The sequence below is a fragment of the Haloarcula amylolytica genome, from assembly GCF_049705545.1.
Taxonomy (GTDB): Archaea; Halobacteriota; Halobacteria; order Halobacteriales; family Haloarculaceae; genus Haloarcula; species Haloarcula amylolytica_B.
This window is the reverse complement of sequence record NZ_JBNAMU010000003.1, coordinates 113212-170661: the sequence shown is the minus strand read 5'-3', so window position 1 is coordinate 170661 and position 57450 is coordinate 113212. Positions and strand designations below refer to the sequence as shown.

General features: G+C 56.2%; 55 protein-coding genes and 4 pseudogenes (2 of these 59 cut by a window edge). 32 read left to right on the top strand and 27 right to left on the bottom strand.

The window, feature by feature from the left end:
* Positions 1-613, top strand: the 3' portion of a protein-coding gene (locus ACOZ4H_RS20050) for a TOMM precursor leader peptide-binding protein (protein ID WP_424331020.1). 443 nt of this gene lie to the left of the window's left edge; the window shows 613 of its 1056 coding nt (coding positions 444-1056); the start codon falls outside the window, past its left edge; the stop codon is at positions 611-613.
* The gene (locus ACOZ4H_RS20045; RefSeq protein ID WP_424331019.1) at positions 610-1872 is read left to right on the top strand and encodes a YcaO-like family protein; all 1263 of its coding nucleotides are present in this window, start codon (positions 610-612) and stop codon (positions 1870-1872) included. The genes ACOZ4H_RS20050 and ACOZ4H_RS20045 overlap by 4 nt, the downstream gene beginning before the upstream one ends.
* 271 nt (positions 1873-2143) lie before the next feature.
* On the opposite strand, the gene ACOZ4H_RS20040 is transcribed toward ACOZ4H_RS20045, so the two are convergent.
* The 3 genes from ACOZ4H_RS20040 to ACOZ4H_RS20030 all read right to left on the bottom strand — a co-directional run bounded on the left by ACOZ4H_RS20040 (position 2144) and on the right by ACOZ4H_RS20030 (position 6905).
* Positions 2144-5701, bottom strand: coding sequence for a hypothetical protein (locus tag ACOZ4H_RS20040; protein ID WP_424331018.1), 3558 nt, complete (start codon positions 5699-5701; stop codon positions 2144-2146).
* 89 nt (positions 5702-5790) lie between these two features.
* Complete coding sequence (locus ACOZ4H_RS20035; RefSeq protein ID WP_424331017.1) at positions 5791-6288, bottom strand: hypothetical protein; 498 nt, start codon at positions 6286-6288, stop codon at positions 5791-5793.
* Positions 6289-6359: 71 nt separating this feature from the next.
* Positions 6360-6905, bottom strand: coding sequence for a hypothetical protein (locus ACOZ4H_RS20030; protein WP_424331016.1), 546 nt, complete (start codon positions 6903-6905; stop codon positions 6360-6362).
* 256 nt (positions 6906-7161) lie between these two features.
* Between ACOZ4H_RS20030 and ACOZ4H_RS20025 the strand changes: the two are divergent.
* Positions 7162-8490: pseudogene (locus ACOZ4H_RS20025) on the top strand (hypothetical protein); the annotation flags it as partial.
* Between the two features lies 1 nt (position 8491).
* The gene (locus ACOZ4H_RS20020) at positions 8492-8707 is read left to right on the top strand and encodes a transposase (RefSeq protein ID WP_424331015.1); all 216 of its coding nucleotides are present in this window, start codon (positions 8492-8494) and stop codon (positions 8705-8707) included.
* 63 nt (positions 8708-8770) lie between these two features.
* On the opposite strand, the gene ACOZ4H_RS20015 is transcribed toward ACOZ4H_RS20020, so the two are convergent.
* The 9 genes and pseudogenes from ACOZ4H_RS20015 to ACOZ4H_RS19975 all read right to left on the bottom strand — a co-directional run bounded on the left by ACOZ4H_RS20015 (position 8771) and on the right by ACOZ4H_RS19975 (position 15316).
* A complete protein-coding gene (locus ACOZ4H_RS20015) occupies positions 8771-9343 on the bottom strand; it encodes a metallophosphoesterase (protein ID WP_424331014.1) in 573 nt (190 codons plus the stop codon).
* A 173-nt stretch (positions 9344-9516) separates the two neighbouring features.
* Positions 9517-10176: a metallophosphoesterase family protein gene (locus ACOZ4H_RS20010; protein ID WP_424331013.1), complete on the bottom strand. Its 660-nt coding sequence runs from the start codon at positions 10174-10176 to the stop codon at positions 9517-9519.
* A gap of 60 nt (positions 10177-10236) precedes the next feature.
* Entirely contained in the window at positions 10237-10659 is a 423-nt protein-coding gene (locus tag ACOZ4H_RS20005; RefSeq protein WP_424331012.1) for a hypothetical protein, read from the bottom strand.
* Between the two features lie 84 nt (positions 10660-10743).
* A complete protein-coding gene (locus ACOZ4H_RS20000; protein WP_424331011.1) occupies positions 10744-11058 on the bottom strand; it encodes a hypothetical protein in 315 nt (104 codons plus the stop codon).
* A 568-nt stretch (positions 11059-11626) separates the two neighbouring features.
* Positions 11627-12535, bottom strand: coding sequence for a winged helix-turn-helix domain-containing protein (locus ACOZ4H_RS19995; RefSeq protein ID WP_424331010.1), 909 nt, complete (start codon positions 12533-12535; stop codon positions 11627-11629).
* Between the two features lie 106 nt (positions 12536-12641).
* Positions 12642-12762 (bottom strand): annotated as a pseudogene (locus ACOZ4H_RS19990) (CoA-binding protein); the annotation flags it as partial.
* A 103-nt stretch (positions 12763-12865) separates the two neighbouring features.
* The gene (locus ACOZ4H_RS19985) at positions 12866-13531 is read right to left on the bottom strand and encodes an alpha/beta hydrolase (protein ID WP_424331009.1); all 666 of its coding nucleotides are present in this window, start codon (positions 13529-13531) and stop codon (positions 12866-12868) included.
* Positions 13531-14475: a VOC family protein gene (locus tag ACOZ4H_RS19980; RefSeq protein WP_424331008.1), complete on the bottom strand. Its 945-nt coding sequence runs from the start codon at positions 14473-14475 to the stop codon at positions 13531-13533. The genes ACOZ4H_RS19985 and ACOZ4H_RS19980 overlap by 1 nt, the downstream gene beginning before the upstream one ends.
* A gap of 331 nt (positions 14476-14806) precedes the next feature.
* Positions 14807-15316, bottom strand: a complete 510-nt coding sequence (locus ACOZ4H_RS19975) for a radical SAM domain-containing protein (RefSeq protein ID WP_424331046.1) — start codon at positions 15314-15316, stop codon at positions 14807-14809.
* Positions 15317-16509: 1193 nt separating this feature from the next.
* Between ACOZ4H_RS19975 and ACOZ4H_RS19970 the strand changes: the two genes are divergently transcribed.
* From ACOZ4H_RS19970 to ACOZ4H_RS19960, 3 genes are all read left to right on the top strand, one after another.
* Positions 16510-17214, top strand: a complete 705-nt coding sequence (locus ACOZ4H_RS19970; RefSeq protein ID WP_424331007.1) for a hypothetical protein — start codon at positions 16510-16512, stop codon at positions 17212-17214.
* A 545-nt stretch (positions 17215-17759) separates the two neighbouring features.
* Entirely contained in the window at positions 17760-19142 is a 1383-nt protein-coding gene (locus ACOZ4H_RS19965) for an MEDS domain-containing protein (protein WP_424331006.1), read from the top strand.
* Positions 19143-19264: 122 nt separating this feature from the next.
* On the top strand, positions 19265-20641 hold the full coding sequence (locus ACOZ4H_RS19960; protein WP_424331005.1) for a cytochrome P450: 1377 nt from the start codon (positions 19265-19267) through the stop codon (positions 20639-20641).
* Positions 20642-20808: 167 nt separating this feature from the next.
* Here the strand turns inward: ACOZ4H_RS19960 and ACOZ4H_RS19955 are convergent, their stop codons facing one another.
* The gene (locus ACOZ4H_RS19955) at positions 20809-23037 is read right to left on the bottom strand and encodes a PAS domain-containing protein (protein WP_424331004.1); all 2229 of its coding nucleotides are present in this window, start codon (positions 23035-23037) and stop codon (positions 20809-20811) included.
* 308 nt (positions 23038-23345) lie between these two features.
* On the opposite strand from ACOZ4H_RS19955, the gene ACOZ4H_RS19950 reads away from it, so the two are divergent.
* Both ACOZ4H_RS19950 and ACOZ4H_RS19945 read left to right on the top strand, forming a co-directional pair.
* Positions 23346-23858: a hypothetical protein gene (locus ACOZ4H_RS19950; protein WP_424331003.1), complete on the top strand. Its 513-nt coding sequence runs from the start codon at positions 23346-23348 to the stop codon at positions 23856-23858.
* 409 nt (positions 23859-24267) lie between these two features.
* The gene (locus ACOZ4H_RS19945; RefSeq protein ID WP_424331002.1) at positions 24268-24426 is read left to right on the top strand and encodes a hypothetical protein; all 159 of its coding nucleotides are present in this window, start codon (positions 24268-24270) and stop codon (positions 24424-24426) included.
* Between the two features lie 113 nt (positions 24427-24539).
* On the opposite strand, the gene ACOZ4H_RS19940 is transcribed toward ACOZ4H_RS19945, so the two are convergent.
* Positions 24540-25136, bottom strand: coding sequence for a site-specific integrase (locus tag ACOZ4H_RS19940; RefSeq protein WP_424331001.1), 597 nt, complete (start codon positions 25134-25136; stop codon positions 24540-24542).
* 342 nt (positions 25137-25478) lie between these two features.
* On the opposite strand from ACOZ4H_RS19940, the gene ACOZ4H_RS19935 reads away from it, so the two are divergent.
* From ACOZ4H_RS19935 to ACOZ4H_RS19920, 4 genes are all read left to right on the top strand, one after another.
* A complete protein-coding gene (locus ACOZ4H_RS19935) occupies positions 25479-25868 on the top strand; it encodes a response regulator (protein WP_424331000.1) in 390 nt (129 codons plus the stop codon).
* A gap of 96 nt (positions 25869-25964) precedes the next feature.
* A complete protein-coding gene (locus ACOZ4H_RS19930) occupies positions 25965-26261 on the top strand; it encodes a toxin-antitoxin system TumE family protein (protein WP_424330999.1) in 297 nt (98 codons plus the stop codon).
* Between the two features lie 28 nt (positions 26262-26289).
* The gene (locus ACOZ4H_RS19925; protein ID WP_424330998.1) at positions 26290-26697 is read left to right on the top strand and encodes a hypothetical protein; all 408 of its coding nucleotides are present in this window, start codon (positions 26290-26292) and stop codon (positions 26695-26697) included.
* Positions 26675-27652 carry a potassium channel family protein gene (locus ACOZ4H_RS19920; protein WP_424330997.1) on the top strand — a complete coding sequence of 326 codons (978 nt, stop codon included), beginning with the start codon at positions 26675-26677 and terminating at the stop codon, positions 27650-27652. Before ACOZ4H_RS19925 ends, ACOZ4H_RS19920 begins: the two co-directional genes overlap by 23 nt.
* A 431-nt stretch (positions 27653-28083) precedes the next feature.
* Here ACOZ4H_RS19920 and ACOZ4H_RS19915 read toward each other — a convergent pair whose 3' ends face one another.
* Positions 28084-28197, bottom strand: a complete 114-nt coding sequence (locus ACOZ4H_RS19915) for a hypothetical protein (RefSeq protein WP_424331045.1) — start codon at positions 28195-28197, stop codon at positions 28084-28086.
* A 153-nt stretch (positions 28198-28350) separates the two neighbouring features.
* Between ACOZ4H_RS19915 and ACOZ4H_RS19910 the strand changes: the two genes are divergently transcribed.
* The 4 genes from ACOZ4H_RS19910 to ACOZ4H_RS19895 all read left to right on the top strand — a co-directional run bounded on the left by ACOZ4H_RS19910 (position 28351) and on the right by ACOZ4H_RS19895 (position 33550).
* The gene (locus ACOZ4H_RS19910) at positions 28351-29883 is read left to right on the top strand and encodes a TrkH family potassium uptake protein (RefSeq protein ID WP_424330996.1); all 1533 of its coding nucleotides are present in this window, start codon (positions 28351-28353) and stop codon (positions 29881-29883) included.
* A gap of 122 nt (positions 29884-30005) precedes the next feature.
* On the top strand, positions 30006-30437 hold the full coding sequence (locus ACOZ4H_RS19905) for a universal stress protein (RefSeq protein ID WP_424330995.1): 432 nt from the start codon (positions 30006-30008) through the stop codon (positions 30435-30437).
* Complete coding sequence (locus ACOZ4H_RS19900; protein WP_424330994.1) at positions 30434-32671, top strand: amino acid permease; 2238 nt, start codon at positions 30434-30436, stop codon at positions 32669-32671. Before ACOZ4H_RS19905 ends, ACOZ4H_RS19900 begins: the two co-directional genes overlap by 4 nt.
* Before the next feature lie 114 nt (positions 32672-32785).
* Positions 32786-33550, top strand: coding sequence for a winged helix-turn-helix transcriptional regulator (locus ACOZ4H_RS19895; protein WP_424331044.1), 765 nt, complete (start codon positions 32786-32788; stop codon positions 33548-33550).
* A 174-nt stretch (positions 33551-33724) separates the two neighbouring features.
* On the opposite strand, the gene ACOZ4H_RS19890 is transcribed toward ACOZ4H_RS19895, so the two are convergent.
* The 4 genes from ACOZ4H_RS19890 to ACOZ4H_RS19875 all read right to left on the bottom strand — a co-directional run bounded on the left by ACOZ4H_RS19890 (position 33725) and on the right by ACOZ4H_RS19875 (position 35970).
* The gene (locus ACOZ4H_RS19890; protein ID WP_424330993.1) at positions 33725-34093 is read right to left on the bottom strand and encodes a MarR family transcriptional regulator; all 369 of its coding nucleotides are present in this window, start codon (positions 34091-34093) and stop codon (positions 33725-33727) included.
* A 269-nt stretch (positions 34094-34362) separates the two neighbouring features.
* Positions 34363-34749 carry a hypothetical protein gene (locus ACOZ4H_RS19885; protein WP_424330992.1) on the bottom strand — a complete coding sequence of 129 codons (387 nt, stop codon included), beginning with the start codon at positions 34747-34749 and terminating at the stop codon, positions 34363-34365.
* A complete protein-coding gene (locus tag ACOZ4H_RS19880; RefSeq protein ID WP_424330991.1) occupies positions 34742-35608 on the bottom strand; it encodes a ParA family protein in 867 nt (288 codons plus the stop codon). Before ACOZ4H_RS19880 ends, ACOZ4H_RS19885 begins: the two co-directional genes overlap by 8 nt.
* A gap of 209 nt (positions 35609-35817) precedes the next feature.
* Positions 35818-35970, bottom strand: a complete 153-nt coding sequence (locus tag ACOZ4H_RS19875; RefSeq protein WP_167545048.1) for a hypothetical protein — start codon at positions 35968-35970, stop codon at positions 35818-35820.
* A gap of 698 nt (positions 35971-36668) precedes the next feature.
* Here ACOZ4H_RS19875 and ACOZ4H_RS19870 point away from each other — a divergent pair.
* Positions 36669-37081, top strand: a pseudogene (locus ACOZ4H_RS19870) (TRAM domain-containing protein).
* 100 nt (positions 37082-37181) lie between these two features.
* Positions 37182-37760 (top strand): type IV pilin, encoded by a 579-nt coding sequence (locus ACOZ4H_RS19865; protein WP_424330990.1) that lies wholly within the window; start codon positions 37182-37184, stop codon positions 37758-37760.
* 426 nt (positions 37761-38186) lie between these two features.
* On the opposite strand, the gene ACOZ4H_RS19860 is transcribed toward ACOZ4H_RS19865, so the two are convergent.
* The gene (locus ACOZ4H_RS19860) at positions 38187-38471 is read right to left on the bottom strand and encodes an MTH865 family protein (protein WP_424330989.1); all 285 of its coding nucleotides are present in this window, start codon (positions 38469-38471) and stop codon (positions 38187-38189) included.
* 77 nt (positions 38472-38548) lie between these two features.
* On the opposite strand from ACOZ4H_RS19860, the gene ACOZ4H_RS19855 reads away from it, so the two are divergent.
* Positions 38549-40135, top strand: a complete 1587-nt coding sequence (locus ACOZ4H_RS19855; RefSeq protein WP_424330988.1) for a globin-coupled sensor protein — start codon at positions 38549-38551, stop codon at positions 40133-40135.
* Positions 40136-40162: 27 nt separating this feature from the next.
* Complete coding sequence (locus ACOZ4H_RS19850; RefSeq protein WP_424330987.1) at positions 40163-43072, top strand: PAS domain S-box protein; 2910 nt, start codon at positions 40163-40165, stop codon at positions 43070-43072.
* 609 nt (positions 43073-43681) lie between these two features.
* Here the strand turns inward: ACOZ4H_RS19850 and ACOZ4H_RS19845 are convergent.
* The 3 genes and pseudogenes from ACOZ4H_RS19845 to ACOZ4H_RS19835 all read right to left on the bottom strand — a co-directional run bounded on the left by ACOZ4H_RS19845 (position 43682) and on the right by ACOZ4H_RS19835 (position 44836).
* Positions 43682-43933, bottom strand: a complete 252-nt coding sequence (locus ACOZ4H_RS19845; protein WP_424330986.1) for a hypothetical protein — start codon at positions 43931-43933, stop codon at positions 43682-43684.
* Positions 43930-44225: pseudogene (locus ACOZ4H_RS19840) on the bottom strand (hypothetical protein). Before ACOZ4H_RS19840 ends, ACOZ4H_RS19845 begins: the two are co-directional and overlap by 4 nt.
* Before the next feature lie 350 nt (positions 44226-44575).
* Positions 44576-44836, bottom strand: coding sequence for an ArsR/SmtB family transcription factor (locus ACOZ4H_RS19835; protein ID WP_424330985.1), 261 nt, complete (start codon positions 44834-44836; stop codon positions 44576-44578).
* Positions 44837-45236: 400 nt separating this feature from the next.
* On the opposite strand from ACOZ4H_RS19835, the gene ACOZ4H_RS19830 reads away from it, so the two are divergent.
* The 6 genes from ACOZ4H_RS19830 (at position 45237) to ACOZ4H_RS19805 (ending at position 50272) form a co-directional block, all read left to right on the top strand.
* Complete coding sequence (locus tag ACOZ4H_RS19830) at positions 45237-45551, top strand: PadR family transcriptional regulator (RefSeq protein ID WP_424330984.1); 315 nt, start codon at positions 45237-45239, stop codon at positions 45549-45551.
* 1090 nt (positions 45552-46641) lie between these two features.
* A complete protein-coding gene (locus ACOZ4H_RS19825; RefSeq protein ID WP_424330983.1) occupies positions 46642-46941 on the top strand; it encodes a hypothetical protein in 300 nt (99 codons plus the stop codon).
* Positions 46941-47153, top strand: a complete 213-nt coding sequence (locus ACOZ4H_RS19820) for a hypothetical protein (protein ID WP_424330982.1) — start codon at positions 46941-46943, stop codon at positions 47151-47153. The genes ACOZ4H_RS19825 and ACOZ4H_RS19820 overlap by 1 nt, the downstream gene beginning before the upstream one ends.
* 266 nt (positions 47154-47419) lie before the next feature.
* Entirely contained in the window at positions 47420-48301 is an 882-nt protein-coding gene (locus ACOZ4H_RS19815) for a hypothetical protein (protein WP_424330981.1), read from the top strand.
* A 366-nt stretch (positions 48302-48667) separates the two neighbouring features.
* On the top strand, positions 48668-49822 hold the full coding sequence (locus tag ACOZ4H_RS19810; protein WP_424330980.1) for a Fic family protein: 1155 nt from the start codon (positions 48668-48670) through the stop codon (positions 49820-49822).
* 84 nt (positions 49823-49906) lie between these two features.
* The gene (locus tag ACOZ4H_RS19805; RefSeq protein WP_424330979.1) at positions 49907-50272 is read left to right on the top strand and encodes a hypothetical protein; all 366 of its coding nucleotides are present in this window, start codon (positions 49907-49909) and stop codon (positions 50270-50272) included.
* Positions 50273-50740: 468 nt separating this feature from the next.
* Here the strand turns inward: ACOZ4H_RS19805 and ACOZ4H_RS19800 are convergent, their stop codons facing one another.
* Positions 50741-51100 (bottom strand): hypothetical protein, encoded by a 360-nt coding sequence (locus tag ACOZ4H_RS19800; protein ID WP_424330978.1) that lies wholly within the window; start codon positions 51098-51100, stop codon positions 50741-50743.
* A gap of 468 nt (positions 51101-51568) precedes the next feature.
* Between ACOZ4H_RS19800 and ACOZ4H_RS19795 the strand changes: the two genes are divergently transcribed.
* The 5 genes from ACOZ4H_RS19795 to ACOZ4H_RS19775 all read left to right on the top strand — a co-directional run bounded on the left by ACOZ4H_RS19795 (position 51569) and on the right by ACOZ4H_RS19775 (position 55580).
* Positions 51569-52831, top strand: coding sequence for a Cdc6/Cdc18 family protein (locus ACOZ4H_RS19795; RefSeq protein ID WP_424330977.1), 1263 nt, complete (start codon positions 51569-51571; stop codon positions 52829-52831).
* Between the two features lie 1175 nt (positions 52832-54006).
* On the top strand, positions 54007-54321 hold the full coding sequence (locus ACOZ4H_RS19790; RefSeq protein WP_424330976.1) for a hypothetical protein: 315 nt from the start codon (positions 54007-54009) through the stop codon (positions 54319-54321).
* Positions 54322-54429: 108 nt separating this feature from the next.
* Positions 54430-54834, top strand: a complete 405-nt coding sequence (locus ACOZ4H_RS19785) for a transcriptional regulator (RefSeq protein WP_424330975.1) — start codon at positions 54430-54432, stop codon at positions 54832-54834.
* A 111-nt stretch (positions 54835-54945) separates the two neighbouring features.
* Positions 54946-55176 carry a DUF7557 family protein gene (locus ACOZ4H_RS19780; RefSeq protein WP_424330974.1) on the top strand — a complete coding sequence of 77 codons (231 nt, stop codon included), beginning with the start codon at positions 54946-54948 and terminating at the stop codon, positions 55174-55176.
* Positions 55173-55580: a PIN domain-containing protein gene (locus ACOZ4H_RS19775; RefSeq protein WP_424330973.1), complete on the top strand. Its 408-nt coding sequence runs from the start codon at positions 55173-55175 to the stop codon at positions 55578-55580. The genes ACOZ4H_RS19780 and ACOZ4H_RS19775 overlap by 4 nt, the downstream gene beginning before the upstream one ends.
* Before the next feature lie 177 nt (positions 55581-55757).
* On the opposite strand, the gene ACOZ4H_RS19770 is transcribed toward ACOZ4H_RS19775, so the two are convergent.
* From ACOZ4H_RS19770 to ACOZ4H_RS19760, 3 genes are all read right to left on the bottom strand, one after another.
* Entirely contained in the window at positions 55758-56168 is a 411-nt protein-coding gene (locus tag ACOZ4H_RS19770; protein WP_424330972.1) for a transcriptional regulator, read from the bottom strand.
* 23 nt (positions 56169-56191) lie between these two features.
* On the bottom strand, positions 56192-56509 hold the full coding sequence (locus ACOZ4H_RS19765; protein ID WP_336330938.1) for a toxin-antitoxin system TumE family protein: 318 nt from the start codon (positions 56507-56509) through the stop codon (positions 56192-56194).
* A gap of 225 nt (positions 56510-56734) precedes the next feature.
* A protein-coding gene (locus ACOZ4H_RS19760; protein ID WP_424330971.1) for a response regulator crosses the window boundary here: on the bottom strand, positions 56735-57450 show its 3' portion. The gene runs 706 nt beyond the window's last position; the window shows 716 of its 1422 coding nt (coding positions 707-1422); its start codon lies beyond the right edge, outside the window; its stop codon occupies positions 56735-56737.

Sequence of the window (57450 nt, the reverse complement as noted above, 5' to 3'; positions counted from 1 at the left end):
CGTTGGCGGGATCGACTACGTCGACCTCTCGGCTGACGCTGACGACTGGGCCGCGGTGCGAGACGACCAGCGTTTCGCCCGGTGTCAGGACCCGGACCTGACCGCGTTGCTCGAAGCGTCGACCTTCGCCGTGATGGCTGTTGACCGACCGTATCCGTCTATCGCGACGACGCTGAACGAGGCGGCCCACGAGACGGGCACACCATGGACGATAGGTGTGGTCAACGGCGTTGACGGGCAGGTTGGACCGACGACCTATCCGGGGGAGACGGCGTGCTACGAGTGCTTCAGGGATCGGGCGTCGGCGGCCACGGGCACGGCCTACCGAGAGTACGAGCGGTCGGCTGGGCCCGCGCAGGCCGGGCTCCCCGCCTTCGCGGTGGTGGTGAGCGGCCTCCTGGCGGCTGATGTGGTGGAGCAACTGACCGGTCGCTTCGGGATCACCACCGGGAGCGTCGTCGACTTCGACTTCGACGACTTCGCCGTCCAGGCTGACGAGGTGCTTCGCATCCCCCACTGTGAAACGTGCGGGCGCGACGCCGACCGGTTCGACAGTCCGCGACACGTCACCGTCGATTACCTTGCACAGCGGACGGTCGGAGGGGACGAATGAACGTCACGACCGAGGACCACCCCGTGGCGAGGGTCGAGCGCTGTCTGGGTCCGATCGCCGGGCTAGTTACTGAACTCAGCTTCAGACAGTCGGACCGGTCGATGGGCGAGTTCGCCATCACGGAGCTTCGGACTGCTGCCGTCGACGGATCGATCCTGGGAGCAGACGGCGAGTCGATCGATCTCACGGTCGGCGGCGGCGGCGAGACGGTGAGCGAGGCGACGCTCACGTCGCTCGCCGAGTTCCTAGAGCGGTACAGCATGTACTGGCCGGTTGAGGGACGCCGGATCGCGACCCACGCCGAACTGTGCGAAGACGACGAGGCTGTCGTCGATTTGGCCCCGCTGACGGCTTGGGACAAGCAGGCACTCGCTCGCGCTGGCTTCGAGCCCGTCGAAGAGGACACCCCCGTCGAATGGGTTCGCGGGACCGGTCTGGCGACCGGCCGAGACGTGCACATCCCCGCGGACATGGTGGCGTTCACACCGGGCGAGGAGGGCGGCCGCTTCCCGTCGTCGACCAGCGGGAACGCCTGCGGTAGTTCACTTGCCGGGGCGCTGACCCGCTCGCTCTACGAGCAGGTCGAGCGCGACGCAGTGATGCGGACGTGGTACCAGGGGACGATCCCCGAGAGACTCGATATCTCGACCTGCGAGGAGCTGGCGCAGTTCCGTCGCCGGATCACGCCCGACGGCTATCAATTGCACGTCCTCGATTTACCGACACCGACGGACTGCTGGGCGATCGGGACGGTGCTCGTCAACGAGGTCGACCGCGTTCCGAAGTTCCGGCTGTTCGCCGGTGCACACCGGACGCTCGCAGGCGCGCTCCGCGACGCACTCACTGAGACCGCGGAGGGACTCCTCCAGACCAAGTACCGCCTCGCGGCCGGTGACATGCCGGACGAAGACATCGACATCGAGAGCGTGTATAACTTCGACGACAACGTCCAGTACTATATGCGACCGGCGCAGTTCCAGCGGGTCGCGCATCTCGCCGACGGAGACCTGCGAACGGTCGATTGCAAGGCGACGACCCCCGATCTCGACCTCGACCGTGCGCTGGCAGCTGTCGGCGCGGGGAACGAGACGACGCCGATCGCTGTTGATCTCACCCCGCCCGACGTGCGCGAACTCGGGATGTACACGACGGCAGTCTACGTTCCGGAGCTGGTCGACATGGCGCTGCCGGGACTCCCGCCCGTCGACCACCCCGCGCTGTCGCACGTCGAGACGACGGCACCACACCCGTTCCCGTAGCTGTGGTGGTCTACACGATCTGTAGCGCCCCTAGCCCTTTTATTCAGATCTTGGCCGGAGTATCAGTTGCAGCATGAAGCTGGCTATCAAAGCTGACGGCGACGACGCATCGAACAGCACCGAATCGCGGGCCGGCTGCGCCCGCAACAGCCGCTGTGGCTGCGCCCGTAACTAACGACGAGTGACGGCCCGGCCGCCGACCACGGCGGTCCCGGCCCCTCGTCGTTCGTTTGTGCCTCCGTTTTTCGCCGCGACCTGACGAGCCGGGCGCTCACGCGTCCGCTTCGTCGAGTCGCGCTTTGCGCTGCTCCGGCGAGGGGTGCGCGTCCGACAGCGCGAACCCGCCGAAGAACAGTTCGAACGGTCGCGAGAGTCGACTGCTCGCCGAATCGATGTCGAAGCCAGGGACGAAGCTCGCGCCGAACGCCTGGCTGATCGTCTCGGTCTCGGCCGCCTCAAAGAAATCGAGCGCGGCCACAACGGCGTCGTTTCCGACCACCGACGCCGCGTACTCGTCGGCCGCGTACTCCCGTTCCTGGAAGTTGATCAGGTCGTAAAGGACGTTCTGTCCGATAAGCAGGAGCTGACTGAGTGTCACCAGTCGGTTACACAGGACCGTATCGCCCCGGTCGATGTGACCCTCTTCGTGTGCGACGATGGCTGCCTTCGTCCGCGGGTCGATGCGATCCGACTCGAAGATCGAGCGCGAGAGCACGATGTGGTCCTCGTCGTCATACCGGAAGCTCGTCGCGTAGTGATCCTCGGAGTCGTAGACCAGACACGTCTGTTCATAGCCGTCGACGGAGAGCTCGCGTTCGACAGACTCGGAGACGAGTTCGTCGAGGCGCTTGGTCCGCTCGTACCGCTGGTAGAGGACACCGAGCGGGAAGTACAGCGGTAAGAGGCTCCCGAGGAACATCGTCATCGGGAACTGGACGAACGGGTCGGGGATCCCCAGCAGGTCGATCCCGAACAGCACGTCGATCGATTTCAGCAGCGCGGCGTAGATGATCGCCGTCGAGACGAGGATCGCGCTCACGTCGAGCACGCGACCGATGACGCTCTTGGATCGGCGCTTGAACTCGTAGTACTCGAGTTTCCGCTCCTCGCCGCTGACGTTGTGGTACTTCGATAACAAGAGCGGGGTTGTGATCCCGACCACGATGAGATCGGCGAAGGGGATGCTCGTGGAGGTCGCCGTGACCGACGCGAGCGTGTCACTGTATTCGGGCAACAACCGCGAGGCAGTGAACAGGACGAACATCGAGAGCAACGGGAAACCCAGGATTATGAAACAGGTCACGTAGACCAGCGAGAGGTAGCGTCTCGCGATCCCCGAGAGGTTCGTGTCGACGCTCGGGGCCCGGGACAGCACCCAGATCGGCAGCCGTCCGTTGGTCCCCCGCAGGAGGCAGTAGAACCCGCCTGCGAGGACGGCGTACGCGACGACGAGCGAGCCGGTCATCCACGGTGAGCCGAACAACATTGACGCGCCGACCGAGAGCAAGGCGACGGTACCCAGCCGGTCAAGGTAGTCGAACGGGGTGTACTTCCGGTAGCTCGTGCCGGACTTCCGGGCGTCGATCAACGGGTCCGGATACCGCTCGATATCGAGCCCGGTGGCGAATCTGACCGACGCCTTGATCCGCAATATCAGGAAGACCGCTATCAGCGCCAGAATGAGAACGGTCGACGTAAGCGAGACCCGTCCGTTGCCGGTGAACGTCTGCTGGATGAAATACAGGATGAACCACAGTAGCGTCTCCGTGATGACGATGTTTCGGTACACGGAGACCGCGTCGGGCTTCGTGCGGACGGCCTGTCGGACGACCCAGAATTCTTCCTCAGGCCCCGGTTCGATGTCCCAGCTGTAGAGGATCGACGTGGAGGTCGCGTCCCAGACACCGGTCAGGGAGTCCGCGTCGAACTCGATGTCGGCGTCCGTACAGAAATCGTTCAGCGTCGCGACGATGCTGTCCCTGTCAAGGGTCGACCTGATCTCCGACTGGCTGTGGAGGACGCTGAACGAACGCGTCGTGGGTGGGAGGGACGCTTTGCTTGCGGGCGGGGTGCCATAGAGGAGCCTGATCGGGACGAGGACCCACGCGCCGAACCGTGTCCGAAACGATCGCAGTTGCGCCTGAAGTTCGGCACCCAACGACCTCGGGACGGGTCGGTACGTGGCTGTCGTCGTCTCGGGGCTCGTCGTCCCGCTCGACCCGCCCGCTTCCGACACCGTCCCGAAGCGATCGGTGAGCTGCGGAATGAGAGCCGGATACAGGTTCCGACCGCCGGGCATGAACGAGAGCAGCCACAGCGCCAGCCGGCGCGGGTACCACATCTGTCGCTCCGCTCCGAGCGCGTGCTCGATTGCCTCGGTGGTGCCTGTCGCCGATCGCTCGTCCAGCACGTCGGCCCGCACCAGTACGATCAGGAGTGTCCCGAAGAGTCGAATCGGAACCGCTGGCCGCCGGATCCGCGACGATCGACGAACGATCGGGAGCCATCCTGTCGATGGCACGGCCGCCTCGTCCGAAATGGGCGCGCTCGTCGCCAGGTGTGCCACTAGCGCGATCGGCCGGAGGCAGACACGCCACATCAGTCCACAGGAGACCGTGACGACCGGGAGAAACAGGAGCGCCAGCAGCGCGCTGGCGGCAGCGTCGGTGAACGGTCCTGGAACGACCGAAACGAGCTGTCGCACGGTCTCGACACCGACTGTGAGGACCGCTATCCCGGTCTGTGTGCTCTCTGGCGGGAGAAACCGGAGCGGGAGCGTGAGGGCGGCCGCCGGGGGCACCCAGTCGCCGCTGTACGCGAACCAGACGACGGCACCACCGAACGCACACAGCCCCAGGGAGACGACGCCCCACAGTGCGAACAGCCCCAGGATCGTGTATTTGGGCGTCGATTCGATATCGGTCTGGCGGGGGAGTGACGCGATCGCTTCGTACTGGCGGCCTTTCGTCCCGACGAACACGGTGTGCATCGAGATGATCTGGAAGCAGACGAATCCAGCCAGCACCGCCGGGAACCAGACGTACAGCTGATCGAGACGGGTGAACAGTTCGAGCTCAGAGACGGTAAGCATCTGACCGCCCGTGAGATCCGAGAGGACCGAATTGAGCGCCTGCTCGGAGTACTCGCCGCCGAAGAGGATCTCGTTGAGTTCTGCGATCAGATACTCGAACCAGATCGTTCCGAGCGCGACGAGGTAGAACCCGGCGGTCCCGATCGCGACCGACCGGCACAGATCCAGTGGGATCTCGAGCACCTTCGAGGGTTGGTTTGTCGACTGCCAGGGGAGGAGATTCCTACTGTAGAGGCGAGTCAACGCGTACGCGAGGATAGCGGCGGTGGCGACGCCGGCGACCAGCACACTCGGGAGGAGCCGCCAGACGTAGTGAACCGTCGCGAGCGTCGTTCCCACGTAGAGGACCCAGATCGACGGATGGACCGTCTGTTCCACGCGAAAGACGGCGTCCCGGGCGGGCACGGGCAGTGAGAAGTCCCAGACCGACTCTAGGAGGCCGAAGTACAGGAGCAACGACAGCCAGGAGGGATCAAGCAGGACCAGTGGGAGCACCGCGACCGCAAGCGAGACGAGGAGGCTCAGCCAGCGCGGGAACGACTTCCGAACCTCGAACTGATCTTCCCCCAGCGGCTCGATCGTGTACGTCGCAGCGTCGCCAGCGACGTATTCGTATGTCCCGGGAGTCTCGCCGATCCAGAGATCGGCAGCCTGGAGATGCTCGACCACCGCCGACGCGTCCGTCGTCACCCAGGTTTCCCTGACCGGATCGAGCGATACCAGCTGCTGGAGCTTCATCTGCCTCAATTACTCGGAACGACGCTCTTAGTACTATCGACAGACACGTCGGGGATCGAACATGACCGTTAGACGCTCCCCGGGGCGGATCAGAAGAAATCCGGGATCGTGTCGTAGTTGCCTTCAATCTGACCCGGGTCCTGCAGCCGGTTCGTAACCCCCTCGTCGGTCAGGAGATAGCACGACCGGGTTTCGCCCGTCGCCATTCCTTCCTGGTAGAGGAAATGTCGCCGCTCGCCGCGCTTGACCTGCGCGTTCTCCGGGACTTGCCGCGAATCTCGGTTGGCGTCGCCGCCGTAGTCACTGAAGAATTCCGCCGGGAGTCCGCTGACCCGGTTGTCGTAGATCGACCGCGAGTCGACCGTGTTGAAGTCCTCCCGGTTCGTCAGTTCGGCGTTCGAGAGGATCAGGGTCCCTACAACCCGATCGTACGACCAGTAGACGCGTCCGCCATCTTCGAGAATCCCCTCCTCGAACAGTCCGTCGTGAAGGTTGATACGATGCTCGTCGTGGTTGATGTTCCCACTGCCGATGAAGTACCAGTCCGTCGACGGCTGCTCGCTCGTCTCCGTTTCGTCGTCCCACATGACAATCAAATATATACCAACCGGCAATAAAAGGCAGCGTCAGCAGACCGAAAGTGGGTGCCGAAGCAGTGTTACTCGTCCGTGCTGCCAGCGGTTTGGTCTCGCCGCATCGTCTCCGTGTCCGCAGACAGCAACGGCTCCCGCATATCATCGTGCAGCCGCTGGATGCGGCCGGCGATGGTCGAGAGTGTCGTCATCGTCGTTTCGAGGAACTGTGGATCGTGATCGTACGGAATGTGCGCCCGACAGACGAGCGACGTATCGGCGATCGGTTGGAGGTGCTCGGTTCGATACTGCCCTGCGATCTGTTCCCGCGTTTGCCTGAACTGTCCGATAAAGCGCCCTTCTTCGTTCGGAATCCGCTCGTCGAGAGGGTGATCGAGGAGTACCCTGGCAGCAGTCTCGGATCTGTAGTCGGGAACCAACAGTGTCAGCGTCGCATCGCTGTCCAGATGCTGGGCACGCAGTTCGCCGATAGAGTCGTCGATGGCAGCACGCCGAGCGACTGCGTCGAGGGGGTCTGTCTCCGGTCTGGGCCGCCAGCCGCTGTCGGCGAGCAGATCCGACACGAGGCGATGGTAGAACTGCGGCTCGTAGGTGGAATGTGGAGCGGTCATGGCCTTCGTCTCAGGTATGTGTACCGACATGTTGGTGCTGGCCGGAAATACCCGGGCCCCGGTCTACAGAATCCGTAGCCGCGTTGAGACAATCCAATCAAGTGCCGGGTACTCGCCTTCGAGCAATCGCGTCCCAGTCTTGACCGGTAAATTCTCGAGACCAGCGGCTGAGAGTGTCGTTTCGTTATACTGATCAGCGGCTGGTAACAACGTTGGCTTCGGCTTCTCGGACTGCGTGACCCATTCTGAAGATACGATGCCAACACTCCGCTCACTGCTGGTAATCGCGGCCCTTTGCTCGCTGCTCTCGACAGCCGCAGCTGCGGGGCCTGCGTCTGCCACTGGCAGCCCGGCCCAGATTGAGCGAGGGACGGCACACTCTCTCACCGATGGGAGTCTCAGTGGCGTGGGGGTACTCCAACAAAACGCCACTGCACCGAATGGCTCCAGCGGAGAGGGAACGGAAGCAAACGACACTGACAGCAACGAATCCAGTGTCCAAGACCCAGCAGCCAACGGAACAACAGCTAACGAAGCCGAGGGCAACGAGACTGGCGACCCGGGGTCAGCAGCGAACCAGACGGACGTGAACAGGTCCGTCGAACTCGGAGCAAGGCAGAACCTCAGCGCGAAAGCCTCGTGCTACGAGAACGCCTTGAACCCGCCGGCCAATGCCTCTGTCGGGGACAACGTGATGGCGGGTGTCGTGCCACCAAACCAGTCCTACAACCACACGTTCTTCCGTGCGCTGTGGTCTGGCGATCCCGACCACCCGAACCTCACATAAGCCGACCGGGCCGAGGCTGAGAACGGCACGCTAGCTGTCTTGCCTTCTTGCACGGGAGATATGGTCTCTCGTGAGCCATCGAACACGACGCTGTGGAACCGGCCCGAACACGACTTGTTCCGGACCGGGATCGAGAACGCCTCGCACCCAGTGAACGTCACTGACACTCGCTCTGGCATCTGGATTCGTGACGCCTACGTCGCGTTCTTTAGCATCGAGCTGTCGACGGTTGTCCATCAAGAGGGAGGCACGGAACGGCTGGTCCGTCCGAACGGGACCGTTCGTGCCATTCACGACTACCGGGTGTACATCTCGGAGTTCTTCGAGGACGACTTCCAGGTCGTAGACACGTCGACGAACACGACGCTGTACGCCAACGGCACTCCGATGGACAACAGCACTGCCGCCCAGCCCACGCTCAACTACACGGAGATCAACGGGACCACAGAACTCCAGTTGGTCACGACGATCTCGACGAATCTCTCGGAGATTGGCGATGACGAGATTGACGAGTACGAACTGACGGCCACAGACTCACGGACGGTCCAAATAAAGAATCTCTCCGAGCGGGAGATGGTCGTCGAACCCGGCGTCGTCCCCAATGGCAGAGGGGCCACGACCGACAACTATCACATCGGGACTGTAATCCCCGGCAGCTGGCAAAGCGTCCAGTTCGACGGGGGATACGAAGTCCAGAGCAAGTGGCGGTTCTATACTCGCTCACCGCCCGGCTGGTCGAACTGGTCGGAGAACACGACGACGCCAGTGCGACCACTCGAAACCCACGCTGTCCGAACAGGTGCGCGACTTCATCGAAGAAACGCAGATCGAAGTGACGTATTTTCCGCGTGGATCGCCGGATCTCAACCCTGTCGAGGAGTGCTGGCGCCAATTGAAACGGACTCTTGGCAACCGTTTCTTCGATTCAATCGACGAGCTCAGACCAGCGATGACTGCTGCACTTGACCAAATTAATCCACCACAGATAACCGATTACTTACGTCGAGCAGTATAGTAAGGTGGCATTTCGCGGTTATGAATTGCCGGTACGTGTCATTCGATATAAGAACTCGGCAGCTCAGTCATCACTGAGCTGAGCACGTGCGGTGTCCACATCACGGATTCGCGAGCCATCCGGGCAGGCATCAAGAATCCCTGACAGCGTTTCAAGAGCAATAGGACGGTAGTTTAGCAGTTCGCAGCTGACATTGACGCGCTGAGAATCGTAAGCCACGAACGGAAACTCGTCAGGATGGTTGTTGTGTTCGTGCCCGTGAATGACCCATCCGTCCCATTCGTCTGGAACGTCCTGCGGTCGGTGAGTACAGTAGAATTTTCGCTCATTGTGTTCGATTGTACACGCTTGTAACACTGGGAACGGTGCAGCTTCTGCCTCCAACCCAATGTCGTGATTGCCACGTAGCAGCAGGTCACCGCCTAATCGCTCGAAATACTCGATTGTCTCTGCACCGTCTCGCATATCCATCGCCACATCGCCGAGGTGGATGAGTGTATCCGAGTCTTCAACCGTTTCGTAGTGCCGATTCAGCAGGGTTTGATTCATCTCACCAACGGAACTAAACGGCCGGTCAGTGTATTGGATGATCCTCGAGTGGCCAAAGTGGTGGTCTGAAATCACATATCGACTCATTGGTTATCTCCAGTATAGATTGGTCCGCTACAGACAGTGGTGCGAAGCTACGTACCTATATTTGTTTGACGATTGCAAGCAAGTACCACGATACTCTCCACTATGCTGGTTGGTATAGCAACCGGATCGATTAGAATTCAATTAGATATCTCAGTCTATGAACGCGCGCTCTTCTACCTCTCATCGAGCGTCAGTCGATCTCCATTCCGATCAGAGATTGCCGTCTCTGCGATGCGCTGCTGGACACGTTCGATGTCATACGGGACCCGACAGAGATCAACGGACAAGTCGGATAAATCGACAATTGCATACGCCGCATCTGGATTACCGTCACGGGGTTGGCCGACACTGCCAGGGTTGATCACGAGTCCGTCATCGAATGTCTCGGTGTGTTGGATATGCGTATGGCCTAAGACGAGGACATCCTCATCTTCAAGCAGTGTAGGCGCAAAGTCGGCTGGTTCTGTGTACCGGTCTTGTTCGTCAGGATGGTCGTGGACAATCTTGAGTCGCTCGTCGAACAGTCGGAGTTCTCGAGGCAGTTCCCCTAACCACTCTATATCGTCCGTTGAAAGGACTCGGCGAGCGTATTCGTCGCCAGATTCCCAGGTCATCCCCCTGACGACCTCGCGATCGTGGTTTCCCACTACGGTTGGGATCTCTCGATCCCTGACTATATCTAGACACGCCTGGGGCGATGGTCCATACCCGACGATGTCACCGGCACAGACGAGTGCATCAACAGGTTCCATGTCGTCGAGGACCGCGTTCAATGCGACAGCGTTGGCATGAATATCGGAGAGCAACCCGATACGCGTCGCCTCGGTAGTCATCGTGTCTTTGAATTTGGCATGTGGATGGTGATTAATCTCCTGGCCAGCCTCCGCGTGTGATCATTTGTCAACAGGTGAGCCCGAAGTTCTGAGCTCCACATTGATATTGTACTGGTGAAGAGTGAAATTCTGAACTGCTGATAACGCATATTCCAGTTTCTCCGTGGGTCCGCTAACGATGAGCCGGCCTTCAACATCTGCGTCCTCGCTGACGTCCAAGTCGTCAAGGTGGTCGCGGACCCAGCCGACGTATCTGAGCAGTTGACCAACCGCCCTGTCGCTGCTATTGGACTTTTTCAACTCGACAACACACACTCTGGAGTCGGTTTTATGAGTCAAGAGGATATCTGGGCGTCCAACCCCAGTCGAAAATTCCACGCCTGCCTCTGGGTCGTCTGAATCGCTATAGATCTGCCAGTCCTGCGAGAGTTGGATGTGGTCCCAGTTGTTGACGAGATACTGTTGCAGATATTTTTTTGACAAACTCACTCTTTTGTGGCGCGTCTTCGATGATGGTTCAGGAAATTACGGGGCGTAGATTTAAGCCCTAAGGAAATATATCACCACTCAATTCTCTTTCGGGCGCATCTTCACAGTGATTTGACTGTCGGATGATTCAATACTCAGTCCGAACTGATCTGTGACACATTTTAGCTCAAGTGAGTTGGTCCAAGGCCGGCGTTCGTGGCCATTGGCAAGCTTGGAAATTGCGTCACACTCGATTACGTTGTACAGTGGCGGCAGATCGAGAGACTCTGATTCCTGAACCTCATCGAAAACGCGGAGAATTGTTTTAATTGGACTTGTCTGGGATGGATCTGCTTCTATCCAATACGTCTCACTATCGGAGTTGTATTCGATTGGCGGGAGTTGTCCACTCATTTCAGAATCCCTCCGCCTGCTCACTGATACAATTTGGAGCCGATATCCTGTTTTGACTGTGCCCATGTCGTGTACGTTCTCTTATTAACATAGAACACCTATCTTCCGATACTACGATTGGCATCACCGAATTCTCGTTCCCATTGGCTGGAGGAGACAACAGAGATCTCCTCCCAAACTCTCCCTGTGGCTTGATCTGCTCTCGGCGTGTACCGTCAAATCCACTACTGAGCAACGAACTGCACGCATCAACATCAGACTGTTTTGAATCAGTCATTCCGTGACAACCGCAGAAAAGCCATTGTTGAACTTATATTCTATGTGAAATGAAATTACGTTCTAAACTCGAATGAAGCGGATACTCGGCAACAATTACTGGAAGACCATTCTAGTACGGGGCTATTCTGTCAATAAAGCATCAGTAGGCTCAAATTCTTTTGACCTCGCTCGATTAATAACCAGCAATCTATCGCACAGTCCTTGCGGCCGGAAATATCATAATATCAATATTTCGGGAGCGTGCCGGACTAATGGGGTTACAACAGGTACACGGCCTGTCTTACTCGAATCATTCCCAATCCAGAGTGGCTGAGACAATAGAGACCTCTTGATCGAGAGTTACCTCGGCACGACACTCTTCTGTCGGGACTTCGATTAGGACTTCCCACGGATCTGTGTCCACCAATTCGACATAGCCGCCATCGATAATATACTGATATTCCCATATCTTCTTGCGCTGTATATCGATCAAATCCTTGTCGACGCTTCCGAGAGTCGCTGTCGCATCAAGTAAACGGGCGCCAGTCGGAATATAACTGTAGAAACTGCAGTTCGTACAATCTAGTTCAAGAAGTACTGGATGATTTGACGCAAAAAAGTCCCGGTACAATTGTGAATACTCTGGTCCTTCTGCGGCCCTCACAAACGAGACTTGCACTTTTCCCGCACAAGCAAAACAGACTCCATCCGATCCCATTCGCCATGTTGACTTTACCCAGCGATCGAACGCCCGAATCCCCTCGTCCACGGAACGGTCAGTGAAGGCACCAGGATCGATATGATACGAAATGAGCTTGTTTCCACAGTTCCCACAACTAACAGTGCCGAGATAGTCTTTGTACGTGAATTGTGGCGGTCCACCACAGTCTGGACAACTCCCAGCGACATCGATTGGACCAACATCCGGTGGACACTGGAACGCTCCGCTACGGCTTGCATCGATTACCCGATGGCCCGGGTGCTTGAGTGTATATTGATTGTCTACTTGTTCGATATAAAGCCCCTCTAACTTCGAAAGGTGGTAGTTGAACTTCCCCGAATTGGGCTCATCGACTTCTGACTGTAACTCCGAAAAGGCCAGCGAGTAATCCGGTGCCTTGTTCAACGCTAAAAGTATCTCCAGTCGCAACTCGTGGCTCAAGACGTGGAACGACTCGTAGGCGTCGGTATTTTCCGGGTCATTTCCCCCGTCAGTCATGATACCTCACATAGCCACTCTGCCATCAAATCAATTCCTGCTGAACGTAAGCCAGAGCCGACCTCTAAAATGGGGAAATGAATGGTCAGTCGGACCCAGTTACCGCGTGGTTCTGGAGATACGCCGTACGATGTGTGTGACTTTCTCATACGAGGTTGATGCCCCCACTACTGCAACCGGTTATATGCAAGAATCCGACGGAGTTCGTCGGAATCTTCGATTGGCATACGCCAGATAGCGGGGACCGAACAATCAGTGTACCCCTGGAACCGAGGGTTATGCATCTTCCTCGTCATTGTCGAAAATCGATCCCCACAGCTGCGAACTCGGTCACTCGGTCAGCCCTTCGATGAACGTATTAACCGTCCGAATCTCATCGTCGTTGATCGTGTGTCCCAGATCGTCGTAGAGTCTACTCGTGACGTCACCGCCGAGTCGTTCGAACACGTGCGCCGAGTCCCGAACCCGCTCGGCGGGCACATAGGGGTCGTCGGAACTGCAACCGAGGAACACTGGGGTGTCGTCGATGGCCCCTTCATAGGTGTCGCTCATCTCTGTGCCGAGTAGACTTCCCGAGAGGATGACGAGCCCGCCATACCGACCAGGATTCCGGGCAACGAACTCACCCGCGAGACAGCCGCCCTGGGAAAACCCGAACAGCATTGTTCGTTCGAGTGGGACGCCCGCATCGGCAGCCATATCGAGTGCACTATTGACGTGATCGAGTGCCGAGGAGAACCACGGCTCGTTGTCTTCGAGTGGTGCATACCCAGAGCGAGGATACCACGAACTGCGAGCCGCTTGGGGAGCAAGGTACATCACGCCGTGATGGAGGAACTCGTCGATGAGTGTGAGAATGCTTTGGGCAGTTGATCCGCGGCCGTGTAGCATCACGACGGCGCTCTCTGCTACTTGTGGCGGTGCCCCCGCTGTCTCGATGGGCTGTCCACGGTGTGGGTCCTCTCTTGATCCAGCAGAATTAGGGTTCCGTCCCATTAGTTCGTCCCCTCCCCAGAAGAGGGGTCGAGCGGCTGCAGTTGTCCCTCGATCATCTCGCGGTCTTCTTCGAGCCACGGCGGGAGAAATAGTGATTGCCCGAGTGAGTCGAGGTCGCCTTCAGCTGTGAGTCCCGGCGCTTCCGTAGCGAGTTCAAACAGTATCCCACCGGGTTCGCGCACGTACAGCGAGTGGAAGAAGTGACGATCCTTCACTCGCGACACATCGTATCCACGTTCGCGGAAGAGGTCGTGCCACTCGTAGAGTTGGTCTTTCTCAGGGATCCGCACAGCAACGTGATGAATGGATCCAGCACCCTCTCGCCCAAACTCGGCGTCCCGGTCGAGGAGATCGACGACGGACGCACGGTCTCCCTGTGTCTGATATCGAACTCGGTCGCCTGCTTGATCGCGAAGTTCGAATCCCAGTGTCTCCAGTACACTCGCAGTGACAAAGATGTTCGTCGATAGTAGCGTTACGCCGTGGATGCCGCGAATCGCGTGCTGAGTTGGAACCGAACCGTTCGCCCACGGTTCTACATCCGACTCGCCAGTGACGAGTTCGAGTTGCGTGCCGTCCGGGTCGGAAAACCGAAGGATTGTCTCGTCGAACCGATTGAGTGGTCCCTCGACGGTGACGTCATGTTCTGCTAGTCTGTCCTGCCAGTAGGACACCGAGTTCGACGGGATGGTCAGCGCAGCGGTGCTGATTTGTGGCTTGCCGGGACGACCATCGTCTTCGGCGGGATACGGAAAGAATGTAAGGGCAGTGCCCGGTGAGCCAGTTTCGTCACCGTAGAAGAGGTGGCGTGTGAACTTGTCGTTGAAGTTCACCGTTTGTTTGACGAGTCGGAGACCGAGCACGCCGCTGTAGAAGTCGACGTTCTCCTGGGCATCGCGAACGATGCCTGTGATGTGGTGGATTCCGGATGTGTCAGTGAGCATGTGAGTGGTAGGGGGAGGAACATCGTGAAGTTATTCCCTGTCACTCTGGGTTCTGCCGAACTTAGTCGAAGCCGCCAGCAATAGACTGCGCGTCGGGGGTGTCTTCCCTTCGACGGGTAGGTCAAATCCAGTTAGTGCGTCTTCGAGATATTCCGCTTTGACGTACTCGACACCATCTTAGAATCGAGACTGTTGGAGAGCGTGAGGTCCGCTGGAGTGTGACTAACCAACCCAGATCGATAACCTCCCCCGGCTGTAGGTTAGCCGACCGCATACCAAGACAACCCGGTTCTCAAAGGGTAGTGTTGTATTCCAATGACATCCTGCTCGTTTAGATGAGATGCTTTATAGATTCGCCGTCCCGGGCTAATTCGGATTGCTCAGGCGAGGTATCTGTCTCACGCTCGGAGAACGACTCCGGTGAGACGGCCTCTTGCATTGATTTGAGCTTCGACCGCAGTTGGCCACTCGTCGAGCGGACCAGCTCATCATCTGGCCAGGAATGCACTTCAAGCCCATCGAAGCGTGTTGCGACTTGCTGGACCGTGTTCAGTTGTTCGAGGGCGTACTCGACCCAGTACTGGTGGCTGTCCTGCATCTGCTGGAGTTCCTTGACAACATCGTCGTAGCCGGCTTGTTCGGCGGCGGTGAGACACTGCTGGAAGTTCGCGCCGCGTGGGTTGATTGGCTCGTGGAAGACGACGACCTCACCGAGTGCTCTGAAGTAGCTGAGGAGCTCGTGTACGTCGTCTTCGTCCATCGTTGGATATGTCGGTGACATCGAGACGAACACCGACACACCAGCCTGCTGCACCTCGTCTAAGGCCTGCCAGCGCGTCATCGGTGGTGGGGCGTTCGGTTCCATCGCCCTGACGAGCGTCGCATCGAATGAGGGAATCGACGAGCCGACGGTAATGAGATCACCGGCAGCCTGGAAGAGATCGATATCCCGAGTTACGGCGGGACTTCGCGTGAGAATTCGGATGGGAATGTCGTGTGTGATGAGCTCGGCACGCGAGTAATCTGGGCTGTCCGTCGGTCCTGATAACAGTCAGTGCCACTGGACAGCATCACGACGCCGCGACCGCGGTCAGTCTGCTTGCGCTCGCTGGGATCACGCTCGTCGAAGATATTGCCTAGTCGCTCCGGGAGGTCATCCCGGTATCATCGGTCAGTACAGCCTGCAAATGGATCAGTCAGGCGAATTGCTGATACGCCGCCAACTCGCCAAACCGATGCCCATGCAAAGCACAGTATAGACCCCGAGGAAGACAAACCAACGCGGCCCAGTGGGGGGCACGAAACACAGCGCTAACCCGAGACCGATTGTGGCGAGGCCGCCGAGAATCGTCTCACTCCCACCGATCCGTGCAATGTCTTCCGGTGACCCACTGGGGTTTGGTGAAAAAATAAGATCAGCCCGGTCATTTACCCGTATTCGATACCCAAAATAAACTGTTCCGAGACCCGTCACAATCAAAAGAATCCCGCCAATCACATTCCCGGACGCCATCCTGTATCAGCTGTTCAATCTTCTTTTAATAAATCCATCTCCTGTATGCAGCACGTGGCATACCGCAAACTGGGGTGTCTGATTCGGCCAGTACAGTCAGCATGACAGTTGCCTCACCCACCGGGCATGGGTTGAATGGCACGTGAGGATAGAGGGCGCACGGTACTTCAGAGGGCGTTTCTGTGTGCGGGACGCGTTTCAGATAGTGGATAATTAAATCTAAGATCAGTATCGTTCCATGGTTTGCCACCTATCTAGTCAATTGTTTAACAGTCTAGCAATAACGGAAAGGTATAAGAAATCGGCATTCATGTCCCGGTGTAAACAATACGATGGCCGGTATTGAAACACTCACAGAGTGGGTCACGCTGGCTGCTCGGGAATTCGGGTTCTGGGGGGGTGTAGTACTCCTTATTGTAGGTGCGATTGCCACGTATCAGGGCTGGCAGCAACGGAAGCTGCACCAGCTTGCTATGGACACGCCGCGCAGTGACATTGGAGACATTACGGACTCAGGCCGCGTGCGGGTTCGCGGTGAGATTACGACGCAAGCACCGCGCGATCCATTCACCGCGCCGGTCACCGGTGATGACGACACCGTCCTCGAAGCCTGGGAAATCAAAGCAACGTACGATACACCGAAGCGCGAACGAACGGAGAAAGCGGCGTGGGGTGTCACTGCCGTCCCGTTCTACGTCACGGACGGGACGGGACAACTCCTCGTTGACATCGACGATGTCGTCATGGGAGAATACGGCTCGAGCGACCGTGAGCTCGTCTCCCCAGAAGCGCTGCATGCGGTGAACGGCGTCGCGTGCAACGGTGTCCACTGCGAATTCGAAACATTTGACACCCAGGTCGAAACCGGCTACGACGATCCCCCGCCGGCCCGCATCGCAGACTTCATCAGGCGGACTAGTGGTTTGTCCAGCGACCCGATGGTGACTGACATCGGAGAGTCCGTTATCGAGGATAGCAAACGCGCGTACCGTGGGCAAACGCTACAGGTAGGTGATGAAGTCAGTCTCATTGGACACGTCGAACCGCAGCACGGTACCACTGCGGGACACGAATTCGCACTGCGCCACGACGGGACTGCGGACAACTGGTTATATGTATCCGAGCAGGAGTTCCGTAACCGGGTAACTGGCACCGGACTGTTCGTATTCGCTAGCCTGACGGTCTGTTTCGCAGTCGCATTGATCGCAGCCAGCCTCATCCTGTAGCAGGGTTCTGTGACATCGCCGCCGGTACCGAAGTAAAAAGATAGTCTCTCGTCACCGCGGAGCTGGGGATGAAGTCCGGCACTCGGCTTGGCTCTCGGGGTTCTCGTCGTTGTCGGATTGATTGGGCTCGCTGGAATCCTCTCTTACTACGAATACGAACAGTAACAGTACTGAATTGACCGGTTCACATTCTCGCTTTTCAGCGGACGACCTCTGACCGATATGCGCCCTCTATTCAGCAACGCCCGATCGAACCACCGGGATGCTGTCAAGAGTCGCTTGCTGAATATAGTCGAAGGGCCTTGTTTAGACGCGGGGCAGATCGTCCGCTAGGGCCGTTATCTAAACAACAAAATCGGATAGAAAGGCACTCACAGACTGATTCAGTCACCCGGCATAGCCACTAACCGACGCCTTCAGGAGCGTCTAAACAAGGCTTAGTCGAAGCATATACCATACCTGACGAGTCGGCGAACTCATGAAATAGTAAAGGGTTGTAATATCACTCCCAATAGCCTTATCAGAAAGAACGAGGTGATGCTAACATGAAAAATTCCGAGGTGGGTGACTCGGCTCATCTCTCTCGCGCCACGACTCCAACGGTAGATGATTTCCGAGCAGCCCTCAACGAGACGGACCTAGCGCGGCATCTCGCGTATTTTTACGAAAGCCCGACGACACAGCTCACTCTCGCGGCCGAATTTATCGACTACGGCCTCCAGTCTAATTATAAATGTCTGTATCTGGCTGACCAGAACAGTCCTGCAGCGGTCGAACGCGCGCTCAGCGCCACGGGAATTGACGTGGCCCAACGGCGCGCGGATTCGGACTTGCGCATCGATGATGCCTCAAATGTGTACCTGGAATCCGGGTTCGATCCCGGTCGAATGATCTCGCAACTCGAATCGGCCTGTACCGAAAGCGTTGAGACGGGTTATGAAGGCCTGTTCGTAGCGGGTGAAAACACGTGGTGTTTTCACACCGAGTCGTCGTTTGATCACATCGTCGGATTCGAATCAGACTTTGACGACATATGTCCGACGCTTCCGGTCCACGCACTCTGTCAGTACGACCTAACACGGTTCAGTGAGGAGTCAACCGCCAAAGCCATCTGGACCCACAAACAGGTCGTCTATCAAAACATAATCTGCGAGAACCCATACTACATCTCGCCAAGCGAGTATACTGGAACAGAGCGGCCAGAGCTGAATGCACGGCTGATGCTTGAGCAGATGTATGATCTGACACAGGCCAGGAGAGATATCGAGCAGCGTGATCAGCGATTGACCGTACTCAATCGCGTGTTGCGGCACAATATCAGCAACGACCTTACTGTGATTTCCGGAACGTTAGAAGCTCTAGCCAAGAAGGTTGACTTGGATGCAGCGATGCAGGAGCGGGTCCACGCTGCAATCCAGCATTGTGACAAAGTCGCTGGTATGTCGGACAAAGCTCGGTATATTCGACAGACAATCGGTCAGAGTCGGACCGAACAAACCGAACTCGGGCCGGTCATTGATCGAGCCATCGACCAACTGCAAATCGACTATCCGGACGTGAATGTCACCATCTCGGGTCCTTGCGACATGGATGTATTCATTGACGAAAACTTCGATATCGCTGTGCATGAAATACTCATGGCACTCATCCTGTTGCAGGAGAACAATCCTGAAACAGTGTCGCTCACCATTTCAACACCCCGGTCAGACACCGCGACGCTGGTTTTCCACGCGGCGGGGGTCGTAATTCCAGAGCAGACCCAGAAAGCGATTCAGCAGGGATACGAGACACAGTTGGAACACGGATACGATATCGGTCTATGGCTAGTCAAATGGATTGTCGAGAACGCCTACGGGAGTCTGAGCTTCCCAACTGGTCAGCCTGAAAAGCCCCAGTTCCGACTGCAGATACGGCGGCTCAATGAATGATACGCAGACTTACCGATCACCTGATTCACCCGTAAATCAGTGATGCAAACATTGTGAGGATGTTTCTATGACACGCTCTACCTGGAAAATGACTATTAGCAATCATTCATATTAGCTTACATATGGCGAGTGGTCACACCGACTCAGGTCCGGATGATGAGACCGACAAGCTTCCGCCGGGCCCGGATGGGCTCCCGGTGCTGGGAAACACCCATCAGTACGTCAAGCAGCCAATGGGGTTTTTTGACGAGCTTGCTGAGTACGGTGATGTCGTCCACTGTGAATTTCCGCGTATCGACGCCGTCGCTGTCTTCCATCCCGATTATATCGGCGAGGTATTACTGGGACAAGATACCTACGAACGGTGGAATTTCGACGAACTGAAAGAACTCCTCGACTACGAAATCGCACCGCGAGGTCTCACATTCACACGTGGCGAGAAATGGAAACAACAGCGCCACTTCCTCCAGCCGATGTTCGGGCTGAACCGGTTGCGAGGGTTCAGTGCGTCCATGGTTGCTGCGACGGAACAACTGATCGAGGAGTGGGACGACGGCGAAGAGATCGTCATCAACGAGGAGTTCTCGGAACTGACGCTGTCGATACTCACAAATTCGTTGTTTGATTTCGACCTCGGCGAACACCGGCAAGTGATCACCGAGGCCGCTGACGAACTACAGACCATGGCCGATATGAGTGGTCTCAGTGCCGTCGAAATGCTCTTGCCCTCGTGGGTGCCGACCCACAGGAACCGACGGTATAAGCAGGCTATGGATGCGTTCGATGAAACGGTCGATACGCTTATTGAACAGCGGAGAGCGAATCCCGGCCAGTACGATGACCTCCTGACGATGATGCTGGAAAAAGAGGACGACCACGAGTATACGATGACTGATGCGGAAATTCACGACCACTTGATTACGTTCCTCATCGCTGGTCACGAGACGACAGCGATGGCGCTGACGTTCACGTGGTTGTTGCTGGCGACTCATCCCGATGAATGGGACCGATTATCGCGGGAAGCCACGACTGTGCTAGACGGCCCACCTACGGCGGAAGACCTTGCTGACCTCACCGTTACTGAGCACGTCGCCAAGGAAGCGATGCGGCTCTATCCGCCAGCGGGGATGCTGTTCCGCGAAGCTGTCGAGGAGACAATGCTTGGAGGGTACCATATTCCTGACGGAACAAAAATTCTACTGCCACAGTTCACTGTCCATAAGGACAACCGATGGTTCGACGCGCCCGAACAGTTCCGGCCCGCGCGTTTTACCGATGCTCGGAGTGACCGACGGCCGGACTTTGCGTACTTCCCCTTTGGCGCTGGTCCCCACCAGTGTATCGGGATGCACTTTGCAATGATGGAGTTGAAGCATATCATCCCGATGCTTGCCCGAAATGCGGAATTCGAGCTGTTGAGTTCACCTCAGCCTGAAATCAACATGGAGTTGACGTTACAGCCTTCCGAGGATGTTCGGATGCGTGTTCACAAACAGTGATTCACCGTAGCAAGTTAGCGACGAAAAATCTATGTTCTGTCCCATCAGCAGGGGCTGCTGTATAGGTGAACATGCAAAGCTGCGTATGAAAATACGCGCCTCTGTGCAGCACCGGCGTTTCGAATTCCTCATCATCTGTCAGTACTGGTGTGACCGATATAGAGCGTCTATGCATCAGTAGAATTAGTCTCGACTCCAGTAATTTCGAATCGTGCTCCACCCACGTCGCTCTCGGTCACCGTAATCTCCCAGTCGTGTGCCGCCACGATTTCCGACACGATATTCAGGCCATAGCCGGTCCCACTCTCAGCCGTCGAATATCCGGTCTCGAACACTTGATCGCGCGTCTCCGGAGGGATCCCCGGGCCATCATCAGCCACGAAAAACCCAGTTTCCTCCCATCCGACGCACACTGATACCGCCTCTCCTCCATGGTCAACGGCGTTCCGAAAGAGATTCTCGAATAATTGCCGCACTCGACTCCGGTCTGCACGCAGTTTCTGGCTCCGCTCAATTGCCAGCGTTGCCTCTGTCGTTTCGATGGTCTCCCAGGCCTCTTGGGCTATGACCTCTAACTCAATGGGTTCGACTTCTCCAACGGCATCCCCTTCTCTGGCAAGCGTACGCAGATCTTCTATCAAATCCATCGCTCGGTCGACACTCTGTCTGGCCTTGGCAAGATGCGGGCTGTCACACCCTTCACTGGCTAACTTCATGCGCCCGGTTGCTACGCTCAGCGGGCCGCGAAGGTCGTGAGAAACAATGCTCGTAAACTCTTCAAGCCGGTCGTTTTGACGAGCTAATTGCCGTTCACGCTCCTTGCGCTCGCTGATATCCCGGACCACACAGATCGCCTGGCCGTCGGTAGTCCTACTCAGCGACAACTCTTGGGGGAATGTAGTACCATCCTTGCGAGTGCCGATCGCTTCACCCCGCCACTGTCCCTCCGCATCCAGGGTCGGCATCACTTCACTCTCGAATCTCTCGTGCTCATCTTTCCCATAACACATCTGCCAAGAGTTGCCCACAAATGCGTCAGGACTGTCGTAGCCGTAGATGTCTGCATGTGCTTGATTAGCAAACCTGTACGATTCGTCGACGTCTAAAATCGCAATCCCGTCAGTTGAGGCCTCCATCGCGGCCGACCGTGCTTCTAGCTTCCGCTGACGCTTGCGTTGGTCAGTTATATCCTGCGTGATGAAAAATCCGCCAGTCACCTTGCCAGTCTCGCCCCGTAGCGGTACAGAATGTCCCTCAAAGATACGCCCTTCGTACGGAAGTTCAACGGTCTCCTGATTGCCATCTAATGTCGATTCCATCAGCGGTTCCAGCAGTTCAATGTCCTCCTCGGTATACGGATCGACCTCGTAGATTGTTTTGCCAATGAGGTCTTCTGGGGACGTGTCGATCGGATCGAATCCACTCCCGGAAACGTACTGATAGCGGAGATCCGCATCAAAATAGTGGACGCCGCCGTTGGGGAACGATTCGGCGAGCGTTCGAAAGCGTTGCTCTGACTCACGGAGTTGACGCTCTTGCTCTTTCCGGTCGGTGACATCTCGGAAGTACACGGACAAGCCCGTCTCAGAGGGGTAGGCCCGCACCTCGAACCAGGCGTTTAGCGGCTCAGGATAATACTCCTCAAACGAGACTGTCTCCTGGTCGTACATCGCCTGTTCGTACTTCGGCTTGAATTTCCGCTCGGTTGCTGCCGGGAACTCTCCCCAGACGTTCTCGCCTTCAAGTTCCCGGCCGTCTGGATTGATTACGTCATGGGCCTGGTCATTGATATAGGTGAACTGCCAGTCCTTGTCAAGGGCAAAGAACGCATCTGAGATCCGCCCGTATATCTCCTCTAGTTCGTGTCGTTCCTGGCTCGTATCGATAGCGGAGGCGAGAATCGTGGCGATGCTCTGGACGAAGGCGGCGTCCTGGTCAGTAAAATCACGGTGGTCCGTCGTATGTGTCTCAAGTAGCCCCCACGGGTTCTCAGTGGAATCAATAACGACGCTTATGCTGCTGGCGGTATCGTGGTTGGTAAGCAGGTTTTGCTCGGTGAAGCGGGCTTCAGTCTGTAAATTATCGACAATAACTGGGTCCTCTGACTGAAGCGAATACCCCACGTATGAAGAGGGGTCGGTTGTCACAGCTGTCATTCCCATTAGTTCCTCGCGCCAGCCAACACCCTCTCTCAGCACGGCGTCTTCACGGGATGAGACGAGTTCTAAGACGGTCACGTAGTCGGTGCCGAGTCCCTCCGCGACAGCCATGGATGCGTTGTCCAACAATTGATCGATATCGACGGTGTCAAGCGCCGCCTGACCGAACCTGGCAATGATTTTCTGCTGGCGTATCCCTGACGGTGTATTAGGATCCGTTCCCGAGGGAAACCCCATATTATGATTACAGGTATACTCTTTGAATAGGCTTTGGCTTCTATATCGAGCGCTGCAATGAACGCAATCTGACCCATCTATCAGTGCAAGATACGCGCCCTGTATCTTGCACGACCAATTTGATGTTTCCGGACGCTGTCAGGACCAGGGTGCTGAATATAGAGTGTAATCACCCTCTTCGATAGCTATCGGAAAGATTGCAGAGAGTTGGAAGAAAGTTCGGACTAACTCTGGGGAAATCTCGAAAAATCGTCTTATTACCCCTCTGTGTGGTGAATTCTGGAGGCCGAGAACGCCTTCAAACCACAATGACCGAACGCAAAAAACCGACACGGCGACAAGTTCTTCGAACAGGAGCAGCCATCGGCGTTGCAGGTGTTGGGCTGTCTATAGCCGGATCAACGGCGGCGAACCCGGGGAAGGGAGATGAAAACGGTGGGGGGAAAGAGTTTGGACGCGTCTACGCGAACGACGACCTCTGGCGGACTAACGTTGTGAAAGTCCTAGACGATCGTCCCGATCCCGAAGACAAAATCTACTTTTTGCATGATGGGAGCGGGCCAATTGTGGCTAACGACGATGCGAGTGAAGACCAACTCTCACCGTTCGTCTCCGAGTCAGCACCCGGTGACCGAGACTGGAACGGTGGTCAATGGACGCACTTTTCGGCAGAAGTGACCGATATTGACGCGTTCAACGCCGACGCACCGTTGCGGAATGACGGCGATATCTTAGATAAGGACTACATTGATGTCAGTCCCGGTCGCCCTGGCTTCGGCCCACCCAACTACTTCATTTGTCCGCTGAACGGTCGGGCATAGCGACACTCCGCGTAGTAGCTATCTCTGACTACGCGCCCTCTATGCAGCACCGACGTTTTGAATTACTCATGATCTTTCAGTACTAGTGTGACCGATATGGAGGGTGAATTCAGCAATTTCTTTAGGCATCGGCAGTCGGTGTTGCGATGTGTCCCAGCCCTCCAACCTTCCCCGTCGAACAGTACTCAAACTTTGTGGCAGTTTGGGACTCGCGAGCGTGGCCGGTTGCAGTCAATTGGAGTCACAACCACCCCAGCTCACTATATCGATATTCAACCAAACTGACCGGAGCTACAATGTCCCTATAACGCTATACGAATGGGAGTCCTCCCGAGAACGGGACGACGCGCGAGGTTATGAGACCACTTTTGAACTCGCCGCGAACGGAGACGCACAGCGTGAAGACGTAGTGAACGCCGACGCCTACATCGTCCGGTACAGCGTGTACCAAGACGGGGGCCAGCTTGTCGATCAAGGACATACACACTACTACCCCCGAGAGGAAAACAGCGAGCTTGCCTTCGATATTAGGGACGGTGAACTGACCCGGCGGTTCTACCACTCGTGACAGAGACGCGCTATGTATTCAGCAGAGTTGTGAAAAGCTATCACCGGTGCAGGATTTTAATAGGAATATTTTTCGCTTAATTGTAGTGGACCCATCTACGCCGCTTGCTCAGTCTACAGACCGATTTCTGCGAACGCGTCGTCGATAACCTCCTCGCTCGGTGCGTTTAGGTAGGGCTCAATAGCGGCGAAGGAGTCCCAGCCGCCGACGGCCATCACGACACGCGGGTTCACCTGCTCGTCGACCAGGAGGCGCTGGGCGAAGCGGCGGCGGAGGTCGTGCGTACTCACCTTCTCAAAGTCGTCGTCGCCAGTCGTCTCGGCAGCTCGGGCAGCGGTGCGGCGGACGACCGCGCGGACGCCGGGTTGCTTCAGGTCAATGAACGGGTCTTTCGGGGCGATATTGTGTTCGTTCTGATAGCGCTGGAGGTCACGCTCGACGCTGTCGGGGAGATAGGCGTCGCGGGGTTTGCCGTCGTTGCCCGACGTGTCCTTCCCGGCGCGAACGCGGAGGCGGGACTGTCCGCTGTCGGTTGCCTTCACATCGACGGGCCGGACCTGCGGAATCTCGAAGGCGCGCAACCCGACGAACGCGCCCAGTTGGATGATGAGGTCATCACGCTGGCTGTTCGTGGCTCGGCGGAGGTCCTCAATATCGCTGTCGGTGAACCAGACTTTGTGTTCGTTACCGTCGGTGGCTTCGATTCGCATTACGATTAGTTCAGCTTCCGTTAGGTAGTGGTTGCGGACAGCGTGATCGGCGCGGGGACACCCCGTGTACCGAGTGAAAATCGCGGTGTCTGTTACGACTTATATAACAAGTCGTTACTCATTATTTTAGGCGTGTCTTTGAGATATGGCCGCTCGGTATGTCTACGTACTGAACAGGCGATTCTTTTTGACAGTTCTGAAAATAATTACCTTGCGAACTGCTCTGTGACGCCTTACTGGCAGTGACATCCGCGGGCCGCGCACGGCGCAAAATCCGCTCTAGCTATCAAATATAATAATCACACCCATGTCGTTTTTGCAAATGTGATAAAATAGCTAAATATGTCGAGTAGTGTTCAAGAGGCAATCCAAGTCCTCCATGTTGATGATGAACCGGACTTTCAGGACCTCACTGAGGGGTTTCTTGAACGCGAAGACGAGCAGTTCAGTGTCGTCGTAGCTTCTGGTGCCACCGAAGCTCTAGAAATAATCGACAACGACAAGCCGGACTGTGTCATTTCAGACTTCGATATGCCCAGAGTAGATGGACTTGAATTTCTACGGATGATTCGGATAAAGTATCCACAACTCCCGGTTGTTTTCTTCACTTCGCAGGACCGTGAGACGATTATTGGTAGTGCTATCGCCGTCGGCCCCACAGGCTATGTAAAAAAGGAGGCGACTGCTGAACAGTACGAATTTCTAGCCGAACAGATCCGCAGTACGATGTAGTGACCAAACCGCGACTTATCGGACAAATCGGTACTATCCCATTGTTAGATTAGACCCTAACGTTCTTACTGTTAGGATACAAACTAACAATTATCGATGGGCGATGATGTTGTGGTGCTGGAAGATGAGATTCAAGCCTACGATGACGGGACTGTCGCTCCAGTACGCGTCCTTGAGGTTCCCGAGTCTGACCAGTACCCAGACGGCGTCGAGTACGCGTTCCACTATGGAGTGGCAGGTGCTGAGGACCCCATCATCCGGTTCGACAACCATCACGGGCCACATGAATTGCACATCGCGGGACAAGTCCTTGAGCTCGAGTTCGACGGACTCCAGCCACTGTATCAAGCGTGGCGTGCTGCACTCCCGCCCGAGAAACGCATCGACTGGTAGTTCCCCACACTCACACACACACGAACCCATGACCCGAACACTCCACATCACGATTGGTACGCGACCCGACCGTAGCGGCCTCGAAGATACCCTTGCAGCAATCGATGAAGGGGAAGACGTTGAAGCAAACCCGTCTCGACTGAGTATCGAAAGTCTCGCGACGTTTGGCCGTCTCTTCCGACCGACGAATCTGACACTCCTAGCGGCTATCCTTGAACATGAACCGGACAGCATCCGCGAACTCGCACGCATCGTGGACCGCCATCCGCCTGAAGTGACTGAGAACGTCCACGAACTTGCTGACTACGGGCTGGTCGAACTCAAGGACGAGGGACGGGCGAAACGGCCGACCGTCTGGTACGACGAATTCGAGTTCTCTGGTGATGTCCCACTGCAGGGACTCGATACCGGCAATGATACCCCGATTGCGCCGTAAGCTCAACTCTTGCGCCGAAAAGGCCATCTCCTCGTTCAGTTCGGACTTGACGGATACAATCGATATCGGCGGTGAGATAGAAGTCACGGAAGTCCCGGTCCAGCAGGGGAACCGACTCATCGGGACGCGAATCCGCGACTCGAAGATCAGGGAGGAGACCGGCGCAAATATCATCGGTGCGTGGATCGACGGGGAACTACAGCTCCCACCTGACCCGGACGCGATTATCCGCTCGAATACGGTATTGCTCGTTACGGGTGCACGCGATGCCCTGGAGGCGTTCAGTGACTTTACCCAACCGGCCCGTACGCTCCAGAAACACGAGCGGATCATCGTTGCCGGACAGGGGGAAGTTGGCCAAGCGTCACGGGAAGTTATATCCGAGAGAGGCCTCGATGTCGTGACTATCGATATCGAAGACCGCGATGGCGTGGATGTCGTGGGTGATTCCAGGACTGACGAAATCTTAGAAGAAGCAGGGGTCGAGACTGCCGGTGCTATTATTATCGGTCTGCCAGATGATTCTGGATCACTATTGACAACCGTGTTAGCCCGGTCGTTGAATCACGATATCGAGATCCTCGTTCGGGTAACTGACACCGATGCGACCCGGAAGGCACTCAGTGCAGGAGCGGACTACGTGCTGTCGGTTCCACGGGTGAGCGCTCGAATGGTCGCCAGGGAACTCCGCGGCGAGGATGTCCTTGCACCAGCGAGTCAGATTCGGCTACTCCGTGTCCCTGCCACACCACTGGCAGGGTCGACACTCGCCAAGTCAGGCATCTACGAAAAAACTGGCTGTCGTGTCATCGCTATCAAGGACGGATCTGGGTTCACCAGCGCAGTTGATCCACAACGGAAGTTCACTGGAACCGAGCACATCGTTCTGGTCGGCTCCGACGAGGCAGTCCAGCAGTTCAGAAAGCAGTTCGACGTCTCACCAATAAAATCTTAGAACTGACCGCCCAGAGGGTATTTGATCCTCCTGTTCGATGGGAGCGGATCCCACCAAGACCGATGATTGCGCCACAGACCGACCCAAATCCCGGATCGGTACCCGATCTGCTGTCAATCCGTAACTGACCGCTATTGTCGGGCGGTTCACGCATCCGAGTTCGGAGATTGGGTCTGGTTCTTTCTTTTGAGTCTTCCCAGCTACGGCGAGACTTCGAAGGATCGACCACACATAACCGAGAGATGTACCGATGCGATCTGCCAGCTCTCGGGTAGTATATGGTACGAACGGTTCCATTTCCTCGTAGACCGTTTCACCCGAAACCTGTCCGGACTCTTGGTTGTCCGATGGGGAATCAGCGGATATTTGATAAAATCACACTCCGGGCCGTTGTAACCATTCATATTCTCAGGGCCTCCCTCAGATGGCGTTCATGACTTCTGAGAGGGTCTGGGTCTAACAAAAAGCACGACGTGGTCGCCGGGCTTGACAATGGTCCCACCCCGAGGGACAGTGAACTCACGGTCACGGGTAACTGCGCCAATGACAACTTCGGATGGAAGGTCAGTGACGCTTTCGTTGATCAGACGGTCCGCGAGAATGCTACCACCCGGTGGCGTCCGGAGACGTGAAGACTTTTTTATACCCCTCTCGACATGGTGATGACGGGTAATTAAGCGGAGAGAGTTGAGTCTACTATGAGAAGCTACGTCGACTGGCGATCCGGATTCAGCTTCGTCGGGACAATCCTGCGGAAACTATCCATTGCCCCGCTCGTTCCGGCTCTGGTTGCAGTGTATTACGGCGAGTATCTACTCCCGTTTATTATCACCACAGTAGCTATGTTCGGTGGTGGTTTCGCCCTCGAACGGCTTCGTGACGACCGAAAACTCGGCAAGCGTGAAGCGCTCTTGATGGTGAGTGCCACATGGCTCGTCGTTCCTCTCTTTGGGGCCATCCCGTACCTTATTGCTGGGCAGGGAACAATTGCACAGCCCGTGAATGCGCTTTTCGAAAGCATGAGCGGTTTTACCACGACCGGGTCAACCGTTCTGGCAGAGATATCTTTCGAACAGCACTCTCACTCTATTTTGTTATGGCGACAGCTCACACAGTGGATCGGCGGAATGGGGATCATCGTTCTCATGGTCGCAATTCTCTCTGAACTGTCCGTTGCTGGAGCGCAAATCATCAACGAGGAAGCACCCGGTTTTTCACTTGAGAAGCTAACGCCCCGGATTCAGGAAACCGCACGTGCGCTCTGGAAAATCTATCTCGGGTTCACTGTCGCTGCGACTCTCGTTTATTATGCCCTGCACCTCGCCGGGCTCGCTCCAAACATGGGTGCCTACAATGCCGTCGCACACGCGCTTACGACGATGCCGACAGGCGGTTTTTCGCCCGAAGCACGGAGTGTCGAAGCCTTCGCCCCCATCGTCCAGTGGGCAGTGATGCCGTTCATGATCGTTGCCGGAACCAATTTCGCATTACTGTGGTACCTGTTCAACGGTGAACCGAGACAACTAACGAAGAATCCAGAGTTCAGAGCGTATCTCCTCGCGGTAGCTTCCATCGGCTCGCTCTTATCCATCCTCCTAATAACTGGGTTGGGGATAGCGGAAATCCCGAGCAATATCGGTCAACTCTCCGGGAATCTGGAAAATTCGCTACGCCAGGGACTCTTTCAGACAATCGCAGTCATCACGACCACGGGATATGCCAGTATGGATTTCAATACATGGGGTGAGTCAGCTCAATTGATTCTTCTGTTCGCCATGTTTCTCGGAGGATCTGCTGGCTCGGCAGCGGGGTCTATCAAAATCATTCGCTGGTATATAGTTTCCCGAGCGATGGGTCGACAGCTGTTCACGACGATACATCCGTCGGCTGTTCGACCGATTCGTCTGAATGACGATACAGTCGATGAAGGAACTGTTCAAGACATCTTGGTCTTTATGCTCGTATTCGCCCTGATCTTCGTGTTTTCAACAGTGTTAATCTATTTAGACGCACTCCGTATCGGCCTCGATATCTCCGCACTCGAAGCGATCAGTGCCACGATCGCCACACTCGGGAACATCGGTCCGGGTGTGGGTATCGTCGGCCCGATGGACAACTTCCGGCCGTTCTCTGCGCCGGCCAAGCTCTATATGGTGGTTCTAATGTGGATCGGGAGACTTGAGATTATCTCCGTGCTCGTGGTATTCACTCCGAGCTTCTGGCAACGGTAGGAGTCGCACACATAGAATGGTCCCCGGAGGCTGATGAACCCCCACAGGACAGTGAACTGCGATTCGTTGTCCGCTATCCGGCAGATACACACTCTTAACAGATAGTGGCTGTACTGACCAGTATGAGCAGTGAGTCCGCGGACGGGGATATTCTCGCCCACGTAATTCTCCCTGTCGCTAATGCAGACGATGCGTTAGCGACAGCGAAGGCGATTGAACCGTATGAACCGAGTAACGTGACCACGCTTCACGTCGTAGAGAAGGGCGGTGGCGTCCCTGACAAGACGCCGGTCGAACAGTCCGAAGACTTAGCCGAGGAATCGTATGCCGCCGTCCGGTCCGTGTTCCCTAACGCCGACGACCACACCGCCTACGGACGGGATATCGCAGCGAAAATATTCGAAGCAGCTGACGAGGTTGACGCCAGCGCCATTGCCTACCGTTCCCGCGGCGGGAATCGCCTCATGCAGTTTCTGTCCGGCGACATTTCGGTGACACTGGTGACGCAGGCAAATCGTCCCGTCATCGCGCTCCCACAAGAGGAAGAGACATGAGCGAGGAAGACCTTGCCAAGGACCTCGGACCACTCGCGGCACTGACCATCGGTGTCGGAACGATGATCGGCGCGGGCATCTTCGTTCTGCCAGGCGAGGCTATCCTCAAGGCCGGGTCGCTGGCGTCTGCTGCGTTCGTTTTGGGTGGCGTCATCGCCATGTTCACGGCACTGTCGGCCAGCGAACTCGGCACTGCGATGCCCCGATCGGGTGGGGCCTACTACTACGTCAATCACGCGCTGGGGCCGATGTTCGGGTCGGTCGCTGGCTGGGCCAACTGGCTCGGACTGGCCTTCGCCAGTGCCTTCTACATGGTCGGGTTCGGCCGGTATATTGCCCGCATCTTCGGCCTCGCCGGTAGTGTCGGTGTCGGCCCGATATCGATCACCGTGGTGAAGATCATCGCGCTCGTCGGGGGAGCCTTCTTTGTCCTCATCAACTACGTCGGCGCGAAAGAAACGGGCCGGTTACAGAACATCATCGTCGTCTTGCTTATCGGGATCCTCACTGTGTTCACATTGTTAGGAACACTGCGGGCCGAACCGTCGAACCTCCCGGCCGCGACGGACGTGGTCACCACCTTGGAGACGACGGGCCTCATCTTCGTCTCCTATCTCGGATTCGTCCAGATCACGAGCGTCGCCGAGGAAATCAAAGACCCCGGCAAGAATCTCCCGCGGGCGGTCATCGGCAGCGTCGTCATCGTGACAGTCATCTACGCTCTCGTCTTGGTGATCATGAGCGCGGCCGTTCCCCCGGGATTCATCGCAGACATCATCAGCTCTAACGCCGAGAACCCCATCGCTGTCGTCGAGGTCGGGAGCTACATCCAGGGGGCCGCGATGGGAGGTGCACTCCTATTTGGTGGCTTGCTCGCTACTGCTTCCAGTGCGAACGCCTCTATCCTCGCGTCTTCGCGTATCAACTTTGCCATGGGACGTGACCGGATCGTTACACCGGCCCTCAACGAAATACACCCCCGATACGGGACGCCGTACAGAGCGATCGGCATCACCGGCGGACTTATTCTCCTATTTATCGTCATCGGGGATCTGACGCTGCTTTCGGGTGCTGCATCGGGCCTACATCTCATCATCTACGGGCTGCTGAACCTCGCACTCATCGTCATGCGCTACGTAAACCCCGAGGAGTATACGCCCGACTTCGTCGTCCCATTGTATCCTTTGATGCCGATTCTCGGTGTCGTGCTCTCCTTTGCGTTGCTGGTGTTTGTCGCCGGAGACGCCCTGTTGCTTTCCTTTGGCATCGCCGCCGCAGCGGTACTGTGGTACGGACTCTACGCCCGCTCACGCACGGAAAAACAGGGTATTCTATCGAAACACATCATTTCACGGTCCGACGAGATGCCCGACGCAGCCGTCAGCGCGGCCGCCGGCGTCAAGCCTGATGGCGGTCAGTATCGCGTGATGGTGCCACTGGCCAATCCCGCACACGAACAGGAACTCATCACGCTCGCCAGCGCGATCGCTAAACAGCGAGGCGGGCGAGTAATTGCCACCCACATCGTCACGGTCCCAGACCAGACGGCGCTCTCAGCTGCGGCCGGCCGAAGCGACGAAATAGACAAGAGCTCACAGCAACTGCTTGATAATGCCCGAGAGGACGCTGAAACCTTCGGCGTCGACGTTGAGACACACACTATCTTGTCACACAAATCATACGAGGCTATCTTCGATGCCGCCCGCACACACACCGCCGACCTCGTCGTGATGGGGTGGGGACCGGACGCACACGGCTCACCCGGGCGTGCAGAATCGGCGATAGACGAACTGACCGAAGCAGTCCCCTGTGATTTCCTGGTCCTCCGTGACCGCGGGTTCGACCCCTCGCGCATTCTGCTCCCGACCGCGGGTGGCCCGGACTCTGAGCTGTCAGCCAACATTGCGAAGCTGCTTCAGTCCGAATACGACTCCGAGGTGACGCTGCTCAACGTCGACGACGACCGCGAGGCGGGCGAGCAGTTCCTCGAAGAATGGGCGGTCGAACAAGGGCTAGAGGACGCCGAACTCCTCGTCAAATCCGGTGATGTCGAGACGGCTATTGTGAATGCCGCTGATGACGCCACACTCCTGCTCCTTGGCGCGACTGAGGAAGGGTTACTTCGCCGTCTCGTCTCCAAGTCGCTCGTGCTAGACGTTGTTGACGACGTGGAGTGTTCGGTGCTGCTGGCGGAGAAACACCGTGACCGAGGCCTGATTGAGCGACTGTTCTGAGTGGGGGAACTCCCCACATTATCAGTTCTGTTGTGCTAAGACTCGTTGAAATAGCGATTCGCTGGCGAGATGCAGGTGGAAAAAGAAATTGGTATTCACTGTCTGGGTTTCAATATGAGTCGGAGTCTCGACGAACTTGACAAGCGTATCATCTACGCGCTGCAGGAAGACGCACGAAACATCTCGACTCCGATGCTTGCCGATGAAATCGACGTCTCTCCAGGCACGATTCGCAATCGTATCGGCCACCTTGAGGACGACGGTATCATCAAAGGGTATCACGCTGACATCGATTACGAGCGGTGTGAGAGCCGCCTGACCAATCTATTTGTCTGTAACACTTCTGCAAGCGAACAGGAAAGTCTCGCCAGACAGGCACTTTCCGTTCCTGGGGTAGTGAATGTTCGTGAACTCCGATCAGGCCGTGAAAATCTCCAAATCAAAGCTGTTGGCGAGGAAATAAGCGATCTTACTCAGATTTCCCACCACCTCAGCAAACTGGGACTGGAAATTGCGGACGAAGATCTGATTCAGGAAGAGTATTTTACGCCCTACGAGCCTTTCAAGCCTGACAGCGCAGCAGAAAAGAAGATGATGACCGACATGGTCTCGCTCTCCGGTGATGCCGAAGTAGTTGATGTGACGGTCAGTCCGAACGCCCCAATTGCTGATACAACACTCCATGAAGCCAACGAGCAATCGATGCTCGGGGAGGAGGTTCTCGTCATTGCCATCAAGCGCGAGGACGAGGTGATTACACCGAAGGGAGACACGAGAATCCACGCTGGAGATTTCGTCTCCCTGTTTGCTCGAAATGGAGTCCCTGAGACCACTCTGGAATCGTTTGCAAAGACGGACCGTCCACTGAAATCGTCTTGAGAGAGGCTGCCTACTCAGAGTCGTGGCTCAGGTACGGCCCGTCAGCAAGAAACGCCGGATGGCAGCGAAGCAAGTGGATCTGGACTCACGACAACGGCTCGACGTGTCTATGACGGGAAGAGACATCACTTCTGTTACCTAACTCACTAATCGGCGAAGCTTCCACCTCGGTCACTATTCGTTCTCCACGCTCGGATGTGGCTCGCTGGGAGAGTGTTCGCGCCACGATTGCTTCTCCTCTTCACCGACCTGCTCGTTGAACAGGGCAGTCGCTCGCTCGTAGCCACTATACCCGTCGAGGCGATCAGTGTCGTCGGTTACTGCCCAGTACGCCGCCTTGTGTTCAACGAGACTGCGGTCCTTCAACCGTGAAAGGGAGGTGCTGACTGCGCCCTCATCGATGCCGATTTGAGAGGCGATTTCACTTGCCTTGAACGCACGGTCCCCGTGGGCAGCGAGAAATCCGAGGACCTGATCAGGGACAGAGAGTTCCTTGAGTTCGTCCTCGCTCGTGTTCTCGAATGTGTCTCGATCAATAGACATCGTTGATTGAATCTACGGCACTTCCCGTAATGAGTATTAGGACTGAAAGCTCTGAAAATGCTGAAACTATGATACTGTGTGAGTCACCAGTAGTGAGTACGTTCAACCACGAAGCGATTCGAAGACGTATACATTGAGAGCGCCAGTCTCAACTACTGCTTCCTGGGCTTAAATAAACCATATCTGGATATATGAAATCTCTCGAGGGCCTACAGCAATCGCTATAGGATATCATACAGCAAATGCTACAGTAATTCCTATAGGAAAAGCTATAGACCCTTCGTCGCTTGCTTTCGCACCGCGTCGCGGACGGCTTCGAACTGCTCTGGGGCCGCCTCCTGAAAGCCCACCCGCAGCGCAAACCGAAGCACCGAGCTTCGATCAATTTCGGTCTCCTCGATATCGAGTTGTTCCTGGAGCCCGTTGCCGACCGCATCCAGATGTTCGGGGTTGGCCTCGAGCGCTCGAATGAACGCGGCGAGCTGGCCATCCCACACACTGACAGTCTTCTGCTGCTCACCGGCATCGATGGCCTCGAGTTCGTCGACGATATCCTCGACGAGGTCCTGTCGGTCCATCTCCTTCGCTGCGGAGTCCAGCCGGTCGCCCTGTGAGGTCTGTGCTTTGAGGTCCTCGAGGTCGGGATCGTCACTCATCGGTCTCACTCTCCAGTTGTTCGACGAGGGCACTTGCGGCTTCGAGATAGGCGTCACGAGCCCGCCCGGCTGTGGTCGAGGGTTCAGCTATCGCGAAGGCCGTCTCGCCACTCTCGGCAGCATTGCGGATATCCTGTGAGTACGGGACGTAGGCCGGCGCAATTGCATCGGGATACGCTTCCTGGAACGATTCGAGATACTCCTCGGCGAGATTCGTTCTCGTGTCGACCTTGTTCGGGAGAACCAGCGAGAGGTCGATGTCGACCGCAAAATTCTCCGCGATTTTCTCGAGGTCTTCGCGAAGAGCGTTTGCCTGCTCGGCTTCAAACGGCCCCATCTCGACCGGCGTGATGACGTGCCGTGCCGCCCAGAGGCCGTTGTAGGAGACGTTGTTGGTCATGCCCGGCAGGTCGATGAGGACGACATCGTACGAGAGCGGGTCGACGTACTCGTCGAGGAACTGCTCAAGCCGACTGTAGCGCTCACGAGCATCGTCGATGTTCCCGAGTTCAGCATCCAGCGTGTCCAGCCCAGGGTGGGCAGGGATGAGGTCCGGTCCCTCATCGGTTGCGATGACCAAATCAGCGACGGCGTCGTCACCGAGCTTCCCGGCGATGGTGTCCCAGGCATCGTCGAAGACTGTGCTGATGTTCGGCCACGCCTCATCAGCGTCGATCTGGTCTCGGTACTGCCCCCAGACCCCGAAGTGTTTCGCGAGGTCGCCTTGCTTCCCGGCGAGGTCGATGAGGAGCACCTTGTGACCCTGTTCGCAGAGTGCGACGCCGAGGTGGGCCGTTGTGGTTGTCTTCCCAGTGCCGCCTTTGTCGAGGAACGCGGCGGCGCGTAGTGTCTCTGTCATGTGGCTATAGTAGTTCCTATAGGATACTCTGTAGGCATAAATCTACGTCAGACACCTGTTGAAAATGGGATATAGCAAACCCTATAGGATTCCCTATAGGGAAAGTTTTCGTATGACTGGCGGTCCGAGTTCACCGCCACAGACCTGGCTGACATCTTCGATGAATTCCTATCGGGGGCTCGCCGAACCGGCGACCTGGAACAGTATCACTACTCTGGTGCAACGACGTCTTCACACGTCGGACATTCCGCCCAGATGCCTTCTGTCCCATCGTCTCGCTCGTATTCAACCAGAATCCATGCAGTCGTGATGCGCTCGTCGCAGTTCGGGCAGCGACCGAGACGTTGCGTGTCATCAGGCATGGAACGGGGATGGAAGGAGCGAGTGACAGTGTTTCTTCCATCTAAGACTCAACTGGCGCCGAGGATAAGTGTTTGCCAGATTTCAGAATGAACGTATATACTGGAACTCTACGTCACACTGCATCTCTCGGGTGCTGGCGCTGCTGTCACCAGTGAGGAACAGCGCCTCTCAGGACCGGTATCGTTAGTTGTCTAAACAATCAGCACACCGGCCAGCGCTTGGAAACGATGGTTCTCCACACTCTATGCACGCATCAACTGCGGCGTGGCTCTCTGAACCCGACTCAAGGTACTGTTTGACCGTTTTCCACATCCGCTGAATCATATCTAAAATACCGTTCTCAAGGCGTATAAACCCACTATTCGAGGAGCTTGTCGATAGTGCTATGGAAGACTATGTACCACACCTGCTCCTGTGAGCCCAGTTCTGGGATAGTCGGTTGCTGGTGACTGTGTGTCGCTGTCGTGGCTCTTATAACAGTTCTCAGAGGCGGTGGCCGTTCTGGGAGGAGCAGGTCAGTGACTGGAGGGCGACGGCGACAGTCGCGAAAGCGCGAATCGGAAGCAGGGACTGCTGGAACGGAGCAACCGGTATGAGAATCGTCGCCTAAAGTCTCCAACGAGATCGCTGGACCAGCGTAGACACAGACCATAGACTCAAATGCTGCTGGATACGTACACTGCGTACGATACTTCGAATGAATATTCCATCTCAACTACGGTGTTTGTTTGCTGGCACTGTCGAAGAACGCAACGACTCCTATGTGATTGAAGTACCCAAACAGGAACTACAGACTGGGTCTCTGCAGGCCGGTGCAATGTATCGCGTTGCGCTGCTTTCGCTTCCGACTGACACTGAGTCTTCACAGAGCGAGACAGAGCCTCAGAGTAATCGCGGGCCACAGGGGCCGCCGGTTACGGAAGACGAACAACGCACCGTCGATATCGAGGACTCGGCGACCAGGGCGACGGACTCGCGCGTGTTGAGCGAGGGTTTGTAGTGATTGTTCCCGATACCGAGGTCGGGGGGCGTGTTACTGTAGAGATTACCGACGTTAGAGCAAACGTTGCTTTCGCTGAGGTTGTTGAATGGGTAAGCGACTACGAATAGGCTTCCTTCTCTCCTGTAGTCTCCGCCTGTCATAGAGAATCTGGGAATTCTCCGCCCTCTTCCAGTAGCTATTCCCGTTGAAGCAAGCTGAGACTATAGTATGGAGATTCCACAGTCGCCGCGCGCTGTCTCTCCAGTCGTTTCAACCATTTTGCTGGTAGCAATTGTTGTGATCCTTGGAGCGACGATATCCGTCTTTGCTCTAGGAGTAACTGATGATCTAAACGATGCTGGCCCGGTGGTCGGACAATCTAATGCAGAATTTATCGGCGATAGGAGCGGTGCAGATGATCAAATCGTCCGATTTACACATATCGCTGGTGATTCCGTTGCAGTGTCTGAAATGGAAATCGTTGTCAGGGCATGTGAGAAAACAACTAGACTCATCAATTTGCCTGCTCCAACGACGCGGACCGCGTCGACGCCGACGTATTTCCCGTTCGATGAGGGAAATTTCCAGGGTAACCAGAACCTGCTTAGTGAGGGGACGGTGGGGCAATCTTGGGATGCAGGCGTTCTCCACGAAGACACGACAAACACGTTTGCTGCCGGGTCATCCTTCGAGTTTCGAATAACTAATCGCGCGTGTTCAGTGGATACTGGCGAGACTGTCGATATCATGGTCGTCCATTCACCCACAAATACGGTGATGATCGATACAGAACTGACTGCTCAATAGACTTAGCCTCGATTGCCTGCTATGACTGCTTGAGGCACATGACCAGTCGCTTTTCGTTGCCCGATCTATCGGGATTAACTCAACAGCCAGAGCACGACGACTACGACAATCGCGAAAGCGAGAATCGGAAGCAGGTAGTGGCGGACCAGGGCAACCGGTGCAAGGACTGTCGCCCGAAATGTATGATAGACACGCCGAACCGTCGCGGTAAGTCCAGATCTACTCGCCTCGTTGTGGGCTGGCAGTGTATTGTGCTGGCCTCGACCGAGCCATCGACGGCCACGTCGGCATGTCATAGATCGACCTTCAGGACTCCATGACATACTTCACGCTCTAGGGGCTTTAGCGGGATTCTCATGGAGTCACTCTCCTCAATCCGCCCACCGCTTCAGACCTGCTCGACTCAGTTGGGAACTGACATAACTCTTATTTGGGTGGAGAGTACTCGAATACATCGTCATCCCGCAATCCTGTCATGAGATCAGCAACGAGGCTGTTCACGTCTTCGTATGGGTAGTCTTGATACTCAGCGTACTCTATACCAAGTTCCATCGCTCCCAATGTAACTCCGTCCGCTTGGAAAGTTATTGCTGCTCCGTCAGGTAACACAGGAATGAGCTCAACTGGATTCGTGAGAGGATACTTCGCTTGTTCGAACACTTCTAACAGTTGTCGGTGAATCTCTTGTTGCGGTGTTCGTGATATTCTCACGGTTACCTATGACGGCACGGTATTAATAAGACGACAGCCTCCGCTGAGGGTACACCCTACCCCCATTTCACTTATCAATGCGTTCCAGCGGCACAGCCATTTTTCGGTATGACACCCAACCAGTTGGGGAGTATTTTGATGAGTCTATCGAGTATTGTACATTTGTGTACCAATCAAACAATAATCAAATCACGTCTACCGACCGACAGCAGGTTGATGGAACGCAACTGGTTGATAAAATCGGCATCGACCGACAGGAGATCAAGTGGCGAAAAGAGTTCACAAATTTCGACGAGGCGGACAAACAACGACTGACCACGCTCGAATCTGTTGTTGATCCTGTTATCGACGAGGCTGTCGAGGAGTTTTACGACCACCTCCAGTCGTACGATGAAACCATCGAGATCTTCGGGCGATCAAGCAAGGGAATCGAGGCACTCAAGAAAAACCAGCGTCAGTACCTCCATGCCTTGTTTGACGGCCAATACGGTCGGCAACACTTCCAGAGTCGAGCCCGGATTGGCAAGATTCACGATATGCTGGATCTCGGGCCGAAAATCTATCTTGGTGCCTACAGCGTCTTCTACGAACACCTCATCGACGCAGTGGTCGAAGATCTGAAATCTGACCTGGCGCAGACAGACGGTGGTGTCGCAACACAGCACAGTGACGCCTTGACCCCCGATGAAGCGCTGGATACACTTGCCGACCGCACTCGATCGATGCTGAAAATAATGAACCTGGACCAGCAGGTGGCCATGGACACCTATATCCATTCGTACAGCCAGCAACTCGAAACCAAACTCGAACAGCAACGACAGGTCATCGCCGACGTTGATAAGGAAACGGCGGAAGCGACACAGGCTGCCGACGACATCGCAATAAGCACCGATATGATCAGTGAAAAGGCCCGCGACCAGGCCGATTCAATGGGGGAGGTGTCAGGTGAAGTCGCTGACATGTCCGCGACCGTCGAGGAAATTGCTTCGACTGCAGAAGAGGTGGCCACGACCAGCGAGAACGCAGAGACGCTTGCCGAAGAAGGACGGACGGCTGCGACGAAAGCTATCGACATGATGGAACGTGTTGACGACTCCGCGAAGACCGCTGCCGCCGACGTTGGGAGGTTACAGGAGCGTATCGATGAAATTGACGAGATCGTCGAGGTCATCAACGACATCGCCGACCAGACCAATATGCTCGCCCTCAACGCCTCGATCGAGGCTGCCCGAGCCGGCGATGCCGGCGATGGATTCGCGGTGGTTGCAAACGAGGTCAAGAGTCTCGCAGAGGAATCGCAAGAACATGCCGGCGAGATCGAAACGATGGTGTCGGATATCAAAGAAGACACTGCAGAGACGGTCTCCAGTCTTGAGCAAACCACCGAGGAAGTCGATCAGGGTATCGAACAGGTTACCGAAGCGATGGACACACTGCAAGACATTGCTCAATCCGTCCAAGAAGCGTCACAGGGAATCCGTGAAGTTTCAGACGCGACTGACGATCAGGCCGCCAGCACGGAAGAGGTCGCCAGCATGGTTGACGAGTTAGTCGAACAGGCAGATACCGTCGCCGACGAAATCGAAGATGTCGCTTCCGCCAATGATGAACAGGCAGAGAACGTGAAACGGATCAACAACACGGTTCAACGGCTGACTAACTGAACACATAATGAAGCATAGAAAATCGATATGAGTTCCTCAGACCGCTCCAATACCGATTTACCGGGGCAGCAACAGGCACGAAGCAATGCACTCGACCGCGTCTCAGATGGCGTAGTGTCTCTCAACGGCGAACTCCGGTACACGTATGTTAACACACGAGCAACAGAGTTCCTCGACACCGACGCTGAGGCACTTCTCGGCGAGCACGTTTGGGATGTCTTTCCCAACCCCGAGGAAACCAAAGCACAGGACGCGATCGAGCAAGCGATCGAAACCGGGCAAACGACGTCCTTCGAACGATACAACGAAGCGTTGGAAACGTGGTGGAAGGTCAGAGTCTATCCCGACGACACGGGTGTTACTGTTTTCTTCAACGATATCACCAAAGAAAGGGAACGCCTGTACGACCTAGAGCGGGCAGACACGTTGTTCCAGAACGCGCAGGATGGACTGTTCGTCATCAACGTCGAAGACGGTGGCGAGACGTTTCGCGTCAATCAGGTCAACCCTGCATACGAGACATTTTCAGGCACTCCAGCTGGCGAACTCCAGGGAAAAACGATCCGCGAAATCACCAACGAGACGGACAGTGATGCGATCCGCGAAAAATACAAAGAGTGTGTAAACGGACGAACGTCCATTGAGTACGAAGAATACCTCTCAGCATTCGACAGTGGATCGTGGTGGGAAACGAGACTTGCACCGGTAGTCATCGATGACGAGGTGACGCAAATCGTCGGTTCGACGCGAAACATCACAGAACGAAAGGACCGCGAACAACGGCTGCAGAAGTTCGAACAGATGGTTGAGCACACCGGGCACGCTGTCTTCTTTACTGACGTGGATGGGCAGATCGAGTACGTGAATCCAGCATTCGAGGAGCTGACCGGATACGCGCCCGCCGATGTACTCAGTGAGACACCCGATCTGCTTGGCTCCGGCAAGCACGACAATGCGTTTTTCGCCGATCTGTGGGAGACCGTTCTGGATGGCGACGCCTGGAGCGGGGAGATCGTGAACCAGCGCAAGGACGGCACAGAGTTCGTCGCCAATCACACTATCGCGCCGGTGACGGACGATTCGGGAGATGTGACCCACTTTGTCGCAATCTACGACGATATCACCGACCGGAAAGAACGCGAACGACGCCTGCAAACGCATGAACTCGTCGTGCAGGCGATGACTGAAGTCGCGTTCCTCATCGACGGGGACAAGCGAATCCAGTTTGCCAACGATGCGGCACTTGATTTTGCAGACGTGCCTCTGGAGACGATCAAGGGCATCCCAATTGAGTCAGTCACAGAGGAGATGGCTGCACCTGACGAAGAGCCTCACCGGTTTGTGGACGCGATCGACGCGCTCTTAGAGGACGAGCAACCCGATGTCGGCGAGTGGGTTCGAGAACCTGACAGGTCGGAGACATTAAGCCTCGAATTTGACCTCTTCTTAGAATCGGTCGGGGAGGTTTGTGCCGAGCAACGATTTGTCCCGGTGGAACTCTACGATGGCGAACGGGGTGTCGCGGTCATTTCGAGGGACGTCACCGCTCGCAGGGAGAAAGAAGAAGAAATCCAGACGCATCTGGAGCAAGCCCAAGAGGTCGGGCACGTCGGGAGTTGGTACCTGGACATCGATACCAGCGACCTAGAGTGGTCGGATGAATGTTATCGGATCTTCGGCTTGGAACCTGGAACGCCGATGACGTATGAACGGTTCCTAGAGCTGGTTCATCCCGAAGACCGTGAGACCGTTGACGACGCGTGGAGTGAAGCACTAGAAGAGGGTGGCTACGACAGTGAGCATCGGATTATGGTAGACGGTAAGACACGATGGGTACAGGAAACAGCCGAGGTTGAATTCGACGAAGACGGAGAACCAGAGAGCGGTATCGGTGTCGTCCGAAATATTACAGAACAGGTCCAGCAAACCCGCGAGATACGCGCACAGAAAGAGCGGTACGAGTCGTTATTTAATAGCGTCAGCGGCGCAGTCGTAGTCACGGACCTCGATGGCACGGTTACGGCGTGCAATCCGGGCTTCGCCGACCTGTTCGGGTACGAGAGTGGCGACATCGAGGGAGAGCATCTCAGCACGATTACCGACGAGAGTACAGATGTGGAGCGCCTGCTTGAGACGACAGATAGCTCCCGGGAAGCACTCCTCCTCAATTACCGGAAACAGTCGGAACAGGTCTTCCCGGGTGAAACACGGAGTTTGCCGCTTCGAACGCACAGTGGCGACATCGATGGACATGTGGTACACATAATTGATGTGTCTGAGGAACAAGCAAATCGCGAGCAACTGCAAGTTCTCAGCCGTGTCTTCCGGCACAACGTAAAGAATGATATGAATGTGATCCAAGGGCATGCCGAAGTTATCGAACAGCAAGGGTCAAATGCGGTGTTGTCCGACGCTGAGAAGATACTCGAAAAAAGTGAAAAATTCGTTGAGATGGCGGAGAATCAGCATAGAATCACGGAACTTCTGATCAAGAACGCTGAAACCGTCGATGTGGATTTGGCTCCAACAATTAGAGAGGCTGTCTCAGACGTGCAGACGCAATACCCTAACGCGACATTGCAGACGGATTTGGATCCCAACTGTCAGGCGAGCACTACGCGTGAGATTGCTGAAGCGATTCGGGAATTGGTAGAGAATGCGATTATTCATTCGGACCAAGCGAACCCGAGGGTTGATCTCCATCTCCGAGGCACGGAGACGATGACTGAACTGACGGTACGAGACGATGGACCAGGAATTCCAGAACAAGAATGGAACGTGTTGACAGCGGACGGCGAAATCAATCCGTTAAACCATGGGACGGGACTCGGTCTGTGGTTCGTCAATCAAGTTGTTCGCCGTTCGAACGGAACGATATTGTTTGACACGAGCGACTCAGGAGGGTCTACGGTGATTGTTCGTCTTCCCACGGGCTAGTTCTCTGCCACTGCTTAGTGAACCCGCTCGCTCTGTTTTCAAGAGCTTGGCTCGGCTACGAGGGTATCATATCCACCCGGTCGCGATTCCTTCAAGATTCGGTTGGCAGGAACAGAACCGACACGCCTTCCAACGCCCACTCAGTCCACGTTGTCATTGAGTGGACCGTGACCGAGTGGACAGAAGAGTTCGCACACCGTGATCACGGTACTGCCCGGATTGTCTCCTCGTTCGTAGTTGGTGATTGCGACGACGAGGCGAAGACACAGCGCGAGGGGCTCATCTTGCAGGGTCGCTGGGCTCATACCACCTCAGCGTTCACCCTGCTCTTCGGTGTGCTAATCGTTTTATGACACCCTTATCATGTGCGTAGCTATTTCCGATAGGTGAATATTCTGTCTTCAACCGCACGAGGGTCCGTCTGTAACCATGCCAGCTCACCGTCCCAGCAGTGATGCGGACAGAGCTTCAACCCCACGAGGGTCCGTCTGTGACCATGCCCGATTTCCGGGACACAGCCTATCTCTATGCCGGTTTCACTTCACTATTTTTGTCGACCGCCAATACTCCCTCAACCCCCGGGGGTCGACGAAAATAGCCACTGTCGTCCTACACCGTCGCTGCCACATGCTGATACTCGGCTTGTGCCGGCGTCGGCTGCAACGTCAACCCGGCCAACGCTAACTCCCTGAGCACTTCCGGCGGCACACCCTCACAGTCCCGAAGCACGGCATCCAACGTCCATTCACCGTACTGACTCGCGCTTGGCGCAAGCACATCAACCGACTCAGTAGCAACTTCCTCTTGAATCGCTCTCGCGGCCCGCCGCACTCGCTTCCGTTCCTCCACAGTACAGCTCATGCCTCGACACCTCGCAGGAGATCGCCGACGAGCGACCCACCGACGTGCGGGCCGATATCCCAGCCACGCTCCCCACGCGTGTATTCACACCACTCTCCGAGCGTCTCGAAGGGCGTCTCTGCCAGCACAACCTTCTCAGCGTCACCGTCAGCCTCGACAACAGCCACAGCGAATTCGTAGCTGTCCCAGTAATGCGCCGCGCCGTCGCCGTCGACGCCAAGGAAAGCGGTCGGCCCTGGGTGAGTAGTTCGCGTGCGGTACGTTCTTGTGGATTGGATTGCGTAGTTGCCATTGGTTCTCTCCTGGAACCACGCGCCTCGGTGTTCCTACCACCGGGGCGATTTCGTGCAAAATCGACCAGCGGCGCGTGTGTTCCTACTTGTACTGTTGGGCTAGACAAACAAAAAACTATTGCCCTAGAAAAACAACTATCGGATGAGACAAGATGTCTGCCCGAGGCCCAGAGCGGAAAGTTAGTGATAAAGAACTACTCGAATGCTTTGAAGATGTAGAGAAACCGTTTGTAACTACCTCAGACATTGCCACGCGGGTTGGACTATCTAAAACTCGAATCCGACAGCGTTTGCAATCAATGGGGCCTGAAGTTCGAATAGAACGTCATAAAGTAGGAAATGCAGTTGTCTACTGGTTGCCTGACGAGAACTCTGGATCTAACTGAGCTCGCCCATCATCCGTTATCCAATATACCCGGGCACGCCCCACACGTTCTGATTCGACCCACCCGTTTTCCTCCATATCTTTTAGCTTATTGCTGACTGCCGTATTACTAATCTCCAGCCGTTCAGCGAGATCTTTAGGGGCCTGAACCGGTGGATAAGCTAGCCTAATTTCTTTCAAAACGTCGATTTTGGTGACCGTTGGGTCTGGTCCGGGCTTAGACACTTTGAGAGCATTTTGGTCGGTTCGGACATAGTAATGTCTCTCTACAAGTGTTCTTCTAGAGCAAGTATTATGGGTGTCGGGTGTAACATCACGAAATAAGCGACGCCTACTCTCGCACACAGCGTCGCACTGAACCCATGACAGCAGACCAGCCCACCCACGAAGAGTCGCATCGCTCGCCACCGACCGGCACTTCCGGTCATTCGGAAACCACCAGACAGCGGTACATCCGCTCACTTCCGGTCATCTTCCGGTCATCGCCTGAGCGGCCCACGAACACGCCACAGCGGGCCAGAGGCGAAAATCGGACGCCAAAAATCCACTTCCGGTCACGCGCGCCCCAGGCTCTTACCATGTCACCTCCCAGCCTTGGCCAGATGCATACCACCGGAGGCGACCGATGACGACCTACCACGACCTGACGGGCTTCCAGCGCGACCTCCTGGAAGCCATCGCCGCCGTCGACGGCGATCCGTATGGCCTCGCGCTCAAGGACTACCTCGACGAGCGCTACGCCGGTCCGATCAACCACAGCCGCCTCTACCAGAATCTCGACCAGCTCGTTGAGCAGGACCTCATCAACCGAGACGACCTCGACGCCCGCACCAACGTGTATACGCTGACTGACGCTGGCAGACACGAACTCCAGCGTCAGGCGGAAACACTTGCAGGCCTGTGTGAGCTGTCCCGACCCGTCGCTGGAGGTGCACAGTAATGCCCCAGCAACTCACGCAGCGCCGTCGCTCAGCGGGCAAAGACGGGGACACAGTCGGCCGATGCTGTCAGAGGCACGCAGTCACCGGGCAAGTGATGACCGACTGGTACCCTACCAGAATAAACGTAAAGCTCATTGATAACGGTTGTTGCCGGGGATTCAACCACAGAGCAATCCGTGGAACAGTCCGCCGTCGCAGTGGACGGCGGACCATCTCGCGTGCCTCTGACAATTTTTCAGGACAAAGTGGACTACTTTGTACCTGCACTATCAGATTGGATGGTCCCTATAATTGTAATTTTCGCCTCATTATAGATTCTGAATACACCGCGAAGCACCCCGAAAACTGGGGTCCGGCCCCGAAACAACCGATAGGATGGGTGGTGTCTCCGGGAACTGACAGGGCACGGAACCCACCTGAAACCGATACGAGAGGTTATAAAAACGCTTGTGATATCCCGTCGCTGTCAGGCGGTTTCCCACGCGATCCCAACTCGTTCGACTCACACCAGCAACGGCCCGGGGTCGGCGTGCAGACACAACTCTCGGATTCCGAACAGCAGAATGGTGGGCAGCCGGGGGAAAACGGCATGCCACGCACCACCCACAGTCGCCGTTACCGGCGACAGGTCCTGCACCCAACACATTCGATAGGACAACTGGCTATCAGGGGAACATGGAGCGGGGGACAGAACCTAACCGACTGGTATACAGTTGGTATCAAAAACAGTTGTGATAGCCGCTCTCAGTCTGTCGGTTCTATCACAACAGCCAGCTACACCACCATTTCTCACACGCGTAGCACGACCACGCGACTCACACAGTCACGGCACCAAAGGAATGGTGGGGATGGTGGGTTGCTGGTGGGAAGCGGCGTGCAACCCACGGTGTGGGGTCGCCATCCACGACGACGGGTTCCGGCCCCGGGCCAATCGATGAATCGGGGGGGATTCGGGGGAGAGTGGAGCGGAGACCAGAACCCAATCAATCGGTATACAGTTGCTGTCAAAATAATTTGTGATTCACACTCACAACCTTCTCATTCAGGTCCTGGTACAACCCCACAATCCTGTCATCGAGAGGTGGCCCGATGACTGCCCACCCGACTGTCGGCGAGATCGTCGCCATCACGACCACCGACAGCGAGCCACTGTTGCTGGTCTGTCGCTCCACCGACGAACACAGCACCGGCGTGTTACTGGCCGACCTCGCGACAGAAACACTCCATCGGCTACGGGCGTCCGAACCCGACACAGCCACACGCCGGCAGCTGGCGCAGGCCATCGGTCGGACTGACGACCTCATGTCGTTCACGGTCCCGACCAGAGACTGCGCACTGGTTGAACGCGATAGCAGCCGTCCTGGCCCCTTCGAAGGAGGGGATGCCTAATGGCCCGTGCTGACCCCTCGCCGGGTACTGCGACCGACACAGCGACCACAGAAACCGATCAGTGGCGGCTCCGCTACATGGTCGGCGACCTCGCCCACTACACGGAGTGGACGAGCGATTTCCCCACCGTCGAGAACTACTACGACCAGTACCGCCGCGGTGACTATGCACATGACGTTGTCATCGAGCGCCGGGCGGTGGTCGAACGATGACGGGGCATGGCACCCACGACGGCGTTGACCACGACGACTGCGAAGCACCGGGGTGGGGGACAAGAATCTGAGTCCACCGACACCGGAGCCACCCAATGAGTGGTGCTAGTCGCGTCCAGGCCGTTGCTACGAGGCAAATCCACTAGACAGCTCGGAGTTGCCACGAGCCAACTACCGCGTCCAGATAGTGCCTGCCACGTCACCGATAGCCCGTGCCGTGGTCGGCACTGCCCGGTTCGATTCCGGGGACGGGCACTGTGGTCACGATGCCACGAAACACGACCCCCGACGACAGCGGGACCGACAGCACAGCGACCGACCACGCACTCGCCGATGAACTCGGCATGGACATCGGAGGAGATGGGACGGACATCGACGCCCTCCAGTCGCTCGTCAGTGACCTCGGCGACGAGGTGCCACCCCCCGTTTCGAGTGTTCTTGAGCTGCTGGTCGGGACCATCGACGACCTCCAGAAACGCGTCGACGACCTGGAGGATGAGGTTGAACAAACACATGACGTTGCTACCACAGCAGTGGGCAACGCCGCCACGAACGACCAGCGCCTCGACGAACTCGAAACCCAACAGGAGGCGACCCACGATGTCGCCAAGAGTGCCATCGCGAAAGCCCAGCAACTCGAAGCCGATAGCGACCATCAAGAGGATGCCGAGCAGCTACCCGAGGACATCGAACCCAGCAGTTCGCCCCTGGATTTCTTCGCGAACTGCCGGCAGTCGAAAGTCAAGACCATGTTCGTTGAGCGGTCGAACCGCCAGAACACCTACCGCGCCATCACCGTCGCCAAGCGCTGGCCGGAATTTGCCACGACACGAACCGACGGCAGCGGCGTGTTCATGACGAAAGCCGACCTGCAGACAGCCCTCACCGCCGAACTCGGGAAGGAGCCCCACCGCCAGACGGTCAAGCGCGTCAGGGAGAAACTAGTCGAGATCGGCGGCGGCGACATCGTCGAGAAGACGCGACAAGTCGGCCGGGATCAGACCCAAACCGAGATTCTCGCGATGGATATGGCAACAGCCGACGGACTGCTTGAGAAGCGCTACGTCGGTCTCGATCTCCTGGAGAACAGCGACCACAAAGCCGCGACGGGTGGCGTCACACCCGTTGTGGTGGAGTCGTCGCCCTAACCCTGTGACACGCACCGGATAGGACGGGAACCGGCACTGAACCAACGCTGTTGGACGCGGTGGTATGTGCCCTGCCGCCGCCGAGGCCGCTGTCTGCTAGCTGCAGGAACCGGGAGCGACCCCCTGTTGTCAGGAGTGGAGTGAGTGGTCGTAACACGAACGGAGCGAGCACATCTATCCAGTCGTTCACAACGGGTGGGACGCCAAGTCCCGGTCACGTGAACGAACTATGGCTCCCATCCCTGATTTGGGTTAGCGGTGGTGTCCGATTTTCCACATATATATAGATATCGGACGTTTGTCGAGCTAACCAAAATACACCACCAGTGTTTTTGCCTTAGCCCGAATATGATGGCTGCAAGCAAAATGGCGGGAAACAGCCTTTCCGATGAAGCACCTGGCGAGTATGTTCCGTTCGGACGCCGGACGTACTATCTCCCAGACCCGCTGCCACCGGCACGTGATCTGGAGTTCGATGCCGACTTCCAGCAGTTGCTGCAAGACGCGATCTATCAGCTCGGGCGGCTGGAAGGAATCGGCGACGAGACAGATACCAATCCACTCCTGTACACGACGATGGTCCGTCGCGAAGCCGTCGAGTCGGTAGTGCTCGAGGGTGCAGACATCGATATCGAGGACGTATTCCGGTCCCAGGAACTCGCCGATAGCGGAACCACTCGGAAGGATGTCCAGGAGGCACTCAATTACGAGCGGACAATCACCGAAGGTGCGGCTCGACTCTCTGAGGGCGACCAGATCACACTCGGACTGCTACAAGACCTACACGAGTTACTGATGGCGGACGTGCGTGGCCACTGTGAGTACCCCGGGGAATTCCGTCCGAAGCCGATCAATCTTCCGGCAGCCTCGTCGTTCCAAGAACCATTCGTCCCGCCGGCACCGGACAAAATTCCGGAGTTGATGACGAATCTCGTCGAGTACTGCAACACAACCAGCGAGTATCACGATCTCGTCCAGTTCGGGCTCGTCCACTATCAGTTCGAGACGATACATCCCTTCGAGGATGGGAACGGCCGTCTAGGACGCATTCTCATCACGTTGCAGCTGATTCAAAACGGCTACCTCACGCAGCCGTATCTGTATCCGAGTGCGTACTTCAACCGCAACAAAATCGAGTATGCCGACCGGATGCGAACAGTCAGTGAAACGGGCGCCTGGGAGCCCTGGTTAGAGTTCTTCGTCGAGGGCATTCGATCGCAAGCGGCCGAGGCAGTTGCACGAACCAACGATCTTCGAGAGCTCCGTCGAAAGTACGAGCGAACCTATGGGCACGAGAAAACAGCCGCCGACCGGCTGGCGATGCGCCTGTTCAAGCAACCATATGTGACCACCAACGACGTTGCCGAGCTACTGGATGTGACCGCACAGACTGCACGGAACGCGATTCAGGAACTCGAGGCACAAGACATCCTGACCGAAACAACCGGGAAGGAGCGGTATCAAGAGTTCAAGGCTGTCGATATCTTCGCCATTATCAACCAGCCGCTGGAAGAGGGATAGTGCTATTCTGGCAGCGGACTCAATCCAGACTGCACAGGACTAACCAACACAACCGCCAAGTTCCCGCGAAGCGTTGGTTAGCACATGTCCGACCGCTCCCACGCCAGAACCGCACTCGAAGAACTCCAGGCCATCGACCGGGACGCACTCTCAACAGACCTGACTGGGACATACGACCGGACACTCGAAGAGATCGAGACACTCTGTGCAGAACTTGAGGCGGCGGCCAAAGCTGACGAACAATCAACAGAGCAGCCCGATACACCGGAGGGGTGGGATGTGGATGACTGGGATGACCAACTCGAGTCAGCTCGCGAGAAAGCAGCGATTTCCTCAACGAAGGGCACCCTCACGACGAAAACCATCGATGGCCGTGACTACTACTATTTGCAGTGGCGAGAAGGTGACTCTGTCACGAGCCAATATGTAGGCCCCGTTGATCCAGCCTGACTCACGAGTGGGGCCACACACACCCCCCGTTTCGAGTGTTTCTTCCTGAACGACCGTCTCCTTAGGAGAAGAGCAGTTCCATCCGATTAGTATATAAAGATAGTCCGTACCACCCCCCGTTTCGAGTGTTTATCCTAGGAGTTAGCTGTCTACTACTACTACTAACGTTACCTAGTAGAAAAGAATATATATACCATTCAAAACAGCAGTATCATCCAGCCTGATTTCCAGCATGGCCTGGTTTGAAGTCTTCCCCTCAGCAGGCTGCTACCAATGGAATTGACACCCTCAGATTCAGTCGGACTTGGGGGAACGGGTGATTCCGGCAGAACACTCGAAACGGGGGGTGTGTGTGAGTTGGACTGTCTGATTTTCAGAGTGTGTCGTAGAAACACCCTCACGAAATTTGTGTCATTGACAGACCCGGTCAGTAAGAGTGCGAGGCAATCGTAGAGTAGTTGAGGACTATCAAACCGAATTTGGTTCTGTAACTTGCTGTACTAATTGAACGGCCGGAAAATCCTCTTGATAGTCAAACGAGGCAAAAACTGCTTGGTAGCGGTCCGACGGGAAGACAAACACAATAACAGACTCAAAAATCAACGATTGTGCTTTGTACCGTGCTTCCTCAATAAGCTGTTTAAAATCGTCACCTGTGACTTGATTCGCCATTATTAATTTATAAGCCTCGTTGAATTCAGTGTCCGAGTAGCGTTCTTTCACATCATCTCGTATATGCCTAATTTCAAAGCTACTGCTCCCTAAGTCAGCAACAACGCGAGGTGTTGATTCCTCAAAATTCAAAATAGCTTCAGCGATATCCGACATGTTTTGTATACTTATAGTCTAGGTAATAAGTCTCTTGATGTAGAATCGTTGTTAACTCTACACCGAACAATCACAGAAACCGATCCGAGGGTGAGATGATTTTGATGACGCTGTGATCCCAACCCGGATCTCAAACGAGCCGCTTGTTTCGTGCAATAAGTTCGTTGGAGGAATCTACCGGTCAGAGATATATCACTGATCTTCTCCGAGACAGTCCAACGCGTGACTGTCGGACTCACAGCACCCCCCGCTGAGCAAGATCGAAAGAACACTCGAAACGGGGGGTGGCGAACATTCACTATTTCGACAAAAATAAGAAATGCTCAGAAATAGCCGACACAGCCCCTCTATATGATGGTTACACTCGAAACAGGGGGTGAAACGGGCCACGACGCACTAGAACAGGAGAAACACTCGAAACACTCGAACTAGGGATTTATTATCGATTGGTCTGAGAATACATCCAACATGGATTCCCCGTTCGACGATCCTGGGAAAATCTTCGCCGATAAGCGGCCTCTCGATGAGGATTATACTCCCGAGACGATTCTGTGCCGGGAGGACGAAGTCAGCCGCTATTCTGAAGCCCTGCAGGACGTCATCGAAGGGTTCGGGCCGAACAACGTCTTCATTTACGGACAGACGGGCAACGGCAAGACTGTCGTCACGAAGAAGATGATGGAATTTCTCCGCGCCGAAGCCGCTCAGCACGATGTCCCGGTCACGATACTCGAAATCAACTGCAACAAGGACGACAGTATCTTCAACGTCCTCATCTCGCTCGTTAACCAGCTCCGGCCCCCGGACGATCAGGTTCCCGAACAGGGGCCGACGAAGGGCTTCCTCTGGTCGACACTGTACGACGAGCTCGACGACCTCGAGGGTGACGTCGTCGTTGTCCTGGACGAGATTGATATGCTCGGCGCGGACAACGACAAACTCCTGTATGAATTCCCCCGGGCCCGCAAGATGGGGTCACTGGAGGACACCCGCGTCGGCGTCATCGGCATCTCGAACAACCACATGTTCAAAGACTCGCTGGACCCGCGGGTCAAGAGCACGCTCTGTGAGTACGAAATTTTCTTTTCACCATATGATGCCACTGAACTCACTGATATCCTCCAGCACTACGCCGATCTCGTGTTCCGGGACGGGATCATCGACGAGGGCGTGATCCAACTGTGCGCTGCCCGGGCCGCCCAGGAACAGGGCGACGCTCGCGAGGCACTCGATCTGCTCGAAACGGCTGGGAATATCGCACGCAAACAGGACGCCGGGCAGGTCACCAAAGCCCACGTCGAAGAGGCTGGCAGCCGCGTCGAGGAACAGCGTGTCCTCACAATCGTTCGCGAACAACTCACCTCGCAGATGAAACTCGCGTTGCTCGCGACGGCCTTCCTCAACATCGACGACGAAGCCTCTCCCCGTGCGAAGAACATCTACCAGGTCTATGAGAACATCTGTCAGGTGTGTGGCTACGAACCTCGCTCGAAGCGGCGGGTCAACGATTTCCTTGACTCGATCCGCCTCTATGGCTTGCTCGAACGCGATGAACGTAACCTCGGTCGGGCCGGCGGGCGGTCGTATATTCACACTCTGGAGGTCTCACCGGAACTCGTCTTCGAGGGGCTCAAACAGGATCAGGACGGGTCTGAATCGACACTGGAGCGCTACGACCTCGTTCCCGATCCTGAAGAGGCCCAGCAGGCCCGGCTGATGTCCTACGTCTGAAATCCTTCTGAGAAGGACCTTCTAAACTCGTGACAGGCTTCAGCAATCCCAGTCAATACGGAGTGAATATCTCCCACAGCGTTCCAGAATAAACCGGCCACTATTCATTACCGAGAGGAAGCGTATCCTGCCCGGCTACGCGAACTGTCTCGCCGAAGAAACCAGGACGGGACGCCTGGACTATAAATGAGCAATGCAACCGCTCAGGAAGGGGTGCTGCTCCCGGGTCAAACACAGCAGGAATTTGAATCGTCCCTTGAGTGTGGACGTTTCGGAGTTCCACAGAGGTCCGGCGGACAGAGCTTTGTATATCGTAGTACGTGGAGAACTCCTCCCACTGGCCCGGTGGTGAAACCCGTACTTCGTGACTGATACGTCCTTCATATGCCGACGGTGGCCAAATACGAAACCGGAACCAATCAGGTTGGTACCCTTCATATGGTGAGCTAGACGCGATTCCACCGATAGTTGAATTGAATGTGAGGTGCATCTGGGGACGCTGGCCGCCGCTCTGTATGATCCGGTCGACCTCGACTGCGGCGTATCCGATCCCATCCACGTCACCTTCTCGCGGTGGATATTCCCACAGAACACGTGGGTCGGTGTCGGTTTCGACTGTCGTTTCGGCATCAAGCCGTGTCGGCGTGGTTCCAGGAAGCTGTCCGCTACAACCACTGAGAGCGCTGGCGGCTATTGTGCCAATGCTTGCAAGAGCCTGCCGTCGAGTGGGGTAGCTGTCGGTATCGGTGAACGTGGAGGGCATCGGCCCTTGCTACTGTTGCATCGGCCAAACATTCTCTGTTATTGTACAGATTTTCACCACTGGAAAGACGAACTTCGGAGTGTCTTAGATGCCGACACTCCGCGGCGTAGGCTGATCGCTTCGGGTTCCTTACTGCAGCCGGGCAGACATCCCGACGTAATAAGGAACCGACGCCCACTCACCTGATATCTAGGAGGCCGTCGATGAGGAATACTTTGGGTCACCGGCCGGCCATCCGTCGCACATCCTGCTGGGTCAAGTCTCTTTTGTCGAAAACAGTGGTTTGTCTAGGGAGCAGCGTTTCCATAGGTGAATAGGGCGCGTATTCTGAGGTAGAAACCTATCTCCGGGTGGCTCAAACCGGTTTTGTAGCTTGATTCAATTTTTAGTGAAATGCACTGGAACCCCAGTTATGGCATCAGACGCGCTCTCAGGTGACGTTTGGCAGCGGTTGAGTTGGGCGATTCGGGAGGGAGTCGTTATCACAGGCATTTTCGTATTCTGGCTCACGATTGCGCTCGTTTTGGTAACTGGTTTGAGTCTTGTTGCGTTCCTGATTCAGACGCTTCGGCTCGACCCGTTACGATTCGTCTATGAGTTCGCACAGCGGGCCGATGTTGTCTGGAGTGCCGTGTTGCCGTTTGCCGGCGCTACGGCGGGGATCTACACTCTTGCCCGTGTCGGGACAATTCTCATTGGTCAGTACCAGTCTACTCCAGGCGAGTGACCACCGCCAAGCAGGTCGCGTTGACCGGTGCCCAATCTAACAGGGAACCGCACTGTCGCCTGTCTCGTGGAGCTGGTCAGCGTAGGATGCCGCTAGGAGGGACACACCATGGCAACACTCAAAGTCACCGTCAGAAATAGCGACCATCTCGAGCAGCGCACTCGTAACCGAATCAAGGCCGCGCAGGAGGGTGCAGACCTCGACGAGGCCCAGCCAGTGCTGAACTTCGACTCGTACGCAGAGCTCAGCCGATTGCTCAGTCCGAAGAATCTGGAGCTGTTGGAGGCGATCTCAGAACATGAACCGGCGAGTATCAGCGAGGCTGCTGCACTGGTCGACCGTGATTACAAGCAGGTCCATCGGAACCTCTCCGAACTGGCAGCCATCGAGGTCATCGAATTCGAAGGCGGCGGGTCGGGTCAGGCGAAGAAGCCACTGTTAGCCTACGATGGTCTCGAAATAGATATTCCATTCACTGAGTCGAACGGGAATACCGGTACTGCTGCTCCGTAGCTATTCTCTGAAATCCATAAGCATATGATATTTAATCTGAGTCTTAACTGGTGTTATTTGCTATAGCACCCAAATGTTGATTCCGATAGAGTGTCAACGCTGTCAACAAGGATGTCACATCAAGTCCGTCTTGAGGATGATGTATACGAACGGATCAAAGCGAACAAGCGTGACGACGAGTCATTCAGCGACGCCGTGGAGCGGCTCATCGGTGGGCGGTCACTCAGTGACCTACGCGGCGTGTTCGACGAGGACCAGGTGGCTGAGATGCGGGACGCCATCGAGCAGGCTGATCAGGACGACCGCGACGGAGTTCGGGATGTCGCGGAGCGATTCGAATGATTGTCGATACGAGCTTCATTCTGGATATCATCGACGGTATCGAAGCGGCCCTCGAAAAGGAACGGGAGCTCGAAGCAGCGAACGTTCCACTGGTGATTCCATCAATGACGGTCTTGGAATTATACATTGGCGTCGGGAAGATCGCGAATACCCGTGAGGAACGCCAGACCGTAGAAGCCGTGCTTGATTCGTACCCGCTGGTCGATATGACACCGAGCATCTCCCGCCGCGCTGGTCGGTTACTCGGTGAACGGATGGCTGATGCGGACGACGGTGAGGGGCCGGGTATTGGCAAAGGAGACGCGGCAATCGCTGCAACCGCTATAGAGCGTGATGAGCCTGTTCTCGCCGGTGACTGCCACTTCGGAACCATTCCCGGTGTGACTCACGAAAGCTATCGGTAGCGGCAGGTCTCACAGTTCGAGTCCTGCGAGCGGAGTGTCGATGACATCCTCATTCGGTGCGTTCAGGTAGGACTCGATAGCGGCGAAGGAGTCCCAGTCCCATCGCGACGTGGAGAATCGAAATCGGTGGTAGCGTGGGTTCTGCCAGTTGAGAAGTAGTTGCTTCCGGTCGCCCGTTCACACACTGGCCGGTGTAGTATCGATGTCGTCGACGAGCGGGTAATCGATATGCATCTCGATTCGGTCGAATGGGACGACTGGCTGCATCGCGCCACCGGGGCCACCCTCTTCGAGTTCGAGTATGCCGAGGACCTCCAGATGTTTGAGATCCGAGTGGACATCGGAAACATCGCGATCAACGAGACGGGCGGCCTCGCGCATGCTCTGGGGGTTGTTCTCGGCGATAGCCCGGATAAGCTCCAGGCGAAGGGGGGTGAGGCTGTCGACAAGGTCGTCGTAACTCCCGAACTGAATGACTACCTTCTCATCGTGCTTGCTCTGCTCGTTCGTCTCCGCCTCCTGAACGAATTGCAGTGCGTCCTCACGGAGCTGTTCTCGGTCGCCGACGGTGATGTGGAGTGTCGTCATGATTGTCTGGTTGGTCGCTGTGGTCAGTAGGGCCGATCCGGGCCGCCGTCGACGGCATCCCAGTACTCGTCTGCACTCGTCCAGAATTCGATGAGGCGTTCTTCCATTCCGGGGAACGCAACGTCATCGACATCGCCGGCTGCGGTATGATGTTCGTGCCCTTTGGTGTCTTCGTGTGCGTTGTCGTACCGGACGAGCGTCAGATCTTCCAGTGTGCCCAGATGGAGCGTGTACTTCCAGCCCGAGGGGTATGTCTCGGTATCCTCTGTCCGCCGGACGACGACATTCTCGACGAGCCCGGCTTCGACATGGGTATACTGGAAAGTCTGCTCTGTGGGCATCCGCTACCTGTTGGTCTGTTTCCCAACACTGTAAGTGTGTTGGGCAGCGACCCAACATCACTGGTGACAGACTCAGGGTGTCATAGAACAGTTCACAAGGTGATTGATTTCAAGACTGCTGGAGATGAACCACCTGCTCAATAGATGTGCGAATTGGCCACTGATGTTCCTAACCAGTTTTAGAAGATAATAACATCGCCCTGCAAGATCCACAGTGAGTATCGGTCAGGTAGCGAACTCGACACCAGTAATCTCGAACCGTGCCCCACCCTCAGAACCGTCGGTAGCGCGGATCTCCCAACCGTGGGCCTTGACGATTTCTCGCACAATGTTGAGTCCAACCCCCGTTCCATCTTTTGCAGTCGAGTATCCCGGCTCAAACACCTCCGCACGTTCGCCTTCCGAAATTCCGGGCCCATCGTCTTCGACGTAGAATCCCTCATCCAGATTGCCGATTCTGACTGTCACGTCGGGACCACCATGTTCAATTGCGTTCTGTATGAGGTTCTCGATCAGTTGCCGGAGTCGGCTCCGATTCGCGTAGAGCGTCTGGTTCGTGTCGGTGACGAGCGTAGCCTCGTCCGCTTGGATAGTTCGCCAGCACATCTCTACGACATCCACGAGATTGATTGGTTTCATCTCGTCGGTGTCCTCACCCGTCCGTGCGAGTGTGAGCAATTCGGCGATCAGGGTTTGACACCGACTCACTGCGCTGGCAGCCTCATTGAGATGAGTACTGTCGCACTCCTCGCGTGCGAGTTCCAGCTGGCCTTGTGCGACATTGAGTGGGTTTCGCAAATCATGGGAGACAATAGTGGCGAACTGATTGAGGCGTTCGTTTTGACTTTCAACCTCTTGTTCACGGAGTTTGCGTTGGGTGATATCCTTTCCAGATGCGATTAGCGACACGACGTTCCCCGCGTCGTCTCTGACGGGACGAA

Bases quoted from the DNA above. Each gene is read 5' to 3' on its own strand.
- ACOZ4H_RS19975 (WP_424331046.1), bottom strand. From the start codon at position 15,316: ATGACGCGCTGGCAGGCCTTAGACGAGGTGCAGCAGGCTGGTGTGTCG.
- ACOZ4H_RS19770 (WP_424330972.1), bottom strand. From the start codon at position 56,168: ATGACGACACTCCACATCACCGTCGGCGACCGAGAACAGCTCCGTGAG.
- ACOZ4H_RS19995 (WP_424331010.1), bottom strand. From the start codon at position 12,535: ATGACTGACGGGGGAAATGACCCGGAAAATACCGACGCCTACGAGTCG.
- ACOZ4H_RS19845 (WP_424330986.1), bottom strand. From the start codon at position 43,933: ATGAGCTGTACTGTGGAGGAACGGAAGCGAGTGCGGCGGGCCGCGAGA.
- ACOZ4H_RS19815 (WP_424330981.1), top strand. From the start codon at position 47,420: ATGCCACGAAACACGACCCCCGACGACAGCGGGACCGACAGCACAGCG.
- ACOZ4H_RS19910 (WP_424330996.1), top strand. From the start codon at position 28,351: ATGAGAAGCTACGTCGACTGGCGATCCGGATTCAGCTTCGTCGGGACA.
- ACOZ4H_RS19925 (WP_424330998.1), top strand. From the start codon at position 26,290: ATGACCCGAACACTCCACATCACGATTGGTACGCGACCCGACCGTAGC.
- ACOZ4H_RS19905 (WP_424330995.1), top strand. From the start codon at position 30,006: ATGAGCAGTGAGTCCGCGGACGGGGATATTCTCGCCCACGTAATTCTC.
- ACOZ4H_RS20035 (WP_424331017.1), bottom strand. From the start codon at position 6,288: ATGTGGGACGACGAAACGGAGACGAGCGAGCAGCCGTCGACGGACTGG.
- ACOZ4H_RS19780 (WP_424330974.1), top strand. From the start codon at position 54,946: ATGTCACATCAAGTCCGTCTTGAGGATGATGTATACGAACGGATCAAA.
- ACOZ4H_RS20040 (WP_424331018.1), bottom strand. From the start codon at position 5,701: ATGAAGCTCCAGCAGCTGGTATCGCTCGATCCGGTCAGGGAAACCTGG.
- ACOZ4H_RS19895 (WP_424331044.1), top strand. From the start codon at position 32,786: ATGAGTCGGAGTCTCGACGAACTTGACAAGCGTATCATCTACGCGCTG.
- ACOZ4H_RS19810 (WP_424330980.1), top strand. From the start codon at position 48,668: ATGGCGGGAAACAGCCTTTCCGATGAAGCACCTGGCGAGTATGTTCCG.
- ACOZ4H_RS19950 (WP_424331003.1), top strand. From the start codon at position 23,346: ATGACCGAACGCAAAAAACCGACACGGCGACAAGTTCTTCGAACAGGA.
- ACOZ4H_RS19765 (WP_336330938.1), bottom strand. From the start codon at position 56,509: ATGCCCACAGAGCAGACTTTCCAGTATACCCATGTCGAAGCCGGGCTC.
- ACOZ4H_RS19875 (WP_167545048.1), bottom strand. From the start codon at position 35,970: ATGCCTGATGACACGCAACGTCTCGGTCGCTGCCCGAACTGCGACGAG.
- ACOZ4H_RS19920 (WP_424330997.1), top strand. From the start codon at position 26,675: ATGATACCCCGATTGCGCCGTAAGCTCAACTCTTGCGCCGAAAAGGCC.
- ACOZ4H_RS19890 (WP_424330993.1), bottom strand. From the start codon at position 34,093: ATGTCTATTGATCGAGACACATTCGAGAACACGAGCGAGGACGAACTC.
- ACOZ4H_RS19850 (WP_424330987.1), top strand. From the start codon at position 40,163: ATGAGTTCCTCAGACCGCTCCAATACCGATTTACCGGGGCAGCAACAG.
- ACOZ4H_RS19805 (WP_424330979.1), top strand. From the start codon at position 49,907: ATGTCCGACCGCTCCCACGCCAGAACCGCACTCGAAGAACTCCAGGCC.
- ACOZ4H_RS20015 (WP_424331014.1), bottom strand. From the start codon at position 9,343: ATGAGTCGATATGTGATTTCAGACCACCACTTTGGCCACTCGAGGATC.
- ACOZ4H_RS19825 (WP_424330983.1), top strand. From the start codon at position 46,642: ATGACTGCCCACCCGACTGTCGGCGAGATCGTCGCCATCACGACCACC.
- ACOZ4H_RS19795 (WP_424330977.1), top strand. From the start codon at position 51,569: ATGGATTCCCCGTTCGACGATCCTGGGAAAATCTTCGCCGATAAGCGG.
- ACOZ4H_RS19880 (WP_424330991.1), bottom strand. From the start codon at position 35,608: ATGACAGAGACACTACGCGCCGCCGCGTTCCTCGACAAAGGCGGCACT.
- ACOZ4H_RS19800 (WP_424330978.1), bottom strand. From the start codon at position 51,100: ATGTCGGATATCGCTGAAGCTATTTTGAATTTTGAGGAATCAACACCT.
- ACOZ4H_RS19940 (WP_424331001.1), bottom strand. From the start codon at position 25,136: ATGCGAATCGAAGCCACCGACGGTAACGAACACAAAGTCTGGTTCACC.
- ACOZ4H_RS19885 (WP_424330992.1), bottom strand. From the start codon at position 34,749: ATGAGTGACGATCCCGACCTCGAGGACCTCAAAGCACAGACCTCACAG.
- ACOZ4H_RS19785 (WP_424330975.1), top strand. From the start codon at position 54,430: ATGGCAACACTCAAAGTCACCGTCAGAAATAGCGACCATCTCGAGCAG.
- ACOZ4H_RS19930 (WP_424330999.1), top strand. From the start codon at position 25,965: ATGGGCGATGATGTTGTGGTGCTGGAAGATGAGATTCAAGCCTACGAT.
- ACOZ4H_RS19985 (WP_424331009.1), bottom strand. From the start codon at position 13,531: ATGGGACGGAACCCTAATTCTGCTGGATCAAGAGAGGACCCACACCGT.
- ACOZ4H_RS19775 (WP_424330973.1), top strand. From the start codon at position 55,173: ATGATTGTCGATACGAGCTTCATTCTGGATATCATCGACGGTATCGAA.
- ACOZ4H_RS19935 (WP_424331000.1), top strand. From the start codon at position 25,479: ATGTCGAGTAGTGTTCAAGAGGCAATCCAAGTCCTCCATGTTGATGAT.
- ACOZ4H_RS19965 (WP_424331006.1), top strand. From the start codon at position 17,760: ATGAAAAATTCCGAGGTGGGTGACTCGGCTCATCTCTCTCGCGCCACG.
- ACOZ4H_RS19955 (WP_424331004.1), bottom strand. From the start codon at position 23,037: ATGGGGTTTCCCTCGGGAACGGATCCTAATACACCGTCAGGGATACGC.
- ACOZ4H_RS19865 (WP_424330990.1), top strand. From the start codon at position 37,182: ATGGAGATTCCACAGTCGCCGCGCGCTGTCTCTCCAGTCGTTTCAACC.
- ACOZ4H_RS19820 (WP_424330982.1), top strand. From the start codon at position 46,941: ATGGCCCGTGCTGACCCCTCGCCGGGTACTGCGACCGACACAGCGACC.
- ACOZ4H_RS19900 (WP_424330994.1), top strand. From the start codon at position 30,434: ATGAGCGAGGAAGACCTTGCCAAGGACCTCGGACCACTCGCGGCACTG.
- ACOZ4H_RS20030 (WP_424331016.1), bottom strand. From the start codon at position 6,905: ATGACCGCTCCACATTCCACCTACGAGCCGCAGTTCTACCATCGCCTC.
- ACOZ4H_RS19790 (WP_424330976.1), top strand. From the start codon at position 54,007: ATGGCATCAGACGCGCTCTCAGGTGACGTTTGGCAGCGGTTGAGTTGG.
- ACOZ4H_RS19980 (WP_424331008.1), bottom strand. From the start codon at position 14,475: ATGCTCACTGACACATCCGGAATCCACCACATCACAGGCATCGTTCGC.
- ACOZ4H_RS20000 (WP_424331011.1), bottom strand. From the start codon at position 11,058: ATGAGTGGACAACTCCCGCCAATCGAATACAACTCCGATAGTGAGACG.
- ACOZ4H_RS19855 (WP_424330988.1), top strand. From the start codon at position 38,549: ATGCGTTCCAGCGGCACAGCCATTTTTCGGTATGACACCCAACCAGTT.
- ACOZ4H_RS19960 (WP_424331005.1), top strand. From the start codon at position 19,265: ATGGCGAGTGGTCACACCGACTCAGGTCCGGATGATGAGACCGACAAG.
- ACOZ4H_RS20045 (WP_424331019.1), top strand. From the start codon at position 610: ATGAACGTCACGACCGAGGACCACCCCGTGGCGAGGGTCGAGCGCTGT.
- ACOZ4H_RS19830 (WP_424330984.1), top strand. From the start codon at position 45,237: ATGACGACCTACCACGACCTGACGGGCTTCCAGCGCGACCTCCTGGAA.
- ACOZ4H_RS20010 (WP_424331013.1), bottom strand. From the start codon at position 10,176: ATGACTACCGAGGCGACGCGTATCGGGTTGCTCTCCGATATTCATGCC.